44 protein-coding genes and 2 pseudogenes are annotated in these 47,796 nt (G+C 72.4%); 32 read left to right on the top strand and 14 right to left on the bottom strand.

Translation table 11 applies throughout. The annotated features are described in order from the left end of the window. From DY240_RS31670 to DY240_RS05045, 6 genes and pseudogenes are all read left to right on the top strand, one after another. Window positions 1-582: pseudogene (locus DY240_RS31670) on the top strand (hypothetical protein); the annotation flags it as partial. Then, complete coding sequence (locus DY240_RS05070) at window positions 579-974, top strand: roadblock/LC7 domain-containing protein (protein WP_111254780.1); 396 nt, start codon at window positions 579-581, stop codon at window positions 972-974. The pseudogene DY240_RS31670 and the gene DY240_RS05070, both read left to right, overlap by 4 nt. 86 nt (window positions 975-1,060) lie before the next feature. Beyond that, window positions 1,061-1,423: a DUF742 domain-containing protein gene (locus DY240_RS05065; protein WP_119658870.1), complete on the top strand. Its 363-nt coding sequence runs from the start codon at window positions 1,061-1,063 to the stop codon at window positions 1,421-1,423. Then, window positions 1,404-2,000: a GTP-binding protein gene (locus tag DY240_RS05060; RefSeq protein ID WP_119658869.1), complete on the top strand. Its 597-nt coding sequence runs from the start codon at window positions 1,404-1,406 to the stop codon at window positions 1,998-2,000. Before DY240_RS05065 ends, DY240_RS05060 begins: the two co-directional genes overlap by 20 nt. 197 nt (window positions 2,001-2,197) lie before the next feature. After that, complete coding sequence (locus tag DY240_RS05055) at window positions 2,198-3,073, top strand: hypothetical protein (protein ID WP_119658868.1); 876 nt, start codon at window positions 2,198-2,200, stop codon at window positions 3,071-3,073. 453 nt (window positions 3,074-3,526) lie between these two features. Then, a complete protein-coding gene (locus DY240_RS05045) occupies window positions 3,527-4,564 on the top strand; it encodes an NAD-dependent epimerase/dehydratase family protein (protein WP_119658866.1) in 1,038 nt (345 codons plus the stop codon). On the opposite strand, the gene DY240_RS05040 is transcribed toward DY240_RS05045, so the two are convergent. Continuing rightward, window positions 4,556-4,933, bottom strand: coding sequence for a DUF3054 domain-containing protein (locus DY240_RS05040; protein ID WP_119658865.1), 378 nt, complete (start codon window positions 4,931-4,933; stop codon window positions 4,556-4,558). The genes DY240_RS05045 and DY240_RS05040 overlap by 9 nt on opposite strands. Beyond that, window positions 4,930-6,396, bottom strand: a complete 1,467-nt coding sequence (locus DY240_RS05035) for a CCA tRNA nucleotidyltransferase (protein ID WP_233552612.1) — start codon at window positions 6,394-6,396, stop codon at window positions 4,930-4,932. The genes DY240_RS05040 and DY240_RS05035 overlap by 4 nt, the downstream gene beginning before the upstream one ends. Before the next feature lie 262 nt (window positions 6,397-6,658). Between DY240_RS05035 and DY240_RS05030 the strand changes: the two genes are divergently transcribed. From DY240_RS05030 to DY240_RS04965, 13 genes are all read left to right on the top strand, one after another. Then, window positions 6,659-7,114, top strand: coding sequence for an NUDIX hydrolase (locus tag DY240_RS05030; RefSeq protein WP_325049273.1), 456 nt, complete (start codon window positions 6,659-6,661; stop codon window positions 7,112-7,114). Continuing rightward, on the top strand, window positions 7,111-9,300 hold the full coding sequence (locus DY240_RS05025; protein WP_119658863.1) for a DUF6049 family protein: 2,190 nt from the start codon (window positions 7,111-7,113) through the stop codon (window positions 9,298-9,300). Before DY240_RS05030 ends, DY240_RS05025 begins: the two co-directional genes overlap by 4 nt. Continuing rightward, window positions 9,297-12,809, top strand: a complete 3,513-nt coding sequence (gene murJ, locus DY240_RS05020; RefSeq protein ID WP_119658862.1) for a murein biosynthesis integral membrane protein MurJ — start codon at window positions 9,297-9,299, stop codon at window positions 12,807-12,809. The genes DY240_RS05025 and murJ overlap by 4 nt, the downstream gene beginning before the upstream one ends. After that, a complete protein-coding gene (gene sigM, locus DY240_RS05015; protein ID WP_119658861.1) occupies window positions 12,806-13,471 on the top strand; it encodes an RNA polymerase sigma factor SigM in 666 nt (221 codons plus the stop codon). The genes murJ and sigM overlap by 4 nt, the downstream gene beginning before the upstream one ends. Continuing rightward, window positions 13,468-14,310 (top strand): anti-sigma factor family protein, encoded by an 843-nt coding sequence (locus DY240_RS31665; protein WP_158602741.1) that lies wholly within the window; start codon window positions 13,468-13,470, stop codon window positions 14,308-14,310. The genes sigM and DY240_RS31665 overlap by 4 nt, the downstream gene beginning before the upstream one ends. A gap of 77 nt (window positions 14,311-14,387) precedes the next feature. Beyond that, window positions 14,388-15,359: a thioredoxin-disulfide reductase gene (gene trxB / locus DY240_RS05005; protein ID WP_119658859.1), complete on the top strand. Its 972-nt coding sequence runs from the start codon at window positions 14,388-14,390 to the stop codon at window positions 15,357-15,359. Between the two features lie 46 nt (window positions 15,360-15,405). Continuing rightward, on the top strand, window positions 15,406-15,729 hold the full coding sequence (gene trxA / locus DY240_RS05000) for a thioredoxin (RefSeq protein ID WP_119658858.1): 324 nt from the start codon (window positions 15,406-15,408) through the stop codon (window positions 15,727-15,729). Window positions 15,730-16,702: 973 nt separating this feature from the next. After that, the gene (locus DY240_RS04995; RefSeq protein ID WP_147375200.1) at window positions 16,703-17,191 is read left to right on the top strand and encodes a hypothetical protein; all 489 of its coding nucleotides are present in this window, start codon (window positions 16,703-16,705) and stop codon (window positions 17,189-17,191) included. Window positions 17,192-17,431: 240 nt separating this feature from the next. Then, a complete protein-coding gene (locus DY240_RS04985) occupies window positions 17,432-20,239 on the top strand; it encodes an FtsK/SpoIIIE domain-containing protein (RefSeq protein ID WP_158602740.1) in 2,808 nt (935 codons plus the stop codon). Further along, window positions 20,236-21,303: a hypothetical protein gene (locus tag DY240_RS04980; RefSeq protein WP_119658854.1), complete on the top strand. Its 1,068-nt coding sequence runs from the start codon at window positions 20,236-20,238 to the stop codon at window positions 21,301-21,303. The genes DY240_RS04985 and DY240_RS04980 overlap by 4 nt, the downstream gene beginning before the upstream one ends. A gap of 103 nt (window positions 21,304-21,406) precedes the next feature. After that, entirely contained in the window at window positions 21,407-22,012 is a 606-nt protein-coding gene (locus DY240_RS04975) for a hypothetical protein (RefSeq protein WP_119658853.1), read from the top strand. A gap of 2 nt (window positions 22,013-22,014) precedes the next feature. Beyond that, on the top strand, window positions 22,015-22,401 hold the full coding sequence (locus DY240_RS04970; RefSeq protein WP_119658852.1) for a hypothetical protein: 387 nt from the start codon (window positions 22,015-22,017) through the stop codon (window positions 22,399-22,401). A gap of 213 nt (window positions 22,402-22,614) precedes the next feature. Continuing rightward, complete coding sequence (locus tag DY240_RS04965) at window positions 22,615-23,844, top strand: GNAT family N-acetyltransferase (protein WP_119658851.1); 1,230 nt, start codon at window positions 22,615-22,617, stop codon at window positions 23,842-23,844. A gap of 36 nt (window positions 23,845-23,880) precedes the next feature. Here DY240_RS04965 and DY240_RS04960 read toward each other — a convergent pair whose 3' ends face one another. The 5 genes from DY240_RS04960 to DY240_RS04940 form a co-directional block, all read right to left on the bottom strand. Then, window positions 23,881-24,189: a hypothetical protein gene (locus tag DY240_RS04960; protein WP_119658850.1), complete on the bottom strand. Its 309-nt coding sequence runs from the start codon at window positions 24,187-24,189 to the stop codon at window positions 23,881-23,883. Between the two features lie 67 nt (window positions 24,190-24,256). Continuing rightward, entirely contained in the window at window positions 24,257-26,101 is a 1,845-nt protein-coding gene (locus DY240_RS04955) for an FtsK/SpoIIIE domain-containing protein (RefSeq protein ID WP_119658849.1), read from the bottom strand. 172 nt (window positions 26,102-26,273) lie between these two features. Then, window positions 26,274-27,089 carry a hypothetical protein gene (locus DY240_RS04950; protein ID WP_119658848.1) on the bottom strand — a complete coding sequence of 272 codons (816 nt, stop codon included), beginning with the start codon at window positions 27,087-27,089 and terminating at the stop codon, window positions 26,274-26,276. After that, a complete protein-coding gene (locus DY240_RS04945) occupies window positions 27,086-28,459 on the bottom strand; it encodes a CHAP domain-containing protein (RefSeq protein ID WP_119658847.1) in 1,374 nt (457 codons plus the stop codon). The genes DY240_RS04950 and DY240_RS04945 overlap by 4 nt, the downstream gene beginning before the upstream one ends. Before the next feature lie 93 nt (window positions 28,460-28,552). After that, window positions 28,553-29,164 (bottom strand): YbjN domain-containing protein, encoded by a 612-nt coding sequence (locus tag DY240_RS04940; protein ID WP_119658846.1) that lies wholly within the window; start codon window positions 29,162-29,164, stop codon window positions 28,553-28,555. 127 nt (window positions 29,165-29,291) lie between these two features. Between DY240_RS04940 and DY240_RS04935 the strand changes: the two genes are divergently transcribed. Next, entirely contained in the window at window positions 29,292-30,161 is an 870-nt protein-coding gene (locus DY240_RS04935; protein ID WP_119658845.1) for a hypothetical protein, read from the top strand. Between the two features lie 39 nt (window positions 30,162-30,200). On the opposite strand, the gene DY240_RS04930 is transcribed toward DY240_RS04935, so the two are convergent. The 7 genes from DY240_RS04930 to DY240_RS04900 form a co-directional block, all read right to left on the bottom strand. Beyond that, on the bottom strand, window positions 30,201-30,998 hold the full coding sequence (locus DY240_RS04930; RefSeq protein ID WP_119658872.1) for a J domain-containing protein: 798 nt from the start codon (window positions 30,996-30,998) through the stop codon (window positions 30,201-30,203). A 154-nt stretch (window positions 30,999-31,152) separates the two neighbouring features. Further along, on the bottom strand, window positions 31,153-33,450 hold the full coding sequence (locus DY240_RS04925) for a hypothetical protein (RefSeq protein WP_119658844.1): 2,298 nt from the start codon (window positions 33,448-33,450) through the stop codon (window positions 31,153-31,155). Next, window positions 33,447-36,089, bottom strand: coding sequence for an ATP-binding protein (locus tag DY240_RS04920; RefSeq protein ID WP_199700841.1), 2,643 nt, complete (start codon window positions 36,087-36,089; stop codon window positions 33,447-33,449). Before DY240_RS04920 ends, DY240_RS04925 begins: the two co-directional genes overlap by 4 nt. Continuing rightward, window positions 36,082-36,822 (bottom strand): hypothetical protein, encoded by a 741-nt coding sequence (locus tag DY240_RS04915; protein ID WP_119658843.1) that lies wholly within the window; start codon window positions 36,820-36,822, stop codon window positions 36,082-36,084. Before DY240_RS04915 ends, DY240_RS04920 begins: the two co-directional genes overlap by 8 nt. Window positions 36,823-36,878: 56 nt before the next feature. Further along, on the bottom strand, window positions 36,879-37,202 hold the full coding sequence (locus DY240_RS04910; RefSeq protein ID WP_119658842.1) for a hypothetical protein: 324 nt from the start codon (window positions 37,200-37,202) through the stop codon (window positions 36,879-36,881). 40 nt (window positions 37,203-37,242) lie between these two features. After that, window positions 37,243-38,457, bottom strand: coding sequence for a conjugal transfer protein (locus DY240_RS04905; protein ID WP_119658841.1), 1,215 nt, complete (start codon window positions 38,455-38,457; stop codon window positions 37,243-37,245). Continuing rightward, the gene (locus DY240_RS04900) at window positions 38,454-38,780 is read right to left on the bottom strand and encodes a hypothetical protein (protein ID WP_119658840.1); all 327 of its coding nucleotides are present in this window, start codon (window positions 38,778-38,780) and stop codon (window positions 38,454-38,456) included. The genes DY240_RS04905 and DY240_RS04900 overlap by 4 nt, the downstream gene beginning before the upstream one ends. Before the next feature lie 254 nt (window positions 38,781-39,034). Between DY240_RS04900 and DY240_RS04895 the strand changes: the two genes are divergently transcribed. From DY240_RS04895 to DY240_RS04840, 12 genes and pseudogenes are all read left to right on the top strand, one after another. Further along, complete coding sequence (locus DY240_RS04895; RefSeq protein ID WP_119658839.1) at window positions 39,035-39,835, top strand: hypothetical protein; 801 nt, start codon at window positions 39,035-39,037, stop codon at window positions 39,833-39,835. Window positions 39,836-40,261: 426 nt separating this feature from the next. Beyond that, window positions 40,262-40,744 carry a hypothetical protein gene (locus DY240_RS04890; RefSeq protein ID WP_119658838.1) on the top strand — a complete coding sequence of 161 codons (483 nt, stop codon included), beginning with the start codon at window positions 40,262-40,264 and terminating at the stop codon, window positions 40,742-40,744. Window positions 40,745-40,823: 79 nt separating this feature from the next. After that, a complete protein-coding gene (locus tag DY240_RS04885) occupies window positions 40,824-41,522 on the top strand; it encodes an SAF domain-containing protein (RefSeq protein WP_119658837.1) in 699 nt (232 codons plus the stop codon). After that, on the top strand, window positions 41,522-42,331 hold the full coding sequence (locus tag DY240_RS04880; protein ID WP_119658836.1) for a P-loop NTPase family protein: 810 nt from the start codon (window positions 41,522-41,524) through the stop codon (window positions 42,329-42,331). The genes DY240_RS04885 and DY240_RS04880 overlap by 1 nt, the downstream gene beginning before the upstream one ends. Further along, window positions 42,324-43,925, top strand: a complete 1,602-nt coding sequence (locus DY240_RS04875) for a CpaF family protein (protein WP_119658835.1) — start codon at window positions 42,324-42,326, stop codon at window positions 43,923-43,925. Before DY240_RS04880 ends, DY240_RS04875 begins: the two co-directional genes overlap by 8 nt. Further along, complete coding sequence (locus DY240_RS04870) at window positions 43,922-44,833, top strand: type II secretion system F family protein (protein WP_119658834.1); 912 nt, start codon at window positions 43,922-43,924, stop codon at window positions 44,831-44,833. The genes DY240_RS04875 and DY240_RS04870 overlap by 4 nt, the downstream gene beginning before the upstream one ends. Continuing rightward, on the top strand, window positions 44,830-45,735 hold the full coding sequence (locus DY240_RS04865) for a type II secretion system F family protein (RefSeq protein ID WP_119658833.1): 906 nt from the start codon (window positions 44,830-44,832) through the stop codon (window positions 45,733-45,735). The genes DY240_RS04870 and DY240_RS04865 overlap by 4 nt, the downstream gene beginning before the upstream one ends. Before the next feature lie 124 nt (window positions 45,736-45,859). Next, entirely contained in the window at window positions 45,860-46,060 is a 201-nt protein-coding gene (locus tag DY240_RS04860; protein WP_147375198.1) for a hypothetical protein, read from the top strand. A gap of 3 nt (window positions 46,061-46,063) precedes the next feature. Next, complete coding sequence (locus tag DY240_RS04855; RefSeq protein WP_119658831.1) at window positions 46,064-46,498, top strand: TadE/TadG family type IV pilus assembly protein; 435 nt, start codon at window positions 46,064-46,066, stop codon at window positions 46,496-46,498. A gap of 1 nt (window position 46,499) precedes the next feature. Further along, window positions 46,500-46,937: a TadE family protein gene (locus DY240_RS04850; protein WP_119658830.1), complete on the top strand. Its 438-nt coding sequence runs from the start codon at window positions 46,500-46,502 to the stop codon at window positions 46,935-46,937. Continuing rightward, entirely contained in the window at window positions 46,934-47,365 is a 432-nt protein-coding gene (locus DY240_RS04845; protein WP_119658829.1) for a hypothetical protein, read from the top strand. Before DY240_RS04850 ends, DY240_RS04845 begins: the two co-directional genes overlap by 4 nt. Before the next feature lie 80 nt (window positions 47,366-47,445). Continuing rightward, window positions 47,446-47,796 (top strand): annotated as a pseudogene (locus tag DY240_RS04840) (LysM peptidoglycan-binding domain-containing protein); the annotation flags it as partial.

Genomic DNA, 47,796 nt, shown 5'->3' with positions numbered 1-47,796 from the left:
CCGCCCGCCCCGCCGGTGACGCCGCCCGCCGCGCAGCCCGCGCCCGCCGCCCGCGCCTCGCTGCGCGCACCGGAGCCGGTGCTTCCCGAGAGCGACTCGCCCATCTACGACTCCGTCGCCTCGGCCTGGTTCAGCCGGTCGAGCAGCTCGGCCAGCGACTGGTCGAGCCCGGCGGACGAGGGCTGGCGGCGGGCCGCCGAGGCGTTGCGCTCGGCCGAGGAGGCCGCCAGCGCCCGCGCCGGCCAGCGCGACACCGAGCCGATCGCGACATCGCCGCAGATCGGTTCGGGCTGGGCCAGCCGCGAGACGCCGTCCGTGCCCGAGCCGGTCGCGGAGGCCGAGCCCGCGCTCAGCGCGTCCGGCCTGCCGCTGCGGCGCCGCGGTGCCTCGCTGGTGCCCGGCTCCATCGGCGAGCTCAACGAGGCCGAACGGACCCGGCGGCCCGCGGCGGCCGCGTCCAAGGACGCGAGTACCGTGGCCTCGACACTGGCCAGCCTGCAGCGAGGTGTCGGGCGTGGCCGGGAAGAAACCGGTGGCTGGGTCCCGAAGCGGCCCAGTGACCCCGAGAGGAGCGATTCGTGACCAACGCCTCCAGCGACGAGCTCGGCTGGCTGCTCGACCGATTCGTCGACCGCACCACGGGCGCGGCCCACGCGGTCGTGGTCTCGGCCGACGGTCTGCACCTGGCCGGCTCCACGGGCATGCCGCGGGAACGCGGCGAGCAGCTCGCTGCGGTGGTGTCCGGACTGGCCAGCCTCACGGTCGGCGCCTCGCTGATCCTGGGCGCCGGCGAGGTCCAGCAGACCCTGGTCGAGATGTCCAACGGCTTCCTGCTGGTCATGGCGGTCGGCGACGGCGCGCACCTGGCCGTCCTGGCGGCCTCGTCGGCCGACCTCGGTCAGGTCGGCTACGAGATGGCCCTGCTCGTCGAGCGCGTGGGCGCCGTCCTCAACCCGGCCACCCGGGTGGGATGAGATACGACGTGCACGGGCGCCTGATGTGGTAGGGATCGGGTCAGCACCGCGCAGATCCGTGAACCGACGATGGTCTGGAGGTAACGATGGCGGCACCTGACGGCCGGCGGGTACGGCCGTACCTTGCGACGCGTGGGCGCACGCGCCCGGTGCAGGACATCGCCATCGAGGCCCTCGTCTCCACCACGAAGGACGGCCGCACCCACGGCGCCGACCCCGAGCCGGAGCGGGAACGCATCCTCCGGCTGTGCCACTCGCCACGGTCCGTGGCCGAGGTGGCCGCCATCGTCTCGATGCCACTCGGCGTGGCCCGCGTGCTGGTCGCCGATCTCGAGACCGAGGGCCTCGTGCGGGTCGCCGACCCGCATGCGGCGTTCGCCGGCTCCGCGGAGCCGGCCCGTAATCTGAGCGTGCTGGAAAGGGTGAGGGATGGCCTTCGTCGACTCTGAGGTGTCTGGCGGCACACAGGCCGACCAAGACGCATTGTCGGTCAAGATCGTCGTGGCCGGCGGCTTCGGCGTGGGCAAGACGACCTTCGTCGGTGCGGTGAGCGAGATCGAGCCGCTGCGTACCGAGGCACTCATGACCGAGGCCTCGACCAGCGTCGACGACCTCTCCATGCTGCCCGAGAAGCGCACCACCACGGTCGCCATGGACTTCGGCCGCATCACGCTGGCCGACGACCTCGTGCTCTACCTGTTCGGCACCCCGGGCCAGAACCGGTTCTGGTTCATGTGGGACGACATCACCCGCGGCGCCATCGGCGCGGTCGTGCTGGTCGACACCCGCCGGCTGGCCGACTGCTTCGGCGCCATCGACTACGTCGAGCAGCGCGGCATCCCGTTCGTCGTCGCGCTCAACGCGTTCAACGGCGTCCAGGAGCACGACGTCGAGGACGTCCGCGACGCCCTCCAGGTGGGTCCCGAGGTCCCGTTCGTCGTCACCGACGCCCGCGAACGCGAATCGGTCAAGGTCGTGCTCGTCACGCTGGTCGAGCACGCGATGTCGCTGATCCAGCAGCCCTGACCCCTCGGCGACGACCTGCGCGCGACGGGAAAGCTGCTCGGCCCCGACCACGAGCTCCTCGCCGTTCTCGCCGAGATCAGGGCCGAGTAGGACGTCACCGCGTCCGGGCCGGGCCTCGTCGAGGTCGGCGCGCTGCTGCGGCCGGTGCGCTGACGCGGCCGCGGGAACGTCGCGGCCCGCGACGGCGTCCAAGTGGCATGCGTCACGTTGGGTGGATCGTCGCCGCGCCGGTCGCGGCCCTGCTGCTCGCCGCCTGCGGCGATGAAGGGGCGCCCGTCAGCGCCTCGCCGTCGGACGCCCCGCCGTCCGCCGACCCCGGCCAGGCCTACACGGGGTTCTTCACCGTGCTGGAGAACGCCGAGCACGGCCCGCAGCTGTGCAGCACGGTGCTGGAGTCCCATCCACCCCAGTGTGGCGGTCCCGACGTCCTCGGGTGGAACTGGGACGAGGCACCCGACGCGGAGACCGCGAACGGCGTCACCTGGGGCTACTACTCCGTCACCGGCACCTGGGACGGCAGTGCGCTCACCCTGACCGAACCGCCGCTGCCCGGCGCGGCCACCTCTCCCATGGTCCCGGACGACGCGGTGCCCGACCTCACCTCGCCGTGCGAGCCGCCCGCCGGCGGCTGGGCTGTCGTCGACGCCGCCACCGCCACGCAGGCCGCCTTGGACGCCGCCCTGGCGCACGCGGCGAGCCGGCCCGACTACGCCGGTGCGTGGGTCGACCAGTCGATCAACCCCGCGACCGACGAGGCCGCGATGAACGACCCCACCAAGCTGGTGCTCAACGTCCGGTTCACCGGCGACCTCGAGCAGCACGAGGCCGACCTGCGGGCCATCTGGGGCGGCGCGCTGTGCGTCAGCGCGGCCGAGCACACCGAGCAGGAGCTGCTGGCGATCCAGGAGGACGTGCTCACCGAGCTGGGCGAGCTGGCCAGCGGCGCCGGCACCGACCCGACGACCGGCACCGTCTCGGTCGACGTGTTCGTCGACGACGGTCTCCAGGAACGGCTGGACCAGCAGTATGGCGGCGTCGTCATCGTGCACGCGGCGCTGCGGCCGGTGGACTGACATGCGCCGCGCCCGGTGGGTCGCCGCCCTCCCGGCCGCCGTCCTGCTGATCGCCGGCTAGCTCTTCACCGGCCACTTCACCGTGCTGGAGAACGCCGAGCACGGGCCGCAACTGTGCGTGAACGTCCTCGCCTCTCAACCGCCGCAGTGCGGTGGCCCCGACGTCCCCGACGACGCGGTACCCGACTTCACGCCGCCGTGCGAGCCGCCGGCCGGCGGCTGGGCCCATCGAGCCCGCGGTCATCACGGTCCGGTTCACCGGCGACCTCGAACGGCACGAGGCAGCCTTGCGCCAGGTGTACGGCGGTCCTCGACGGTCACCAGGAGGAGCTCGACGAGCGGTACGGCGACGGGGTGGTCCGCGTGACGGCCGCGCTGCGGCCCGTCGAGTGACCTCTGCCGACAGCGAAGCGACGGTGACGCGCACGCGTCCCGCTGGCTAGCGTCGGGGGCATGAGCCCGCACGCCATCGTCGTCGGCGCGACCGGTCAGATCGGCCGGGCCGCCGTGGAATCCCTGCTCGACCACGGCTGGGCGGTCACCGCCGTGCACCGGGGCGGCACCGCGCCGCCGACCGGCTGGGCCGAGCGCGGCGTCGTCGAGCGGCTGGCCGACCGCGCGGACCTCGCGACCGTCGTGCGCGAGGCGGGTGGTGCGAACGTGCTGCTCGACACCATCGCCTACGACGACGCCGACGCGCGGCTGCTGCTGGGCCTGGCCGGCGACGTCGGGTCACTCATCGTCATCTCCAGCGCCTCGGTGTACGCCGACGACGACGGCCGCACGCTGGACGAGGCGACCGGGCCCGACGACTTCCCGCGGTTCGCCGGACCGGTCCCCGAGACGCAGGCCACGGTCGCGCCGGGCCGGGACACGTACTCGACGAAGAAGGTGCTGCTCGAGTCCGCGCTGCTCGACGACGGCCGGCTGCCGGTCACCGTCCTGCGGCCGTGCGCGATCCACGGACCGGGCAGCAGCAGCCCGCGCGAGGTCTGGCCGCTGCTGCGCGCGCTCGCCCGGCGGTCTCGCGTCCCGCTGGCGTACCGCGGCGAGAGCCGGTTCCACACCACCAGCGCGCCGAACCTCGCCGAGCTGGTCCGCCTCGCGGCAGAGCGTCCGGGCAGCCGGATCCTCAACGCCGGCGACCCGGAGCCCCTGGCCGTCGCCGAGATCGTCCGGGCGGTCAGTGCCACGGTGGGCCACGAGCCGGACCTGGTGCCGCTCGACGGGCCGGCCCCGGCCAACGGGGTCGGCCGGACCCCGTGGTCGGTGCCGCGCTCGTTCGTCGTCGACATGACGGCGGCGACGACCCAGCTCGGCTACGCCCCGGTCGCGACCTACGCCGACGCCGTCACCGGCACCTCGGCCTGGCTGCGCGAGCGGCTGGCCGAGCGGCCCTGGCGTGAGGCGTTCCCGCTGCTGGCACGGTATTACGGCGACAGCATGGACGACTTCGCCTCCGAGGACGAGCTGCTCGCGACGCTAGCCTGACCGGCCGGCCGGAGCTCTGCCCGGACGTACGACCAGCCGCGCCAGCAGGCGCCAGCCGACGAGGAACACGCCGAGCACCACGGTCGCGACCACCACGAACGACGGCGCCGTCCCCTGCCCCGAGGCCGCTCGCAGCAGCATGCCGACCGCCACCGTCGCAACCCACACCGTCACCCCGGTGACCAGCGCCGCCGGCCGCCGACGGCGCAGCAGCGTCACGGCCCAGCCGACGGCCAGGCCGGCCGCGAACGGCCACGCCGTGCGCGCGATACCGGCCAACGACGCCGGATCATCGTGCGTCCGCCGGCCGATCAGCACGAACGCCAGCACCAGGACGGCGTCGACGACGGCAGCCGGGCCAGCTCTCACGAGGAGTGCTCAGGCTGCTCGGACCACCACCGCAGCAGCTCAGCGCGCGCCTCGTCCTCGGACAGCACCCCGCGGTCGAGCCGGACCTCGAGCAGGTGGTGGTAGGCGCGGCCGACCAGCGGCCCCGGCCGGATGCCGAGGATCTGCATGATCTGGTTGCCGTCGAGGTCGGGCCGGATGGCGGCCAGCTCCTCCTCCTCGGCCAGCCGGGCAATGCGCTCCTCGAGGCTGTCGTAGGACTGCTGCAAGGCCAGCGCCTTGCGGCGGTTGCGCGTGGTGCAGTCGGCGCGGGTCAGCACGTGCAGCCGGTCGAGCTCGTCGCCGGCGTCGCGGACGTAGCGGCGCACCGCGGAGTCGGTCCACTCGCCGCCGCCGTAGCCGTGGAAGCGCAGGTGCAGCTGGATGAGCTGCGCCACGCTGTCGATGACGGCGGACGGGTAGCGCAGCGCCGTGAGCCGCTTGCGGGCCAGCTTCGCACCGACCACGTCGTGATGGTGGAAGCTCACGCCGCCGCCGGCCTCGAACTTGCGCGTACGCGGCTTGCCGATGTCGTGCAGCAGCGCCGCCAGCCGGGCGACGAGGTCGGGACCGTCGCCCGGCAGCCGCGGCTCCAGCTCGATGGCCTGCTCGAGCACCGTCAGCGAGTGCTCGTAGACGTCCTTGTGCCGATGGTGCTCGTCGATCTCGAGGCGCAGCGCCGGCAGCTCCGGCAGCACGTAGCCGGCGATGCCGGTGTCGACCAGCAGCGTCAACCCCGTGCGCGGCGACGGCGAGAGCAGGATCTTCGTCAGCTCGTCGCGGACCCGCTCGGCCGAGATGATCTCGATGCGACCGGCCATGTCGGTCATCGCCGCGACCACCTCGGGCGCCACCTCGAAACCGAGCTGCGAGGCGAACCGGGCGGCGCGCATCATGCGCAGGGGGTCGTCGGAGAACGACTGCTCCGGCGTGCCGGGCGTGCGGATGACGCGGCGGCCGAGGTCGGCCAGTCCGCCGTGGGGGTCGACGAACTCGCGGCCGGGGAGCAGCACCGCCATGGCGTTGACGGTGAAGTCGCGGCGGACGAGGTCGTCGGTGATGGACTCGCCGTACGCGACCGCCGGCTTGCGGCTGGTGGGGTCGTAGCTGTCGGCGCGGTAGGTCGTGATCTCGATCTGGAAGCCGTTCTTCGTTCCGCCGATGGTGCCGAACTTCTGCCCGACGTCCCAGAGGCTGTCGACCCAGCCCGCCAGGAGCTTCTTCGTCTCCTCGGGGTGAGCGGACGTGGTGAAGTCGAGGTCCTGCCCCAGGCGGTCGAGCAGGGCGTCGCGGACCGACCCGCCGACCAGCGCGAGCTCGTGCCCGGCGGCCTGGAAACGGGCACCCAGCTCGTCGGCTACGGGTGCGATGCGCAGGAGTTGCCGCACCGCCTGCCGCTGGGCCTTCGAGAGCACGTGGTTCGCCGCTTCCTTCGTTCCGATCACGACGGACCAGCCTACGGGGCGACACCCTCGGGATCCCAACCACGAATCACTTCGGCGACCGGCGTCAGACCGTCGCGACCGGCGACCACGTCCGTAGCAGCGCAGGTTGCGGCCGTATCCCGGCTACTCTGGACGTATGCCCGGCTCGCCGTCCTCGCCAGCCGACGGTCCGCACCATCGGCGACGTCGGGGGGCGAGGCGACGGCGGAAGGCGGGCCGGCCGCGGCTGCGCACCGTCCGCGAGACCTCAGCGGGGGGCCTGGTGGTCGACCACTACGAGCACCCGTCGAGCGTCGCACTCATCGGCCGCATCGACCGGCGCGGCCGGCTGGAGTGGGTCCTGCCCAAGGGACACGTCGAGGCAGGTGAAACGCCCGAGGAAGCTGCGGTGCGGGAGGTATCGGAGGAAACTGGTCTGCAGTCGAGAGTCGTCACCGCGGTCGGCGACATCGACTACTGGTTCGTGGCGGACAATCGGAGGATCCACAAGACGGTGCACCACTTTCTCCTCGAGGCCACCGGTGGGAGTCTGAGCACCGACGACGTGGAGGTGAGCGAAGTGGCGTGGGTGCCACTGGACGAACTGGCCGGCCGGATGCGCTACGCATCCGAGCGGCGGCTGGCGCGACGGCTGCGCGAGCTGCTCCCGGCCTCGCCCGGCGACACTCCGGCGAGCGCCGTCCCTGACTCCGGGGGCGTCCGGAAGGACGGGTCATGAGGCCCGCCGGCCTCCGAGCCCTCGCCGCCGTCTGCGCTCCCGCCGCCGTCCTCGCCGTCGGGCTGCTGGCGCCGGGCACCGCCGCGGCCGACGAGACCGCGCCCAGCACCGCGGAGTTCAGCGCCGAGAGCACGCTGAGCGGCGTCACGCCCGGCGTCCTCACGCCCGACTCCGACGGCCTGACGCTCACCGGCACGGTCCGGAACTCCGGCGACGTCCCGCTCGAGGAGGTGCGGGCGCTGGTCCGGCTCAGCGGCAACCGGGTCGAGTCGCGGTCCGAGATCCGCGAGATCGGCGTCAACGAGGAGCTCTACTGGGGGTCCCGGCCCGGTGAGGGCTTCGACGACGTCGCCGACACCCTCGATCCCGGCCAGGCCGAGACGTTCACCGTCACGATCACCAACGAGCAGCTCGGCTTCGACGCCTCCGGCGTCTACGTCGTCGGGGTCGACATCCTCGCGACGCCCGCCGGCGGCGACCGCGACCGCCTCACCACCTCGCGGACCGTGGTGCCCTGGATCAGGAACCCGGATGAGCTGCCGACGGTGCCTGTAGCCCTCCTCTGGCCGCTCGCGGCCCAGCCGTCGCTGCTGCCCGACGGCACGCTGAGCGACGAGCGGCTGGCCGAGGACCTCGGCGCCGACGAGCCGTTGTCGTCCCTGCTCGAGGCCGGCGCCGAGGCGCCGGTCACCTGGGCCGTCGACCCCGATCTGCTCGACACCGTCGACACCATGGCCGGCGGCTACCAGGTCACGTCGCCCGACGGCGCCATCGACGGCACACAGGCGAACACCGACGCCGCGCTGGCGTGGCAGCAGCAGTTCGACGACATCGCCCAGGACCGCGACGTCTGGATGCTGCCCTACGCGCTACCCGACGCCGGCGCGCTCCAGCAGCACGACCCGTCGCTGGCCGCCGAGCTGACCCAGCGGTCGCTGGCGGCCGCCGACGCCGCCGCCGACGAGCTGCCGGCGACGCCGGGGGCCGCCTGGCTCGACGGCGGCTCCTTCACCGACGAGGTCGTGACGACGCTCGCCGAGGCGGGCGCACGCACCGTCGTCGTGCCGTCGGGTGCCGTCGGGCCCGCGGACGACGACGGCGACGCCGACGGCGGCGCACTCGGCCAGATCACCGCCGGTGACCACACGATGCGCGTCGTCGCGGCCGACACCGGGTTGAGCTCGGCCATCGCCGACGCCGTGCGCGACGGCGTCAACCCTGACGCCGGCGCCGTCGACCTCCAGCAGCGCTGGATCGCCGAGACCGCCATGGTGGCGCTCGACGCCGCCGACGACGACGCTGAGCCGCCGCTCCTGGTCGCCGCGCCGCCGGTGCGCTGGCGCCCGGCCGACCCGATCCCGCAGAGCCTGGTCGGCGTGCTGACGTCCACCACGTGGATCGAGCCGGTCGGCCTCTCCGAGCGCATCGACGCCGGCGACGCCCCGGAGGTTTCGCCGGCGCCGACGGAGGGCACGACCTTCCTGCCCGAAGCCAACATCGCCGCCACGGCCGCACTGCGCGACGACGCCACCCAGTACTCCACGCTGCTGGCCGACCCCGAGGACGTGACCACAGCGCTCGATCTGGCCACCCTGCGTTCGGCCTCCACCGGCTGGCGCGACGACCCCGACACGGGCGTCTCCTACGCCCGGGGGATCACCGACGGCCTCACCCGTCGCCTCCGGCAGGTCAGCATCAACGTGCCCGAGTCGGTCACGCTGTCCAGCCGGACCGGTTCCTTCCCGCTCACCGTCACCAACGAGCTGGACGCGGCGGTCAACGTCCGCCTCGAGGTGCAGTCGGAGAACCCCGACCGGCTGCGCGTCTCCGAGGTCGAGACGCAGGAGATGGCGCCGGGCGAGCAGAAGCTGGTCGAGGTCACCGCCCAGGCCGCCGCGAACGGCCGGGTGCCCATCGAGGTGCAGCTGACCACCGACGACGGCCGGCCCATCGGCCAGCCGGTGGCCACCGTCGTCAACGCCACGGAGTACGGCACCATCGGCTGGGTCATCGTCGGCGGCGCCGGCGCGCTGTTCCTCGGTGCGATCCTCCGCCGGACGCTGCGCAACCGCCGGCCGCGCCGCCGGCGCCGTCGCCGCTCCCCCGAGCCCCCCGCGCCCACGGCCGGGAGCGTCCTCGACGAGCTCCCCGCGGAGGCGAGGCCCACCCAGGAGGCGGCACGGTGACGGCCACGCAAGAGCCGCCCCGCAGCTCCGGGCTGCTGGGCTCCAGCGCCATCATGGCCGCCGGGACCGTGGTCTCGCGGCTCACCGGCTTCGCGCGCGCGGCCGTCATCGCGGCCGCCATCGGCCTGACCGCGGCCACGGCCGACGTGTTCAACGTGCCGAACGTGCTGCCGAACATGATCTACATCCTGGTCGGCGGCGGCGTGCTCAACTCCGTCCTCGTCCCGGTGCTGGTCCGGGCCATCAAGAACGACGCCGACGGCGGCCAGGCGTTCTCGCAGCGGCTGTTCAGCCTCGCCGTCACGGTGCTGGCGCTCGCGACGGCGATCGCCGTGCTGGCCGCGCCCTGGCTGATGCAGCTGATCGTCGACGACCGCTTCCTGCAGCCGGACATGCGGCCGTACTTCGACAACATGGTCATGTTCGCCCGGTTCTGCCTGCCGCAGATCTTCTTCTACGGGCTGTACGTGCTCATCGGCCAGATGCTCAACGCCAAGGGCCGGTTCGGCCCGATGATGTGGTCGCCGATCCTCAACAACGTCGTCTCGATCGCGGTGTTCGGCGTCTTCCTCTTCGTCTACGGCACCCAGGGGTTCGAGCCGTTCACCACCACGCAGACGCTGCTCCTGGGGCTCGGGTCCACGCTCGGCGTGGTGGCCCAGGCCGTCATCCTGATCCCGGTCCTGCGCAAGACGGGGTTCTCGCTGCGGTTCCGCACCGACTGGCGCGGCCAGGGGCTCGGCGAGTCGGTGCGGCTGGGCTTGTGGACCGTCGCGTTCGTCGTGGTCAACCAGCTCGCGTACCTGGTGGTCGTGAAGGTCGCGTCCGGGGCGAGCAGCGTGAGCGCCGGCGACGCCGGCGCCGGCTACTCGGTGTACGCGAACGCGATGCTGATCATGATGGTGCCGCACTCCATCATCACGGTGTCGCTGGCGACGGCGCTGCTGCCGCGGCTGTCCGATCTCGCCTCCGACGGCCACCTCGACGAGGTCCGCGAGAAGCTGGTCTCGGCGCTGCGCATGTGCCTGGCGGTGATCATCCCGCTGGGCGCGCTGATGGCGGCGCTGGCGTTCCCGCTGACCGCGATGATCTTCGACTACGGGTCGGCCGGCGGCCAGACCGGCCGGCTGGCGATGACGCTGATCGTGCTGATGCCGGGGCTGGTCGCGTTCACCGTGCACTACCTCGTGCTGCGCGGCTTCTACGCGCTGCAGGACACCAAGACGCCGTTCTACACGCAGATCTGGGTGTCCGCGGTGATCATGGTCGGCGCCGTCGGCGTCGCCATCTTCTCACCGGGCGACCAGTACGTCACCATGGCGCTGGCCGGCGGCTACAGCGTCGCGTACCTCGTCGGCGCGAGCGTGGGCGCCGTCCGGCTGCAGCAGCGCATCGGCTCTCTCGGCGGCGGCCGGCTCGTCCAGCACGTCGTCCGGCTGCTGATCCACTCCGCCGTCGCGGCCGGCCTGGCATGGCTGGTGTGGCGGGGCTGGACCGGCCTGGGGGTCGGCGACGCGCTGCCGTCGCTGCTCGCCCGGGCGCTCGAGCTGGTCATCGGCGGGACCGTGGGCGTGGCGACGTTCGTCGGCCTGGCCTACGCCTTCCGGGTGGCCGAGGTCCGCAGTGCCGTGACGATGGTGCTGGCGCGGCTGCGCGGCGGCGGCCGCACGGCTCCCGCCGTCGACCCCGGCGACCTGCTCGAGGACACCGCCGAGTACCACATCCCGGTCGAAACCGGCACGCTCAGCATCTTCCGTCGTCCGGTCGACCCCGACATGACGTCGGAGTTCTTTCTCGACGAGACGCTGCCCGGCGTGCCGAGCTTCTTCGACACCCATGCCGGCGGCTACCGCGACCGCGCGGGCGTGGGCGGCGCGGTCGGTCTCGACGCCGCCCGCGAGACCGCGCGGGTGGTCCAGCCGCTGCCCGGCACGAGGCCGGGAGCGCCGCAGGAGCCGCCGTCCGGCTCCCGGGGCCTGGTTCCGGGGCAGCGGCGCACGGTCGCCGGCCGCTACCGGTTCGAGCGGCTGCTCGAGGACGCCGACGGCATCCAGTCGTGGCAGGCGGTCGACGACGTCCTGCGGCGAGCCGTGTTCGTCCAGGCGGTCGCGTTGGACGACCCCCGGGCGCCGGGTTTCGCCACGGCGGCACGCGTGTCGTCCACCGTCTCCGACCCTCGGTTCCTGCGCATCCTCGACGTCGGCAGCGACGACGTCGCCTACGTCGTGCGCGAGTGGACGCCCGGGCAGAGCCTGGCCGCGCTGCTGGCGCACGCCGGCGCGTTCCACCCGGAGCAGGCCGCCGCCGTCGGGCGCGAGGTCGCCGAGGCCATGGCCACGGCGCACGCCCAAGGACTCGCGCACCGGCACCTCGACCCCACGCTGGTGTTCGTCACCGCCGACGGCTCGGTGAAGATCGCCGGGCTCGAGACGGAGTACGCCCTGCGCGGGCCGGCCCAGACGCCGTGCGCGCCGACGGACCCGTCGAACCCGAGCGCCGCGGAGCTCGACGCCATCGGCATCGGCGGCGTGCTTTACGCTGCGCTGACCGCGCGCTGGCCCGTCGGCACGCCCGGCGGACTGCCGCCCGCGCCGCTCATCGACGGCCGGCTGGCGTCGCCCCGTCAGGTCCGGCCCGGCGTGCCGCGGCTGCTCGACGCCGTCACCGACCGCGCCATCGGGCACGCCCGCCGGCACCACGCGACGCCGCTGGTCACTCCGCTGGAGATCGCGACCGAGCTGGCCAACGGCTCGCGGCACCACCACCGCGCCGTCGTCGCCGACGAAGCCGTCGTGGCGGCGCCGCCCGCGCTGCTCGACGAGCCCGGCCCGCCGCCACCCAGCCGGGTCGAGCAGCTGCGCGAGCGGCGCAAGTCCGGCCGCACGGCCCGCCTGCTCGGCGTCATGGCGGCCATGCTGCTGCTGGTCGGCGCCACGCTGGTCGGGCTGCAACTGCTGCTCGGCGCCATCGACGACGCCGGCGACGACGAGTCCCCGTCGGCGTCCGCGCCCGGCGTCACCGGCACGACGCCGGCCGAGGAGACCCCGGCCGCGGAGCCGACCGCCATCGCCGTCGCCGCCGCGACCGACTACGACCCCGCCGGCAACGACGAAGAGAACTCCAGCGACGTCGGCAACGTCGTCGACGGCGACCCCGAGACCACGTGGACCACCGTCAACTACTACGACCCCCTCGAGGACCAGAAGGCCGGCGTCGGCGTCTACCTCGACCTCGGGCAGGCGGTGCCGGTGCGCGAGGTGCGGCTGGCGCTGATCAACGCCGGCGCCACCGTCGAGCTGCGGGTCGCGCCCGAGGACGCCACTCAGGCGCCGGCCGATCTCGACGGCTGGACCGCCGTCGACACCGTCGAGGACGCTGAGCAGAATGTCACGCGCACACTTGACGAGGCGGTGACCACTCGGTACCTCCTCGTGTGGTTCACTCAGTTGCCCCTTGCCGATGACGGCAACTACCGGAGCGGAATAGCCGAAGCGGAGGTGCTCGGGTGACGCAGTCCGCGCCCGGTCCCCGGGTGCCCGACGAGGAGCTCCTGCGCCAGCACGTCGACGGTGATCCCGACGCCTTCGGAGAGCTGGTCAAGCGCCACCAGGACCGCATGTGGGCGGTCGCGCTGCGCACCCTCGGCGACCCGCACGACGCCGCCGACGCCCTGCAGGACGCCATGATCAACGCCTTCCGGCGGGCCGCGTCGTTCCGGTCCGAGTCCGCGGTCACCACGTGGCTGCACCGCATCGTCGTCAACGCCTGCCTCGACCGCGTCCGGCACGCCGCCGCCCGACCCGCCGACCCCGTCGCCTTCGACGGCACCGAGATCCCCGGCGTCGCGCCGGCCACCGAGCCCTCCAGCGACCCCGCCGAGCGGACCGCCCTGCGGGTCGACCTCGAGCAGGCACTCGCCTCCCTGCCGGCCGACCAGCGCCTGCCGCTGATCCTCGTCGACGTCGAGGGCTTCCCGGTCGCCGAGGCCGCCGAGCTGCTCGGCCTGCCGGTCGGTACCGTCAAGAGCCGCTGTGCCCGTGCCCGAGCCAAGCTGGTGCCGCTGCTGGCCCCCGGCCGGTTGAGCACCACGGGCAACCCGACGGGGAACCAAGGCGCCGGTGGCGACGTCCCATCTGGGACGTCGCGTGGAACGGGAGGTGAGCATCGGTGAGCGCTGCCGAGGCCCATCCGCCTACCCACGAGCTGGCCGGCCTCGCCGAAGGCGTCCTCGACGACGCCCGCGCGCGCGAGGTCCAGGCCCACGTCGACCAGTGCCTCACCTGCCAGGGAACGCTCGACGAGCTGGCCCAGGTCACCGTCGCGTTGCGGGCGCTGCCGGCCGAGCGGCCGATCCCCGAGTTCGTCGCCGCGCGGATCTCGCATGCGCTCGCGGCCGAGCGATCGTCCGGCACGCCGGCGGGCGGTGTTGGTGGTGGTGACGCCGAACCGGCGCAGGCCGGCGGTGACAGCGGCACGGTGGCGTGGTTCCGGCGCCGGCTGCCCCAGGGCCTGGCCGCCGCCGCGAGCGTCGCCGTTCTCGGCCTGGCCGGCTACGTCGCCGTCGGCGGCGGTAACGGTGGCTCGGACGACAGCGGCTCCGCCGCCGAGGACGCCGCTGTCGCAGGTGCCGGCGAGCCCGCGTCCGCGTTCGACTCGCCTCCCACCGGTTCCCGGGTCGGCCCTCCGAGCACTGTCACGGGCACCCCCACACCGAGCGACACACCCCAGGTCGCGCAGGGACAGCCGGAAGAGGATGTCGACGTCGACCCCGCGGAACTGACGGCGAGCGCGCAGGACATCATCAGGATGCGCTCGAATGTCATCAGCAGCTGTGGCGAGAATCTCGCCGAGCAGCAGGGGCTGGAGCTGGTCGGCTCCGCACGGGACTTCGCAGGCGTCGTCGTCGTCCTCGACGCCGGTACTACGTACCAGGCCTGGCTGATCGACACCTGCAATTCCGTCGACGTCGGGCAGCTCGTCCCGCCGGTCGACGTGCCGAAGGGCGAGTGAACCACCCGCCGGGAATGCCGACCGCCTAGGATCCGTTGGGGCAGATGAACCAACGCGACGCTACGGAAGGCACAGGCGTGACAGACATCCGTGACCTGATCATCATCGGTTCCGGGCCGGCCGGCTACACGGCCGCTGTGTACGCTGCCCGGGCGCGTCTCGAACCGCTGCTGATCGAGGGCGAGGTCAGCTGGGGCGGCGCGCTCATGAACACCACCGAGGTCGAGAACTATCCCGGCTTCCGCGACGGCATCATGGGCCCGGCCCTGATGGAGGAGATGCGCGCGCAGGCCGAGCGGTTCGGTGCGCAGATCCTCACTCGCGACGTCGTCGAGGCCGACCTCACCGGCACGGTGAAGTCGGTCACCGACAGCGAGGGCAACGTCCACCGCGCCCGTGCCGTCATCGTCGCCACCGGCTCGCGCTACCGCGAGCTCGGCCTGGTGAACGAGAAGCGGCTGTCCGGACACGGCGTCTCGTGGTGTGCCACGTGCGACGGGTTCTTCTTCCGCGACCAGGACATCGCCGTCGTCGGCGGTGGCGACTCCGCCATGGAGGAGGCGACGTTCCTCACGCGGTTCGCGCGGAAGGTCTACCTCATCCACCGTCGCGACTCCCTGCGCGCGTCGAAGGTCATGCAGGAGCGGGCCTTCGCCAACGACAAGATCGAGTTCGTGTGGAACACCGAGGTGGTCGACGTCCTCGGCGACGAGAAGGTGAGCGGTCTGCGGCTGCGCGACACCGTCACCGGTGCCGAGCGTGAGCTCGCGGTCACCGGCCTGTTCATCGCCATCGGCCACGACCCCCGCTCCGAGCTGTTCAAGGGTCAGCTCCGGCTCGACGACGAGGGCTACGTGCTGGTCGACGCGCCCACCACGAAGACGGAACTGCCCGGCGTGTTCGCCGCCGGCGACGTCGTCGACCACATCTACCGCCAGGCCATCACCGCGGCCGGCACCGGTTGCCAGGCCGCCCTCGACGCCGAGCGATACCTCGCCGACATCGAGGCCGCCGACCACGCCGCCAAGCCCGAGCTCGCCGTCCGCTGACACCGAGCTCCGTCACCAGAGAAACGCCCACCATCAAGGAGTCCCCATGGGCAACATCCAGCACGTCACCAGCGCCGACTTCGACGAGAAGGTGCTCCAGAGCGACAAGCCCGTCCTCGTCGACTTCTGGGCCGAGTGGTGCGGGCCGTGCCGCATGATCGCCCCCGTCCTCGAGGAGATCGCCGCCGCGCAGGACAAGCTCGAGATCGTCAAGCTCAACGTCGACGAGAACCCCGAGATCGCGGCCAGCTACCGCATCACCTCGATCCCGGCGCTGAACGTCTACTCCGGCGGCCAGGTCGTCAAGCAGATCGTCGGCGCCAAGCCGAAGGCCGCTCTGCTCAACGACCTCGCCGACTACGTGAACTGACGCCCTCGCGGCCACCAGACGGCCCGCGCAACGGCCGCACCCGGCGCCCGCCGGTGGACCCCACGGTCCATCTCGGCGGGCGCCGTTGCGTTGGGCGACGTTGGCCTTGGCTCCCCGTCCCCCTGCTGCCCCATTCTCTTGCCGCGCAACCGCGCCTCAAGTCCGCCATGGAGTCGCTTCGCGACGAAGGGGCGGACTTGACCCGCGGCTGCGCGGCCAAGAACGGGCAGCTATCAGGGGGACGGGGGCAGAGCGGGCACGACTCGAGGTTCGCGTGCCCGTTTCGCCCGGTTTGCCGGGCTGCAGGCGGCCATGATCATCCAGGATCGCCTACATCACGAGGATTACCTGAGCATCACCACGACTGTAGGGGTGTTGACGCTGGGGTAATCCTCGTGATGGCCCCCGAATCACAGCGAAATCTCACCACGTGGACGCTCAACGACACCAACGCCACACCGTAACGGGGCCAACGCCGCGGGAGACGTCGCCGAACTTCCCCCGTCCCCCTGATAGCTGCCCGTTCTTAGCCGCGTGCGCGCGGGTCAAGCGGTCCGCATCGGCGCGAAGCGCCTCCTCGGTCCGCTTGAGGCGCGCGCGCGGCCAAGACAATCGGGCAGCAGGGGGACGGCCAACGTCCGCACCGCCAGCCGACGCCCACCACGCCCGCCACCGACCGGCGGGACGGCGTCGGCATCGGCCGATCGGCGGCCGCCATGGGGCCGTCCGAACGAAGAATCAAATGGACATAACCGCCACAATCGCCGTAAAAACACGTTGTAGCGCGTACTAGTTTGCTCCGGACCTCTTGCCCTGGGGGCCGAAACCGACATTGAATGTCGTATCCGCAGAAACGAACCGCTCCGTTTGCCGAGCGCCGAGTTCTCCCGGATCATCTCGTCACGGAAGTCCTTGCTCGGACACCTACCGTGTCAGTGGCCGGGGACCTCGGGACGTCAGGCGAGAGGTGTACATGGAATACAGAGACGATTTGGTGAACGCCGAGAACGCCGCCGTCGAGGCCTACACCTCGATGGCGGTTCGGCAGACCAAGCTGTTGCTGCTCGGCATCGGCACGATGATCGCCTCGATCGTGGCGATCATCCTGGCCGCGCTGGCGACGCTCGCCGACCTGGCGGGTGTTGCCGACCTCCACGCGGCCTTCATCCCGGTGGCGGTGATCGGCCTCGCGTGTGGCGGCGTCGACTTCATCGCCCGGCGCCGCGACAACGACTACGTCGCGGGTTGGGCGACGGTGGTCGGCCAGGGCGCGCTCACGGCGGCAGGCGCCATTGCGCTGCTCGGATGGTTCTCAGCGGACCTCTGGGTGTTCGGAGTGGGCCTGGTCATCGGAATTGTAACCAGTTCGATCTTGGTCAAGTATCCCGAATGGGAAACCGAAGCGGAAATGCTCGAACGGTTTGTCCGAGTTCCCGATGACGGTGAGGACGATTTCTTCTGACCGTCGCCCGTTCGGACGACCCCCAGGTGCCTGACAGCCTCGAGCATCCTCGCCGGCCGACGCCCCGGAGTCGGCCGGCCGCGCAACGTCCCGCCGCGTCACTCCCCGCGCCGCCTGACGACCACCCGCCGCCGCTGACCCCGTCCGGCCGCGCTCGCACAAACCTTCCCCTTCCCGGTCACAAACCGGCCATCCCACGCACCTTCGTGAGGGACAGGCATCTCGACAGGAAGGGCAGGCATGCGCGTTTCCGCCCTCCGCCTCGGTCTGCTGCGCGGTCCCGGCGCCGCCGACGACGGCCCCGCCGCCCTGGCGCACGCCGTCCAGGCGACCGAGGACGCCGCAGTCCACCTGCGTGCCCTCGCCGACTCCGCCGCCGAGCGCGAACGCCGCAGGCTCGCCGAGGACCAGCAGGCCATCGCCCGCGAGTCCCGCCGCCGGCAGGCCCGGTCGCACGCCTCACTCCTCGCCGCCGCCGACCGCGTCCGGCTCGACATCGCCGAGCTGCTCGGCCGCGGCCCCGGCTACGCCCACGAGGGCTGGGACTCCCCGCTCTGGGCCGAGCCTTACGACCAGCCGGTCGACGTCACCCAGGTGGTGCGCGCCGCGACGCTCGGGCTCGCCTCCCCCAGCAGCATCGTCGAGCTGCCGTTCGTGCTGCCCGCGCTGGGCGGCAACGTCGTCATCACCCACGCCCCGGCCGGCCGCGCGCCGGCCCACAACCTCGCCCAGGCGTTCGTCACCCGCGCGCTCGCGTCCGCGCTGCCCGGCTCGCTGCGGGTGCACCTGCTCGACCCCGGCGGCCTCGGGCAGAACCTCGGCATCCTCAGCCGGCTTCCCGAACCGCTGGTCGCGGGAGGCGTGCGGGCCACCCACGACGAGGTCTCGACCGAGCTGCGGACGCTGCGCGAGCACGTCCACCGGCTCAACAGCCAGGTGCTGCTCGGCGACGACGACTCCCTGGTGACCCGCTGGCACCAGGGCACCGCACAGGGCATTCCGTGCTCCCTGGTGCTCGCGGCCGGGCTGGGCCCCCACCTCACGGCTGACGACGCCCAGCAGCTCTGGTCGCTGGCGCGGACGGGCAACCGCTGCGGCGTCGCGGTGGTCGCCGTCGTCGACACCGGGCGCGAGCTGCCGCAGGGCGTGGTTCTGGCCGACCTGCTCGAGAACGCCGAGCACCTCCACGTCGACCACGAGGGCGGCGCCACCTGGGTGTCGTCACCGCCGGCGCTGCTGCACAACGCCCGCGTGCGCTGTCCCAACCCGCCCGGCTCGGCCCAGCATCGATTCCTCACCACCATCCTGGCGCCGGCCGTCCGCCGCGGCGTCAACCGCCCCGTCGTGCTCAGCGACCTGCTGGCCGCCGAGCGGCCCGGCACCGGCACCACCCACACCCGGGTCGCCGCCACCGTCGGCCAGGCCGCCGACGGCTCCGCCATCGAGCTCGCGGTCGGCGACGACGAGGGCGTGGCCATCGGCGGCATCGTCGTCGGCCCGTCCGGCTCCGGCAAGACGACGTTGCTGCACGCGTTCATCCACGCGCTGGTGCACCGGTATCCGCCCGACGAGCTCGAGCTCTACCTGCTCGACATGAAGGCCGGCGTCGAGTTCGCCGAGTACGCGCCGCGGCCGGGGCGGCCCGCGCTGCCGCACGTCCGCGCCGTCGGCATCGAGGCCGACGCCACGTTCGCGCTGGGCGTCCTGCAGCACCTCGCCGACGTCGACGCCCAGCGCAAGCAGCTGTTCAAGCAGGCCTCCGCCGACACCGGCCGCGAGATCAAGAACATCGCGCAGTACCGCGAGGCCACCGGCGAGGTGCTGCCGCGGGTGCTGTTCGTCGCCGACGAGTTCCAGCTCATGCTCGCCGGGCCCACCGAGGACGCCGCCTGGGACACCCTCGACGTCCTGGTGAAGCAGGGTCGCAGCCAGGGCATCCACGTGCTGCTGGCCACCCAGAGCCTCAACTCCGTCGGCTCCGGGCGGGCCGCGCAGAAGGCGTCGGTCTTCGACCAGCTCGAACTGCGGGTCGGGCTGCGCTGCAAGCCCGACGAGCTGAGCCTGCTGCTCGACCGCACGGTCCGCGACCGCCTCGACACCGGCCGCCGCGGCTCGGGCGTGCTCAACCAGGCGCGCGGCGACAAGGACGCCGACCAGCTGTTCCAGGGCGGACTGCTCGACACCGACGACCGCCGCCGCATCCGCGACGCCGTCGTCGCCCGGTACGGCACCGATCCCCGCATCCGGGTCAGCCGCGGTAGCGGCGGCGTCGAACTGGCCGACGCCGCGCCCGTGCTGGCGTCGACGCCCCTGCCGACGGTCTACGTCGGCGCACCGGTCGGCGTCTCGCCGCCGCTGGTGGGCGTCCCGGCCCGATCCGGCGACGGCCGCGGCCTGCTGCTCGCCGGCCGCGACGAAGCACACGCCGTCGGCGCCATCAGCGCCGTGCTGGCCGGCCTCGCCCTGCAGCCCGCCTGCGACGACGCCGGCTTCGTCGTCGTCGACCTGCTGCCCGAGCGCATCCCCGGACGGCGCCCGCTCGACCAGCTCGTCCAGTGGCTCGGCGACCGCGTCGTCACGCTCGACGAAGCGCGGCTCGACCAGCTGCCCGCCATCGCCACGAGGCCGGCCGGGCCGGTGTTCGTCGCCGTGCTCGGACTGCAGTACTCCGGCGTCGAGGCACCGCTCTACACCGACGATCCCCATCCGCTCGGCTGGCTGTGCGGCACCGGCCCGTCGTTGTCGGTGTTCCCGCTCATCTGGCTCGACACCCCCGACCGGCTCCGCAAGCTCGGCCAGCACGGCGAACGGTTGCAGCTGCGGGCCGACGCCGGCGGCGACATCATCGACAGCACATCGTTCCTGCGCGTCCGGCCGCCCTTCCCCGCATCCCGCGGGCGGCTCTGGTTCCACGACCTCGCCGGCGACACCGACCCCGTCCTGCTCGATCCGCTCCAGGTGGGCGCCTCCCTGCCCGAGCCGCGTACCGTCGCGCCTCCTGGGCCGGCGGGGGCGGTGCCCGCTGACGGGTTCGGAGCGCTCCCATGACGGCCGACCTCGAGTTCGGCGCGCCCGGCGACCCCGCCGCCGCGTCCCGCCCGGGCGCGCCGGTCCGCAGCCCGGCGATGCGCGCCTACTGCGCCAGCCTGGCCCGGTTCACCTCGTCGGTGCAGAGCACCGAGCAGCTGCTCCGCAACGACGACGCCGGCACGCGCGAAGACACCGAACAGCGCGAGCTGACCGCGGCCACCCGGCTACGCGGCATCGACCGCGCCGGCGCCGCCGCCGACGACGGCCTCGCCCACTGCGCCGCCGTACGCTCCGACTACGGCCTGCCCTCGGGCTCGCCCGCCGACGCCTTCGCCGAGTACGAGGAGCGCCTCGGCGCCGACGGCCGCGACCGACCCGGTGGTGGCGGCCACGCTGACGACGGCACCGTCGGTACTGCGGAGGACGGCGGCACGGTCGGCCCCGCGCACGACCGCGGCTCCGCCGGCCCGGCGCACGACCGCAGCACCGCCGGCCCGCCGCGCGACCGCGGCACCGCCGGCCTCGTGCGTCACCCCGATTCGGGCCCGTCTCACGGCACCGACGGTTCGCTGCCGGGCACCGCCACTGCCGTCCGCTCCGGCACGAGGCGACTCCGCACGTCCCCCGGCCGACTTGACGACGCGGCGCCGGGCCTCGACCGGCTGCGTCGCACCGGCGGCGCCGACCTCGGTGTGGCCCTGACCGCGCTCGGTCGCCGGCGCGACGAGCTCAAACTGGCCGAAGCCGAGTTCGCGCACTGGCTCCAGATGCACGACGAGCAGTCCCGTCGCATCACCCTCGGCGCCGTCGTGGCCGCCGGGCTGGCAGGTGCCGCGGTCATGGCCGTCGCCGGGGTCCGGACGTCTGCCGCCACGGCGCTCGCCCTGCTGATCGTCTGCTCCCTGGCCGTCGTCGCCGCCGGGCTGGGCGTGGCGGCGGCCCGGCGGCTCCCCCGGGTCTGCCGCGGCGCCGGACTCGCACGGCGGCCGGACGGCTGGGCGCTGGCCCGGTACGGCGCACGGATCGGCGGCGCGACGCTGCTCGCCCTCACGGCGGCCAACATCGTGGCCGGCGCCCTGTGAATCGCCACCAGGTGTCACATTCGCCATCCCAGAACGACCTACAGAAGTAGGCGGCCCACCCGGTCCCGGCAGGTGCGGCCACAGACCCAGAAGGGCGGCATCCATGCCGAGCATCAAGGAATCCGGTGAGATCCTCATCGAGGTCTCCGCCGGGCTGTCCCGCGGTGGCGACGAGACCTCGCGTGGGCTCACCGAGCTGGAACAGAAGGCCAACGCGGCGATCGAGGCGCTGCGCGACCTGCGGGCGCCGGCCGAAGAGGCCAAGGCGGCCGCCGAACGGTTGCGGGCCCGGGCCGAGAACGCGCGCGCGAAGTTCGAGGAGCTCGAACGCGCGGCCTCCGTCACCGAGGACGGCGCCCGGCTGCTCCAGTCCGCCTGCGACGATCTCCAGCGCGGCGACGCCGACCTCGCCTCCGTGTTCGAGCCGCAGATCCGCCCCATCGCGGCGCAGGTCACCCAGTTCACCGAGAGCCTGCGTCAGAGCGCCGACCGACTGGAACGCGCCGCCGACGGCGTCGCCGAAGGGGCGCAGCAGATCGGCCGGAGCACCGACCAGCTGCTCGACCACGGCGAACAGATCACCCAGGGCGCCGGCCAGGTCACCGCCAACCTCGCCCAGGTGAAGAAGCGCCTCGCCCAGATCATCCCGGCCGCCGCCCGCGCCGTCCGCGACCGCGGGCGCGAAGCCGTCCACGTCGCGCGGAGGTAGCCGTGTCCACGGCGCCGAACCACGCCCTCGGCGTGATCCACGATGAGATCGCCCTGCTGCGCGACTCGCAGCGCGCCTTGAGAGAAGCCGTCGCCGTGGCCGAGCGCGGGCGCGACGCCACCCAGGCAGACCTCCTGGCCGTCCAGAAGCGGCTCACCGACAGGACCGGCGAGGCACTCCCTCACGACGAAGCGATCCGCAAGCGCATCGCCACCGCCATCGAGTCCGCGTTCACGACGGCCCTCCGCGCGCTGACCGCCCGCTGGAACGAGATCGTCGAGCTCCTCACCAAGGCGTGCCAGCGGGTCGACGAGGCGTTGAGGGAGGCCGAACGCAGGCTGCAGCAGCGCGACGAGGCAGTTCGCCTGGCTCGGCAGCGGGCCACCTGACGAGCAGCCGTGCCGCGACCGGGAGCGGGCGCACCGCCGGCCACCGGCCACCGGCCACCGGTCTGTCGCCACGGCAGGCGACCTGGCGACGCGGCGCCTACCGTGCGTCCGACGCCGGATCGTCGGTAGCGGCGGCCACGCGCACCGCCGGCCAACCATCACCCGGGCCGAAAACCTCTGGCCCGGCCAGGCACCATGCGCTAGACAGGGACGGTGACGAACGACCTGGTCCTGCGCACCGCCACCGAAGCCGACTACCCCGAGCTCGAAGCGCACATCCATCGCGCCTTCCTCGACGACGTCGACGAGGACACGGCCGACCTCAACCGGAAGGTCTTCGAGCCCGGCCGCACCCAGCTCATGACCGACGACGGGCGCATCGTCGGCTCCGGTCTCGTCATCACGCGCGACCTCAGTGTGCCCGGTGGCGTCGTCCCGGCCGCGCACGTCACCGGCGTCGGGGTCGCGTCGACGCATCGGCGGCGCGGCGTGCTGACGGCGCTCATGAACGCCATGCTGACCGAGGCGCACGGCCGCGGCACCGAGCCGTTGGCGGTCCTCTGGGCCAGCGAGGGCGCCATCTACGGACGGTACGGCTACGGCCTGGCGTCGTGGCGGGTGTCGTACGAGATCGCCACCCGCGACACATCGGTCGTCGGCACGGCGCCGGACGGCGCCCGGCTGCGGCAGGTCGCCACCCGTGACGTCCTCGACGAGATCGTGGCCGTGTACGACCGCGTCCTGACCGAGCGGCCCGGGCTGTCGACCCGGCCGGGCCAGTGGTGGGAGTACCTGACCGCCGACCCGAAGGGCTGGCGGCGCGGCATGTCCGCCGAACGCACGGTGCTCTACGAGGACGCGGGCGGCGTCCGCGGCTACGCCCGCTTCCGCACCAAGGCCGGCTGGGGCAACAGCGGCCCCGATGGCGAGGTCCGCGTCACCGAGCTGCTCGCCGAGACGCCCGAGGCCCACGCCGCGCTGTGGCGGTTCCTGACGTCGATCGACCTGGTCCGCACGGTCAAGTACATGCACGGCCCCATCGACGACCCGCTGCCGCACCTGGTCACCAACCCCGACGCGCTGGTCGGCTCGGCCGGCGGGTCGCTGTGGGTGCGCATCCTGGACGTCCCGGGCGCGCTGGCGGTGCGGCGCTACGCCGCCCCGGTCGACGTCGTGCTGGAGGTCACTGACACCGCGTTCACCGGCAACACCGGCCGCTGGCGGCTGGTCGCCGACGACGACAAGGTCGACGTCTCGCGCACCGACGCCGACGGCGACGTGGCTCTGGACGTCCGAGCGCTCGGCTCGCTCTACCTGGGCGGGGTCTCGGCGGGCACGCTCGCCGCGGGCGGCCTGATCAGCGAACGCGCTCCCGGCGCCGTCGCCCGGCTGTCGGCGGCGTTCGGCTGGCACCGGGTGCCGGTCTCGGTCGAGGTCTTCTGAGGCTCGGCCCGGCGCTCTCCGAACGTCGGCGGCGGATCAGCTGGTCCCCCAGCCCTCGGTGTCGATCTTCCGGTTGCGGTTGCGCCGCGCCACGACGGTGCCGAGGGCGAGGACGAGCAGCACCAGACACACCCCCAGCACGATGTGGGCGCCGCTGACGCCGGCACCCTCCCAGCCGGGGACCTCCCAGACGGCGTCCTCGGCCGAGGCGATGAAGCCGCGCTCGATCATCCATGCGCGGCCCTCGTCCCACGAGCTGAACACCAGCGGCGCCACGACCGGAAGGGCCAACGGCGCGGCCAGGAACATCATGAACACGTCGTTGTCGGAGACGTTGTCGGCCATCGCGCGCCCCTTCCCCTCTCCCTTGTCTGCCGCGCCGCCGCCTGGGACCTCGCGGTCGGCCTTCGGGTCAGTAGATGCCGTCGTTGAGGTGCCGGATGCGTACCGCGCGCGTGCGCGACACGACCTGGGAGCCGGCGCCGTCGTTGCCGCGCCAGCGGATGAGCAGCTTGGTGCCGTCGTTCTGGACCGGCTCGACCTGCTCGATGATCACCCAGCCGGTGTCGTCGTCGAGGCGGGCGAGGCTGCCCGCCTGCAGCTGCGACACCATGATCATCTCGGACCAGCCCGAGGTCTCGACCTGCGTGGACGCCGCGGCGGCGGACCCGCCGCCGGTGGTGCGCGTACGACTCCAGTCGGCGAGGCCGGACGTGCCGGCGCCGTAGCCCTCGGCGAGGTCGGCGTTGAGGTTGATCCGCCAGGACGCCTCGGGGCTGTCGGCCAGCGCCCGCGACCGTTGGACGTGTAGCACGGGATGGGTGACGAGGCTCGGCCGGAGCGCGTCGAGCAGGTAGAGGTCCTGCTCGTCGTTGACGCGGCGAGCCTCGCGCGGGTCGGGGGTCCAGTAGCACTGAATGAGCACCGGCTTCGCGTCGCCGGACTGGACGATCGCCCGGCCGGGCACCGGCTCGGCCGGCTCCGTCGGACGATCGCTGCCCCACAGCGCCGACGCGACCCGGCTGTCGAGCCGGCCGAGCGCCACGACGGCGCCGATGTCGTCGCGGTTCTCCTCGCGCAGCAGCGGGTCGTCGGCGCGCTGCATGCTGAGGACGACGTAGACATTGACCTGGCGGCCGTGGCGCAGCAGGTCGGTGACGCGGTCGTGCGCCAGCGACGCGGCCGCCGGCCCCTGACCGGCCCGGTTGGCGGCGTCGGCGACGGCGGTGGCGAACTCGCGAAAGTGGTGGATGACCACGACGAGCGGCTCGAGCTCGGCGCGGCTGGACCCCGACTCGATGAGCGCGACCCGGCCCTCCATCTCGCGCCATGCCTGGTTCAGCACGACGATCTGGTCGTCCAGCGTGGACGCGACGATCTGCACGTTCGGCCAGTCGCGCACGCCGAGCAGGTCGACGCGGCGGTGATCGATGATCCACACCGGCCAGCCACGCGCCGCGGCCTCGACGACGATGCCGGTGAGCAGTACCCGCTTGCCGGCGCCGGACCGGCCGAGCACCAGCAGGTGTCCCTGTGGCGCGGCGAGGTTCCAGCCGACCCGGGTGCCGCCGGCGTCGACGCCCAGCGGCACCAGCCACGACGACAGGTCGGCCTGCGTCGGCACCGGGCGGGCGATCTTCTCAGGCAGCGCCCGCCGGACGGCGTCACGGGCCCGCTCGGCGCGTGCCACCGGCTCGGGGGTGAGCGACCCGCTGGTGCGCGTGGGGTCGCGCAGCGTGAGCCGATGGCCGCGGATGTTGTGCCGGCCGACGGTGTACTGGTGCTCGAGCTGGTGGTGGACGGCCTCGGCGACGCCGTCGGCCCAGTCAGACCCGGAGTCGTCGACCTCGGTCGGGTACTGGATGTTCAGCACGTGCGGGACGCCGACCCACCCGCCCTGCCATTGCCGCGCGTCGATGTCGAGGTACGACGCGTCGGGCAGGCCGATGTGCCGGGCGAGCGCGTCGGCGAGGTCGCCGACGACGCCGTCGCGCAGCCGCCGCCGCACCGACACCGCGTAGAGGACGCCGGCGCAGGCCAGCGTCGGCAGCAGGAACAGCACGCCGATGACCGGCTCGTCGAGCGCGGCCAGGATCGCCCACAGCGACACGGCGAGGAACACGACGCCGACGGCGCTGGCGGCCAGCTGCCACGGTGTGAAGCCCTTGATGGTGGGCTCGGCCGGGCGCGCGGACGCGAACCTGTCGTCCTTGCCGCCCGGATCGGGGTGCCCGGACGAGGCGGCGAAGGTGTCCACCGGGTCATGTGGCGCCACGGGACTGCCTCTCGGTCGGTCGGTCCTCACTGTCCTGTTCAGAGTTCGAGTGATGCAAAGATCCGGCCCTCGTCGCCTTCGGCAGTGCATGACTCTCACTGGCGAAGGTGCTCTCGCGTGCGCTGTTGTGACAAGGGCGGCTCGGGTCGGCGGGTCAGCGGTGCGCCAGCGGGGTCTGCAGCTCGACGATGCGCCATGGGTGGGCGGCGGACTCGCGCTCGAGGAACGCGAACCACTGGTGCTCGACCAGCGGGCCGTTCCACGCGTCGCGGCCGATCGGGGTCATGCGGACGTAGAACCGGCGCTCGGCGCGGATGTCGGTGTCGGGGGTGTCGACGTCGGTGGTGTGCGCTTCGATGGCGTTGATCGAGGCGAACGCCTCATGCTCGGCCCACCGATCCCAGTCGCGTTGGACGTCCTGCCGCAGGCCGTCGAGGTCGTAGACGGCGGAGTCGTACGGCTCGGCCAGCCACGGCTGAACCCGGTTCATCGCGTCCTCGGCCGAGGCGTCGTGCGCGGCGTCGAAGCTGTAGGCGGCGGTCAGGGCCGCGACGGCGACGGCCGTCGGGTCGGCGCCGTCGACCGTCGCCGGATCGGGCACGACGGCGGGTTCGGGCAGCTCCATGCCGGGTGGCAGGGTGGGGGTCTGGCGCGGGCCCGGGGTGGGACGTGCGGTCGGGGTGTCGGACGGCTCCAGCGGCTCCTCGGTGCCGCTCTCGGTGCCGGGCTCGGCGTCGGAGTCGGTGCCGGCTGCCGGTTCCTCGCCGGGCGCCTGGGTGGCGCTGGTGTCGTCCGGCGTGCCGGAGTCGTTCGGCGCCGGTTCGGGAGCCCGGCTCTCCTCGGCGGTGACCACAGCGGAGCTGCCACCCACACCGTCGTTCCCTCCGCCACCGAAGACCAGCAGCAACCCGACGACGGCGAGTACCACGGCGGCGCCGACGAGCAGCAGCGAGGAGCGCGAGCGGATCACGGGTTCATCCGTCCGTAGCCGACCACCGGCCCGCTCGGGCCCATGGTGAAGGTGCCCGACGCGCGGGTGATGCGGTTGCTCTCGTTGCCGCCGACCGTGACCAGCGTGCGGCTGGCCTCGTCGACCTCGACGACGATGCTCACGTGCCCGGAGTAGATCATCACGTCACCGGGCCGGGGCGGCTTCGTCGGGCCGCCGCTGCCGACGGGGATGAACTCCTGGCCGTGGCCGCCGGACTCGAACCACGCCTTCATACCGATGACGGCGGGGATCTGCCACGGATGTCGCCAGAAGTACATCTGCGTACCGGGTTCGGGCTGGAACGGGATGTCGGCGGCCTGGAAGACCCAGCTGACGAAGTCGGCGCACCATTCCTCGCAGCCGGTGGCGATGTAGGTGTCGCTGATGGTGGGGCCGCAGTTGCTGCCGAACGGCTGCTCGACGATGCCCTTCGCGTACTCCTGCTCCGCGATCTGCACGACGCCGTCGAGCCCGCCGCCGCTGATGCCGCCGCAGCCGGCCCACCCGCTGCCCTCGCCCTGCTCGCCGCCCTCGCCTTCGCCGATGCCCATGCCGTGCGGCGCCGGGTAGGTGGCGTACTCGCCGTAGTCGCCGGTGCCGCCCTGGGTGAAGTTGGAGGAGACGAGCGCGTGGACGTTCTCGACGTAGCGGCGGGTCTCGTTGTTGTTCCAGTTGCCGGCGGGTCCGGCGTTGTAGCTGGCCGCCGAGTAGACGAACGTGCCGGGCTCCCACCTGGCAACGTCGCCGAGCGGTGTCTCGGCGGTGACGCTGCCGTAGACGCCGTCGGCATGGGTGAAGAGGTTGGCGGCGGTGAAGATGGCGTCCCAGGGATCCATGTAGTCGGGTGGGCCGCCGTCGGCGCTGTACTTGTACGCGTCCCAGGTGCCGGCGCCGACGTTGAACTGCATGGGCCCGTGACAGCAGCCGGAACTGGGCCAGTCGGTGTCGAGGTCCTTCCAGGCGTTGCCGTTCTCGGTCAGGTAGATGGCCGCCAGATAGGCGGGATCGACACTGAACTCGTCGCCGGCGGCGGTGAAGATCTCGGCCCACGGTTGCGGGACGTTGGCCAGCGTGGCGCCGCCCGTGCAGGCCTCCTGCCCGCCGGGCGTCATGGTGCACTCGGCCAGCGGGGCGCGGTCGGTGATCTCGCACCAGAGCGCCATGACGGTGGCGACCGGGATGAACGCCAGCGACGCCGCGCCCACCACGCCGAACACCGTCAGCAGCGCGATGCCGAGCAACCACTTCTTCACCCGGCTGGATCCCTTGCCGCCCGGTGTGCGCGCAGGCTTCGTCTTCGTACGCCGGGCGACGACGGCCCCGCCGGCGGCGATCGAACCCTGTGCCATACCGCGCCCTCCATCCGGCCGCCCGCCGCGGCGGCTTGTAGCGGACGTCTGTGTAGGTCGGCGCAGGGGTGGTTCTGTGACAGTTCGCCGCCGTCAGAACTCGATCGGGACCGCCTCGGGGAAGGTCAGGGTCGCCTCATTGAAGAGGGCGAGTGAGCTGGCGAGGCCGGCGTTGACGGCGCGGTCGAGCTGATCGTGGGTGACCGCCGGGCCGAAGTCGACGGTCAGTTCGCCGTAGAGTCCGATCGACTCGTCATCGAGCGCGCGGGCGAACGCCTTCGGCCAGGCTCGTTCGGCGTTCCACTCGTTGGCGAAGATGGCGACCTGGGGGTAGAACTCCACGGGCAGGGCGCGCTCCCATTGGCCGTAGACCTGGAAGACCGGTGCCTCGCCGTCCTCAGCCAGCAGGAAGAAGTAGAAGTAGCCGTTCTCCCAGATGCCGCCGACGGCATCGTCGCCGTCGACGAAGTACTTCGCTTCCATGTCGTCCAGAACCGCGGTGACAGCGCCGAGCGTGAGCGGGATCAACTGGCCCGGCGCATCTGCGTGGGCCCTCGGCCCCGCCGCGGCGGCCGCGGCGGGTGTGGGAACGAGCGCGGCACCGGCCGTCATCACTCGTCGCCCGTCGAGGGCCTGCCGCGGGCCGGGCATCGCCCTGAGCCGGTCGAGCTGCGTGCGCGGCCCGTGTCCGTTGCTGTCGCTCATCGCCCGTCATCCTCTCCACGACCGGTGCTATAGAGGTAAGTGCGGCGAGGAGACCAGCTGTGACATCCCTGGCCGCCGGCCGGACGCCGATACAGTGGTCCCACTCACGAACGCCGCAGAGGACGCGATGCCCGACGACCACCGATCCCCGTCCCGCGACCTCTCCCGGCGCAGGCACGGCGAGGTCGACCTCGATGTCGGCCCCTCAGCCTCGACGCTCGACGGTTCCTTCGACGGCTCGGCCGAGCGTCCGTGGCACAGCTGGGAACGCGTCCCGGCTGAGGTCACCGTGGTGCTGGAGCACCATGGCTGCGTGCCGCGCGATCCGTTCGTCGCCGGCGCGACCGCGCCACGCGCTCGACGGCGCGGCGAGGTGATCCTCCAACGAGCGGGCGCCTGGGCCGTCGATCAGTCACGGCTGGTGCTCATCGACGCGATCCGCGGTGTGGAGTCGCTGGACGGCAAGCGCTTCCGGCCCAGCACGCCCTGGCGGCTCGGGGTCAGCTCCTATCCGTTCGTGGGAGAGGTCAGGAAACGGTCCGGAACGGTGCCCGTCGACGTGCCCGTCGGAACAGCCGCTCACGGGGATGAGCCGCTCGACGATCCCGACGGTCCGGAGATCATCGAACTGCTTCCCGCGCCGGTCCGCCGTCAGATCCTCACCACGATCCCTGACCCGGACGTCGCCGAGGAGTACCTCTACCAGGGCCTCCGCAACGACATCCCGCAGATCCACGAGGCCGGTCTGCTCCGCGCCACCGGCGCGACGATGATCGCGTTGCACGCCCTCCGCTCCATCAAGGTCCCACGCCGGATGAGGCCGGCCGAGGCCGAAGCGGCGCTGGCGGCAGCTCCTTGGTATGTCCAGACACTGACAGCGACGCTCGGCGCCGTCGAACGCACCGAGCTGACCAGCTTCGAACAAGACCGCAGCATCGCGGCCAACAAGCCGCCGCAGCTGGCCGGCGCCGACGCCGACCGCCGAGAGCTCAGGTGAGCCGAGGCGGTCCGTCTGCGCAGATCCCGCCGCGCCCGCTCAGGTCAGCCCGTCGGGACGGAGCCGAGCCCCCTGCCACACCGGAATCGCCGCCATGGCGGCCGCATAGACGATCCACACGATGGCCACACCGACGAACGCCAGCCGTTCCCGGGTTTCCGCGAGACTCCAGTACGCCAGCGGCCAGCCGACAACCACCACGACGAGCACGCTGAGGTGGAACACCGTCATGGGCGTCCACAACAGTCCCAAGAAGGCATACACGGCCAGGATCGCGTAGATGATCACAACGATCCACAGCACCAACGAATGGTCGAGAAGCCAACCGAGGACATCCGATCCCGCCGCCTCCGGCCGGATCCAGTCTGGGGCGAGGAACAGCACGGCGGCGAGCGCCCCGAACAACGCCGCGGTCGCCCAGCCGCCCCATCGAGTCGCCACCTTGCCTGCCGGTGTTTCGACCCATCGCTCACTCCAGGACGGCCCGTAGTCGAGAAAGTCCTCTTCCCGAAGCGTCTCCGCTGCCTGGCGTGCATGATGCGGCTCCGGCCCCCCGGCCTCCCAACGGACCTCCTCGCCCCAATCGGACTCCGGAGGGGCTGCCGCGCCGTGGGCGACATCGTCCGGACGCGACGTGCCCATTTCGGCGTCGTACGCGGCTCGGGCCCGCGGGTCGGACAGCGTCCGATAGGCGTCGTTCACCAGCCGGAACATGCCCGCTGTTCCGCCGGCATCGGGGTGCGCCGCCCGCACTGCGCGATGGTAGGCGGCCTTGATCTCCGCCGCGGTTGCCGTCGGCCGGACATCGAGGATCTCGTAGTAGTCGACGTCAGCCATAGCGGCCACCACGGCGGACGCGCGCCGACGGCGATGCAAAAGTCGACGATCTCGGCTTATCGAGCCCGGTGCGAGCCACTACCCACCCCCAGAGCGTCCATCGTTGCGAGCGTAGGCATGGGCGATCAGCACGCGCAATCGATACCGCCGACTGTCAGGACCCGCCACGGCGGCGGCTCTCCCACTCCTGCCTGGCGAAGTCGCGGTTCATTCGGCGACGCTGCCGGCTGCTCTGCCGTTCTGCCGCTTCGGCCGCGGCCTGCGCCTGATGCCGCCGCCGGGTGAAGTCGGCGCGTGCCTTGACCGACCGGTACCGGTCGTCGGCCTCGGTCTTGGCTCGCGCAGCCGCCTCAGCCCGCATGCGCCGCTCGTAATTCCGCTTGACCTGGCCGGCCTTCGCGTCCTCTGCGGCGTGGGAGGCGCGATTGGCCATCCCCGCGGTACCGAACCGGCCACGAGCGGCCCACGCCACGCTCTCGGCCCCCCAACTGCGGGTCCTGTGCGCCATGAAGCGCAGGCCGTCGACGGGAAGGTGGCCGGCCTCACCAGCCTGGTAGATGCGGTTTCGGTATTTGTTCCTGGCGTTCGCTCCGATGCTGCTCGACCACGCACCGAACTGGCGCATCCGCCCGCGCGACCGGGTAGCCGTGCGCGAGAGCTCGACCCCGACACGGCTGCGGCGAGCGGCGGCGATGCCGGTGTGCGCGACGTTCCGGGTGCCCTCGCCGAGGGCGGCGGCACCCTGCCGAGCAAGCCCGCCCGCGCCGGTGGCAGCCCTGCGCAGGACGGTGTTCCTGGCGGCCAGCGCGCCGCCTCGGGCGACGAGTGAGCCGCCGCCGGTGGCCCAGGCGAGGCCTGCGGTGCGGGCGATGCCCTTCAGATTGCGGCCAGCATCGCTCATCGCGTTGAGCTTGCCCGCTGCTCGCTGGAGACCGCCCGGACCGCTCCCGCCACCGGCCGGGACGAGGGACGAGCCGCCGAAACCGCCGCCGCCTCCGCCGCCACCGGAGTTGAACCTCGACGCCATGGCGGCGGCGACGCGGTCCTTGGTCTCGTGGACGGCGCCGCGGCCGCGCCAGAAGAGGACGATGCCGGCGATTAGCAGCAGGTCGATGAGCAGGAACTTGCCGATCTCGGCCCATCGGACGGAGCGGTCGTCGGGATTGCCGGTGGGTGCCCGGCCGGAGGCCATGATGTCGGTGACGACGTGGAGGAACACGCCGAGGAAGACGATGCAGAACATCAGCATCAGCACCGTGGCGAAGAGCTGACCGATGTTGCGCCACAGCACCGATCGGGCGCCGCCGGGGAGGATCGCCAGCAGCAGCGTGACCAGCAGCTTGATGCACTGGACGAGGGCGGACAGGCCGGCGATGAACACGACGCCGGCGATGATGAGGATGAGCACGGCGAGGATGGTGACGGCCGGCTGGATCGCGAACTGAGCCATCCAGCTGTCGGGCCGGGCCATCTTGGCGAAGGTGTCGACCTCGTCGTTGAGGCAGCTGCCGACCACCTTCCAGACCTCGGGGTCGTAGTCGACGGGCTCGTCGCCGGTGCCGCCCCACCAGGTGCCGGGGTCGGTGAGCTCGGAACCGGTGTCGACGCCGTCGGCGGCGGAGCCCCGGCCGGCGAGGTCGCGGCCCTCCAGCTCTTCGCGGAGGTCGTCCTTCGAGGTGCTGTTGCCGGCATGGGACAGCGCGACGACGTAGGCCTCTTCGCAGTCGCCGTCGAGGATGTAGCCGAAGTTGACCAGCATCGCCGGGTGGTAGAGGAACGTGTTGAGGATGCTCTCGCCCGGGCTGACCTGCTGATTCTCAGGATTGCCGAGGTCGTCGAGGTAGTCGTCGTCGTTGACGATCTGGCCGACGAGGTACTGCGAGGTGTCGCGGGCGTCGTAGAGTAGGCCCTCCTGGCTGTCGTTGTCGCCGACGAGCCAGGTGATCGGGTTGATCGGTGCGAGGTTGTTGTCGGGGTGCTGGCCGTTGTAGCTGATCGCGGCCACCGCGTAGTTGGCGATGATCAGCGACAACAGGAGTTGGACCAGGCCCTTCCCCCACATGCCTCTGGCCATCCAGAGCATGCACACGAACGCCGTGATGGTCAGCATCGCGACATAGATGTTCAGGTTCGACAGCATGCCGGCGATGGAGTCCTGGAAGTCGCCGGCGATGCCGGTGAACCAGTCGAGCCACGTCATGCCGAGCACGAAGTCAGTGACCCACGCCAGCGCGATGACCTGGAACTGGTAGATCGCCCAGGTGATCGTCATGAGCACCTTGAAGATCAGGTGGAACGGGTCGGTGATGCCGCCGGCGAGCGACAGTTGCACGTGAAACGCCGACAGCTCGCAGTTGCCGGTCGGGTTGATGAACTGGTCGCCCAGGCCGTTGCCGCCGGGGACCTGGCAGGCCTCGGCGACGATGGTGACCGCGCCGGCGACGACGCTCATGCGAGCCTCGACCCGACGGCGTCGTCGGAGCGGCCGGCCTCGAGCTCGGCCGGCCGGTCGCCGCCGTCGAGCTCAGGCACACCGGGACGGCCCGGGAGCCCGCCGCCGAGCAGCGGAGCGGCGGCCGGAAGCCGCGCCCCGATCTGCACTTCCGGTGGCGAGGTCTTCATCGCCTCGAACCGCTCGGGCCGCGACGGCGGCATGATCTTGATGCGGGCGACGTTGCCCAGGGCGTCGCGCATGAGCGCCTCGCCGCGCCGCATCTCGGGGACGCCGTCGGGGCCGACCGGGCTGGTGTGCTCGGTGATCAGCGCGACCAGCGACTCGTCGTCGGGATCGAGGTCGAGCCACTTCAGGCCGCGCTTGGCCAGCGTCTTGTCGCGGTGCCGCATGAGAATGCGGGTCGGGATGAGGCCACGCAGGGTGGCGTCGCCGAAGTCGCTCTCGGGGTCGTGGCTGCCCAGCGCGACCGCGGCCTGGTGCTTGCGGCCGTCGCGGACGAAGACGGTGATCTCGCGCTCGCCCTCGGGCGAGGCCGTGACGTGGTGCGCCTCGTCGACGATGAACAGGGCCAGCTCGGAACGGTCGCCGAAGCAGACCTGCCGGCCCATGCTGGCCATGAGTGCGTACATGGCCCGCCCGAAGATCTTCTCCAGCTTCAGCTGCTCGAACAGGTGCGCGTGCTGCAACTCGTCGCGGTCGGGCAGCTCCAGGGTGCGGGTCCAGAACACGATGGCGCGGTCGCTCAGCTCGACCGGCGGCAGCGAGGTGTCGAAGATGACCCGGCCGAACTCCTTGCGTGCGAACACGTTCATCAGCCGGCCCAGCTCGTAGGCGCCGTCGAGCGTGCAGCTCTCGAGCAGGTGCTTGGTGAGGTCGCCCAGCCCGCGGATGCCGTGCCGGGCGAGGTAGCCGACCTCGAGCACCTCGGAGAGCAGCACGCCGCGCTCGGACGTCGGCGACACGTTGAGCAGCGGGGTGAGGAACGACTGCGCGACCCGCGAGCCGGTGTGCCGGTCGAACACCCGCAGTGGGTCCATGCTCATCGTCGGGTCGACGACGGAGACGACGGTGGGGGTGGTGAGGGCGCGGGCCATCGTCACCCACTCGCCGGACTCCGTGCGGTCCAGCGCGATGAACCGGCCGCCGCGGTCGACGGTGTCGGCGGCGATCTTCTTCAACGCGACCGACTTGCCGGCACCCAGCTCGCCGGCGATGGCCAGCGAGCCGGACACGTCCAGCCGCGTCGTGGCGCCCGCGGGGTCGTGGTGGACGACGCCGGTCTGGCCGGTGGAGATGTTCAGGCCCAGCAGGGTGCCCTTGTTGTCGCCGACGTCGCACGTGACCACCGGAACCGACGCGGAGAAGGAGTGCGACGTGGTGATCTGCGCGAACTCGCGGACGGACTTCGACAGCGCAGTGCCTGGCAGCATGGCCCACCAGAGGTCCTCCTGGTTGCCCAGGGGGTGGGTGAGCTTGAACCCGGAGGCGCCGTAGAACGCCTGCAGCTCCTTGGCCTGCTCCATGACCTGCTCGCCGGTGCGCCCGGCGACGCAGAAGATGACGGTCGCCTCGACCTCGACCTCGAGGTCGTCGGCGGACAGCAACGCCTCGTACTCGGCGAGGTCGCGGGCAGACCGTTCGATGGCGTGCATGCCCGTGGTGAGCTGGCCCTCCTGCTGCAGGAACTGGTCGTTGAGGTTGGCGACGGCGCGGCGGTTGCGCGCGATGACCTCTTCGCGGGTGCGGGTGTGCAGCCGCACCGCCCAGTCGACGTCGAGCCCGGCGTCGTCGACACGGCCGAGGTACTCGCCGCCCGGGAAGACCATGCCGTCGGCCGGGGTGTCGGCCAGCGCCAGCAGGCCCTGGTACGAGACGGCGTCGGGCTGGTCGGGCTGCGTGATCTTGACGTATTTGCGGCGCAGCGGGTTCCAGCTCTTGAGCTGCTTGCGGTCGAGCTCGGACTGGCCGCCCTCGTCGATGAGCGCGTCGGGCCACAGCACGCCGTGACGGGGTACGACCGCGGCCTCGTGGTCGGCCCGGGTCTCGGGGAGGTCCATGTCGGCGAACAGGCCGCGCTGCAGGGTGTGCTGGTAGAGCCAGACCAGCTGGGCGACGGTGGCCGGCCGCGGCCGGAACACGGCGGGGATGCCGAGCTCGACCTTGCGGGCCTGCTCGGTACGCACCTTCAACTCGGCCGGCGAGATGCCGTGACGGGGCAGCGCCAGCTGGTCGCGGAAGTCGTCGACGGCGGCCCGGAAGGACTCGCCGAGGTTGCCGAAGCGGCCGCCGTTGCGCAGCGGGACGCTCAGCCAGAACGTCCGCTGCCCGAGCGCGAGCTCGTCGAGGGTGTCGAGGGTGGCCTCGCACTCGGCCGCCCACTCGGGGCAGTGCTCGAGCGGGATGCCGGTGATCATCCGCTCGACGATGGCAGCGGGGTCGAGCGCCGCGCAGGCGCCCACGAGCAGCGCCTCGCCGGGCAACGCCCGCAGCAGCGCCTGGTGCGCCGCGCGCACGCTGTGTTTGTCCTTGTCGGGACGGAAGCCGTACGGCAGCGCCTGCAGCCGCCACGTCGCCCACACCGTTCCGCCCCGCGACCAGAGCAGATGGCCGGCCATGGCTCGCGCCGGACTACGCATCGTCCTCACCCCACGAATCGCTGAGCTCGCCGCTCCCCTGCCGGACGGCGGTGCGCTGCTGGCCCCGCGGACGCGGCGCCGCACGCCGTCCGTTCGCGGGTTGATGGTCGTGCTGGTCGGCGGGGAGCAGGGCCAGCAGCGCCTGCACCCCGCTCAGTGGCGCGGCGGTCTGGGCCACGACCGGTTCGAGCGCGTCCGCCGGCTCCCCGGCCGGTTCGGACGGCGCCGGGGCGCGGTCCAGCCGCCGCCGCAGCCCGTCGGGCAGCTCGCGCTCGGCGGTGACGGCGACGCCCGGCTCGAGACCGGCCCACGGATCGGTGCCGGGCAGCGGGCCGAGATAGACGCTGGTGCGGTGCCGGACGCGCCGCGGCCGCCGGAACCGCACCGGCCGGCCCTGGTACTTGCCCGACGCGGGCGCGTTGAGCACCCGGTACAGGCCGAGCAGCGCGTACAGCGGATTGCGGCCGTTCATCGGCAGCCGGCCGATGAGGAACACCGCGCCGAACGCCGCCCCGAACAGCAGGGCGATGTTGCCGAAGACCCCGAAGACGCCCCATGTGTCGATGGTCAGCCCGCCGACGACGATGATGAGGATGGCCGCGATGAGCTGCTGGACCGTGTACGGCCCGCCGGGGATCTTCGTGCCGTCGGGCATGCGCCCGAGCAGCTGCGGGAACTTCCGGGCCCGCGTGTAGTACTTGACGGTCTCCAGGTCCTCTGGGTCCTCGGCCATCGATCGTCACCTCCGCCCTTGGGTCTCGTGGCCGGCCTGCGTGGGATGCCGGACAGCTAAGTGAGATCGACCTGGTGGGACACCGGGGCCGACCCGGGGAGGTCCTCGCCGACGGTGTCGCGCAGGGCAGTGACGTTGTAGACGATCCAGATGAAGACGCCGGCCGCGAGCGCGGAGACGATGATCGTGCCGATGGCGAACTTGGACTGGACGGCCTTGTAGACGACGAACAGGATCGCCACCGTGATGGCCACGACCCGCAGCACCGTCTGCAGGTTCGAGGCGGTGTCGGTGGTCCAGTCGATCAGGCCGGCCTGGATGGTGATGGACGAGGTGGCGAGGTCGGGTGCCGTCGCCGTGAGTCCGGTGATGAGGCTCATGGCTCCTTCTCCTTGTGAACGGGCTGCTGCTGCGGGTGGGTCAGGGCGACTCGGTGGTCGTCCCCGTGGGTGGGTCTGATCCGGCCTCCCTCGTCGGTTCCTCGGACGGTGTTCGGCTTGGGCCCTGGGACGAGGTCCCCTGCGAGGTGCTCGTCCCAGGAGTCGTGGGGGTGACCGGCGCCGGCTCGGGCAGCGGGACCGGCTCGGCCAGCGCGGGCGACGTGCGCAGCCGGGCCACCTCCCACCGTCCCTCGCGCGCCTGGAGCACCAGGGAGTACTGCGCGCCGAGCTGCTCGCCGTTGGAGCCGCTCAGCGTGACGTTGGCCTGGACCTCGGCGGTCTCGCCGTCGGACGGCTCTTCGCTGGGCGCCTCGCCGCCGGCGGCGACGATGGTCTCGACCCGGACCCCGGCGTACGGCACCGGGTTCAGCACCCGGAACGACGTGCCCGGGCTGCTGTAGGCCTCGAGCGAGGCCTGGTCGCCGCTGACCAGCATGGCGTTGAGGAAGTTGGCCACCCGGGCGAACGCGGGGTGGTCGGCGGCCAGTCCGTGGTCGTAGGCCGAGGCCAGCTGCTCGAACTCGTCGGGCGCCGGCACCGGCGCGGGCAGCGCCTGCGCGATCATCTCGCCGTCGACGTAGAGGACCGGCACCTGGAAGTAGAGGCGGCCGGCGGTGATGCGCTCGACCGGCTGCTCGGCGTCGCCGTCGTCGCCCTCGGCGGGCGTCTCTGCGGCGGGCTCGGCCGACGCGGCCGCGGGTTCGGCGTCGGCCGGCGGCTCACCCTCGGCGGCATCGACGCCCACCGTGACCGACCACAGCCCGCTGTCGTCCTTGACGATCTCGGCGACGGCGGACCCGGAGGTGGTCCACGGGATGTCGGGACGGCTCTGCCCGAGGTCGCCGAAGTAGGCGCGCAGGGCGTCGGACTGCTCGGACGGCGTCTCGAGCCAGGCGACGACGGCGCGCTCGGCGAACTCGCTGACGGCGGCGGCCTCGCCGATGCGGTCGACGTCACCGTCCTGCTGGACGACCGGGCGCGTCTCGGGCATGAGCACCTGCAGCGCCAGCGCCAGCGGGCCGGCGATGAGAGCGACCCACAGCAGCCCGACGACGATGCGGGTGGCGAGCTGGGAGCCGCCGGTCCAGGTGTGCTGCTCCGAGCGCGGTGCGGAGGTCGCGGTGTCGCGCCCGCCGTCGCCGCCGCCGGTGCCCTTCGGCTCCTTCGGCGGGCCGAAGCCCCAGTTGATCTTCATGGTGCCGGTTCCTCGTGCGTCGCGTCGTGCCGGTGCGGGCTCGAGGACGGCGGAGCCACCTCACCGTCCGAGCCCGCACCGGAGCCAGTGCCGGCCGCGCCCGGTTCCCAGGGTTCGCGCAGATCGGCCACCTGCACCAGCCGTTCCAGCGCCTCCTGGGCGCGGTCGGCGTTGGCACCCACCGCGTCGTGCAGCCGCTTGGCCGCGTCGCGGTCGAAGGGGTCGGCGATGAGGTGGGCGAGCTCCCTGTCGATGGCCCGTCGCGCCGCCAGAACCGTCGCCGCGTCCATGAGGGACTGCCGGTTGCTGAAGCGCTCTGTCATGTCGGGCTCCTCGGTCGGCGGGTCGGTTGTCTGCGTAGGTGCCGGGGGACGGCGTCCTGTGACGGGGTGATCGGTGCCGGTTGCGGCCCGGATCGGGCATACGGACCCATCACGGGCATCGGGCAAGCCGCTGACCTGCGCAGTCCTCGAGCGGGCAAGTGCCAGAACCCACGCCGGAGCCTTGCGGGCAAGAGCCGGGGCAAGCCCTGCCGACCACGGTTGAGGGGTCGATCCACCCCGGAGGAGCCACCCCCATGCCGATGCCTGCAGCCAGTGCCTACGACGTCACCTGCACCGGCGCCCGCCGGCGCGCCGACGCCAGTCTCGTCGGTCGGCTGAACGCCGAATGGAGCCGGCTCTGCGCCGACCCCCGCACCGAGTCCGCCGTCGCCCACTGGGGCCGCCGGCACGCCGAGCTCGCCGGTTGCGTCGCGCTCGAGGACGTCGAGCCGGCGGTCGCCGCGGCCGGCGCGGAGCAGGCCGACCGCATCCTGCTGGCGCTGCTGCGCCTCGCCCACGGCGGCGACTCACTGGCCGGCCGGACGGTGCTCCAGCTGATGCTCGGCAAGGCGGTGCGCATCGCCACGACGCGCGCCGGCCGCGACACGAAGCCGAGCCTCGAGCACACCGCCGTCGCCGCCCTGTGGACCGTCATCGCGACGTATCCGCTCGAGCGGCGACAGGCCAAGGTCGCGGCGAACATCGCGATGGAGACGCTGCGCGCCGTCACCGGCGAACTGACCCATCAGCTCAGCGAGACCCCCACCAGCCCCGACGTCCTGGCCGCCGACCTCATGCCGCTCACCCCGTCCGAACGCACCACCGCCGACCACGAGCTGCTCGACCTGCTCACCTGGGCCGTCGACGAGGGCACCATCACCGCGGCCGACGCCACGCTGATCCTCGACATCTACACGCCCGCGCCGGGGACGGAGGGCGGTGCGGCCGCGGCGGCACGGCACGGCCTCACCTGGCCGGCAGCGCGGCAGCGGGCCAGCAGGGCGATCCGCAAGGTCGCCCGTCAGCTGCGCGACGACGTGCCCACGGCGGCGTGACCGGACCGCGGCGCAAACGGCGGCGCAGGCGGACGTGCGGCCGTCGCCGGCGGCGTGCGGAGGCCGGTAGGACGTGCCGAACCCTGCGCGGCCAGGGGGCCGGGACTCGGCACTGCGGGACCGGGTACGGCACGACCGAACCCGCCACACCCTTCACCTGCGTCACACCGGACCCGTCATGATCATGGAACTGCGCCATTCGGGTTGCGCCGACGCAGGTCAGCCGTGAATATCGTCTGAACGGCCGAGCCGGCAGGGCGGTTCGGACCCCCGGACGGAGCCCATACATGGGTCATACAGTCACCAGACGCTCGCCAAGACTTAACAATTCACGCCCTATGCAGTTGTCGGGGCAGTCACATACCCTCATGCCACGAGGCCGCCCGTGCAGGGCGCGGCCTCGCACGTGTATCGAGGAGGCCGGCATTGACCGAGAGCACTCCGACCGCTGAGTTCCTGCGGCAGGGCACGAACCCGGCGGTGGACACCGCGGGCCTGGACGACGTCCTGGCCCGCCGCTCGGTCGGCGGCGCGGTCACGCACGACGACGCCGCGCCGGTCATCAAGCCGAGCGTCGTGCACGTCCCGTCGTCGCTGCTCTCGCTGGTGGCGGCGGAGCGCCGGCGGTCGGGCCGGTCGAACGGCGAGATCCTCATCGACGCGATCGAGGCCGGACACGACCACCTGGTCAAGCTGCACCACGAGTCCAACAGCATTGGAGGCCGACTCTTCACCGCCCGCACGGCGAAGCCCCAGCTTCCCGTCGCCCAGCCCCTCTCGCCGCTCAACATCCGGCTCTACGAACAGGACTACGAGGTACTGGACCGGCTCGTCACCGAGCTCGGCGCGGGCTCCCGCAGCCGGCTGGCGACCCTGGCCCTGGCCCTCTACCTCGACAGCTCCACCTGACGCCACAGCCCCAGCACCACCACAGCCCCAGCACCACCGAGCGACACCCCCCTTCCCCGGACACAGCAGGACGGCAACGATGAGTTCGCCCCCCACCCATCAGCCGGCGCCCGACCAGCTCGACGACGACTTCGAGATCGCCGAGGCCAAGCTCGAACCGGCCGTCGCCGCGCCGCCGAAGCAGCGCCGCCGGCCGGCGTTGATCGGCCTCGGCGTGGCCCTGGTCGCCCTCGGCGGCCTGGGCGCGGCCTGGCTGGCCACGAGTATGAGCGACACGGTCGCCGTCATCGCGGTGCGCGAGGACGTCGCCCGCGGCGAGCAGATCACCGCCGACGACCTCACCACGGCGAACATCAATGCCGACCCCGCGCTCGACCCGATCCCCGAGTCGCGCGAGAACGACGTGATCGGCCAGTACGCCTCCGTCGACCTCCCGGCCGGCACGCTGGTCACCGAGAACTCGTTCAGCGGCAGCATCCAGCCCGGCGAGGGCCAGTCGATGGTCGGTGTGGCCGTCACGACCGCTCAGCTGCCCAGCGAGCCGCTGCGCCCCGGCGACACCGTCCGCATCGTCGACACCCCGAACCCGCAGGACGACCCGCCCGGCTCGACACCCGACTCCATCGAGGCGACCGTCGTGTCGACCTCGACGGACGACGAGACCGGGCAGCGGATGGTCAACGTCGTCCTGCCCGAGGTCCGCGCCCCCGACCTCGCGGCCCGCATCGCGACCGGGCGCATCGTCGTCATCCTGATGTCGCGAGCGGGAGGCGAGTGATGGCCGTCGTCGCTCTCACCTCGGCACGAGGGGCCCCCGGCGTCACGACCACGGCGCTGGCCATGGCCATGCTGTGGCCGCGGCCGGTCGTGCTGGTCGAGGCCGACGTCGCCGGAAGCAGCAGCATCCTCGCCGGGTACCTGCGCGGCACCGTGCCACCCGACCGCGGCCTGGTCAGCCTGGCCGTCGCGCACCGGCGCGGCGTGCTGGACGAGAAGTTCTACGACCAGACCATCGCGCTCATCGAGAACCGCGTCCGGCTGGTCCCCGGGCTGGTCAACGCCCAGCAGGCGGCCAGCATGGACAAGCTGTGGTCGCCGTTGAGCATCGTGCTGGCCAACCTCGAGCGCACCGGCACCGACGTCATCGTCGACGCCGGGCGCCTGGGCATGCGCCACGGCCCGATGCCGCTGTTGCGCTCCGCCGACGCCGTCCTGCTGGTCACCCGCACGACGCTGCCCGCCGTCAGCTCGGCCCGGGCCCGGGTGAACGTGCTGCGCGAAGACCTCGTCGAGCTGGGCCAGGGCGACGACACGCTGGCGATGCTGCTGATCGGCGAGGGCCAGCCCTACCGCGCCCGCGAGATCCACTCCGCGCTCGGCGTCCCGGTGCTGGCCTCCATGGCCTGGGACCAGGCGGCGTCCGACTCGCTCAGCGTGGGTGCGCCGTACGGACGGCGGTTCGCGGCGGCTCCGCTGTTCCGCAGCACGCGGGTCGTCATCGGCGCGGTGCACGAGCTGATCGACCGCCATCGCACCCGGCTGGCCCCGGCCGCGGAGTCCCTGATGGAGGAGCACACCTATGGCTGACCCCACGCACGCCGCGGCGAGCCTGGAGAACCTCCCGCTGTTCGCCGAGTCGAACGGCGCGAACGGCTCCGGCGACGAGTGGGGCGACACCCATCACTCGCTGAGCGGGCCGGCCGGCCAGACCGACCTGCGCCGGTCGCTGCAAGCCCGGCTCGCATCGGCCTCGGCGCAGCGCGGCCGCGGCCCCCTGCCGTCCGGCCAGCATGCCCGCCGCTCCGACGACGACCTCACCGCGCTCGAGCGCAACGGCGGCGTCCTGCGGCCCATGGGCGGCGGCGAGGTCGACTGGGGGCTGGTCCGCGCCTATCGCGAACAGGCCGCCGACCAGCTGGCACACGCCCTGCGCAGCCGCGAGGGTCTCGACGACGCCGGCCGGCGCGAGCTGGGCCGCAGCATCGTCGTCGAGCTGCTGGCCGACCACGCCGAGCGGGCGCTCACCAAGGGCCTGCCGATCATCACGCCGGACGAGCAGATCCAGCTGGCCGAGGCGATCATGGCCGCGCTGTTCGGGCTCGGCCGGCTGCAGCCGCTGGTCGACGACCCCGACATCGAGAACATCGAGATCAACGGGCACGACAACGTCCACCTCATCTACGACGACGGCCGCATCGTCGAGGGCCCGCCGGTGGCCGACAGCGACGAGGAGCTCATCGAGACGCTGTCGTTCCTGGCGACCCGCACGGGCAACAACGAGCGGCCGTTCTCGCCGTCCAACCCGCGGCTGCACCTGCGGCTGCGCGACGGCTCGCGGCTCGCGGCCACCGCGTGGATCACCCCCCGCCCAGTGGCCGTCATCCGCAAGCACCGGCTCACCGACATCGGCATCAAGGAGCTGGTCGACCTCGACATGCTCAGCCCGGCCGCGGCGGCGTTCCTCGCCGCCGCCGTCCGGGCCCGCAAGAGCCTCGTCGTCTCCGGAGCGCAGGGCGCCGGCAAGACCACGCTGGTGCGCGCGCTGACCAACGAGCTGGACCCCATGGAGCGCATCGGCACCATCGAGACCGAGTACGAGCTGCACCTGCACGACATGCCCGAGCGGCACAAGCGCATCGTGGCGTGGGAGGCGCGGCCCGGCAGCGGCGAGCGCGGACCCGACGGACGCGCCGTCGGCGAGATCACCCTCGACGACCTCGTCTTCGACTCGCTGCGCATGAACCTCTCCCGGCTCATCGTGGGCGAGGTGCGCGGCCGCGAGGTGCTGCCGATGTTCAAGGCGATGCAGTCCGGCGCCGGCTCGCTGTCGACGACTCACGCGCACTCCGCACGGGCGGCCATCGAGCGCCTGGTCACCTGCGCCATGGAGGCCGGCCAGCACGTCACGGAGTCCTTCGCGTACCGGCAGATCGCCGAGCACATCGACCTCATCGTCCAGATCGAGCTGGTCGACGACAGCCACGCCGGCGGCAAGCGGTCGCGCTACATCAGCGAGATCATCGCGATCGAGCCGGGCGAGCACGGCCTGCCGGCCGTCACCGACGTGTTCCAGCCCGGCCCCGACGGCCGTGCGGTGCCCGGCACCCCGCCGATCTGGCTGGCCGACCTCGAACGCGTGGGATTCAACCCGCGGCTGCTCGACCACGGCGGTGTGCCGTGACGCCGTTCGCGGCGGCGCTGGCCGCCATCCTCGTGCTGGGTGGGCTGCTCGTCATCGTCCTCGGACTCCTCCCGCAGCCGGTGCAGGCACGTCCGTCCACGACCGGGCAGCGGCTCAAGGCGCGGTTCATCAGCATGACCGGCGGCCGCAACCCCGCCGCCCGGCAGCTGCGCCTCCTGCTCGGCATCGGCCTGGCCGGCGGCATGGTCGCCTGGCTGCTCACGGGCTGGCTGATCCTCGTCGTGCTCGTGCCCGCCGCGCTCATCGGCCTGCCCGCGCTGCTCGCGCCGCCCCCGTCGGCCACACCCGTCGCCAAGCTCGAAGCCATGGAGGAGTGGACGCGGTCGCTGGCCGGCGTGCTCACCGTCGGCGTCGGGCTGGAACAGGCCATCACCGCCACCATGAAGTCCACACCCGACGCGCTGCGCGCCGAGGTGACGACGCTGGTGGCGCGGCTGCGTGCCCGCTGGCCGACGGTGGCGGCGCTGCGCGCCTTCGCCGACGACCTCGACGACGCCACCGGCGACCTCATCGCGTCGTCGCTGATCCTGGGAGCCACGCGACGCGGCGCCGGTCTCGCCGCTGTGCTCGAAGGGCTGGCGGCGACGGTGGCACAAGACGTCCAGGTGCGGCGCAAGATCGAGGCCGACCGGTCCAAGCCGCGCACCACGGCACGCATGGTCACCATCATCACGCTGGTCGTCCTCGGCTTCATGACGTTCAACAGCTCCTACATCGAGCCGTACGGCTCGGCCATCGGGCAGATCGTGCTCATCGTGCTGCTCAGCTGCTACGTGCTCTGCCTGCTGTGGATGCGCCAGATCACCAAGCCACGGCCGCTGCCGCGCATCATGGGCTGGGACCTGCGCTCGGCCACCGGACCGGCCCGGGCGGAGGCGCGCCGATGATCTGGGAACTCGGCATCCTCGCCGGCGCGCTGGCCGGCCTCGGGCTGGCGATCGTCGTGCGCGAGCTGGTCCCCGCCCAGCCGCACCTGCGGGCCACGCTGGGCCGGCTGCACGACACCGGCACCGAGACCACGCGCTCGATGGAACCGCAGACCAGTCAGTCCAGCTCGCTGTTCCAGGACCGCCTCGGCCGGTTCCTCGAACAGCGGCTGCCGACGCTGGTGGGTTTCCGGCTGCCGCGGCAGGAGCTGGACCTGCTGCGCATCCCCGCATACCGCTACTACGGCGAGAAGGCGCTGTGGGCGCTGCTGGGTCTGGCCTTCCCCGCCATCCTGACGCTCACCCTGGCGATCACCGGCGTGAGCCTGCCGTTCACCGTGCCGGCGTTCGTCGGGCTGATCCTGGCCGTCGTGATGTGGTTCCTGCCCGACATCGAGACCCGGCAGAAGGCGAACAACGCCCGCGAGGAGTTCACCCGGGCGCTCGGCGCCTACATCGACCTCGTCGCGCTGGAGCGCGCCGGCGGCGCCGGGTCGACCCAGGCGTTGGAGAACGCCGCCGAGGTGGGCGACTCCTGGGTGTTCCAACGGCTGCGCGAGGAACTGGCCCGGGCGCGGTGGTCCGGCACGACGCCCTGGGAGGGCCTGCACACGCTCTCGATCCAGCTCGGACTCAGCGACCTCGACGACCTCGCCGACATCATGCGGCTGTCCGGCGAGGAGGGCGCCACGGTCTACGAGAGTCTGCGCGCCCGCGCCAGCGGCCTGCGCGACGCCACCCTGTCGGCCGAGCACGCCCGCGCCAATGCCGACAGCGAACGAATGGTCATGCCCGTCGCACTTCTGGGCGTGGTTTTCATGGCTCTACTGGCGGCTCCCACGGTGATGCGTATGCTCGAATGACTCTTTGTCCGTTATTTCCTCAGTCCGGAATTCCCCGATCCCGGCACGTCACAGAAGTCTCCCCGGACATGCCTACAGCTGTGACGGGTCGGGAACAGCCCGCACCCCCGAGAGGAACACGACAATGCTGCAACTCCAGACATGGATGACGGTCCTGTCCGCCGAGCTGCGCGAGCGCTACTCCGAGTTGACCGAACGCCGCCGCGAACACGGCGCCACCACGCTCGAGTACGTCGTCATCGCCGCCGCCGTGTTCGTCGCCGCCGTGGCCCTGGTGGGCATCATCATCGGCGTCATCAACCGCGAACAAGCGAAGATCCAGTAGGCCATGAGCCGCCGGCCACGTGACGGGCAGCGGCGTCGAGTTCGGCGCCGCCTCCCCGGACGTCCCGAACGAGGCGCGGCGACGCTGGAGCTCGTGGTCCTGTTCCCGGTCGTCCTGCTCATCACCTTCGGCGTCATCGAGGGCGCGTTGTGGTACCACGCCCGCAACGTCGCCCTGGCCGCCGCCGAAGAGGGCGTGCGGGTGGCCACCGGCAACGGCGGGTCGCTCGCGGCCGGCGTCGCCGAGGCCCGCTCCTTCGCCCAGGAGGCCGGCGCCGACGGCGTGCTCAGCAGCGTCACCGTCAGCGGTGACGGCGGCGACGTCGAAGTCACCATCACCGTCGAGGGCTCGTCGCAGAGCCTGTTCCCCGGCTGGTCCGGACACCAGGTCTCCCAGACGGCCAGCGGGCCGGTCGAACGCTTCACCGGGCCGGGCTGACATGTCCGCGCAAGCAGAACGCAGGGAGCGCGGCTCGGCGACCGTCGAGCTGGCGGTGGTCGCGCCCGGCCTGCTGATGATCATCGCCCTGCTGGTGCTGGGCGGCCGGGTGACCATCGCCGGTGGCTCGGTCGAGCACGCCGCCGCCGAGGCCGCGCGCACCGCGTCCATCGCCCGTACCGAGAGCGACGCGCTCATCCAGGGCCGCAACGCCGCCGAGGCGTCGCTGGCGCGACAGGACCTCCTGTGCGTGGGCGGACCGTCCATCCAGATCGACACCAGCCAGTTCAGCCGGCCGCCGGGCGAGCCGGCCACGGTCACGGCCACGGTCACCTGCCGCGTCCAGCTCTCCGACGTCGCCATCCCCGGGCTGCCCGGCTCGCGGGAGATCACCGAGACCGTCGAGAGCCCGCTCGACACCTACAGGATGCGCCGATGACGGCCCGGCGGCCGCGGTCCGGCGGCGAAGGCGGCGCCGTCGCCGTCTTCGCCGTGGTCATCGTCATGGCGTTGTTCCTGGCCATCGGGTTGGTGGTCGACGGCGGCGGCAAGATCCGGGCGATGCAGCGCGCCAACGCGCTGGCGGCCGAGGCGGCCCGCACCGCCGCCCAGGCGGTCATCATCGACGGCAACGGCGCCGGTCACCCGACCATCGACTTCTCCCGCGCCTGTACCGCCGCCCTGAACTACGTGACGGCGGCCGGCGGGCAGGCCACCGACTGCCGCCGAGTCGACGACACGACGGTCCAGGTCGACACCACCGTCACCTACGACAACGTCTTCCTGTCCCTGATCGGGCCCCCGACGTCCCAGGCCACAGGTAGTGCCCAGGCCCGCCTCGCGCGCGGCGTCGGTACGGAACAGTGAGGAGTTTCCCCGTGCCTCGAACCCATCGAACCGCCCGCCCCCGGCGAAGGATCGGATCGGTCCTGCGCGGACTGGGAGCGTTGGTCGTCATCGTCGCGGTCCTGGTCGGCATCCCGCTCGCACTGATCGCCGTCGCCGGCAACCCGCTCCCCGACTCCGTGCCCAGCTGGGACGACGTCACGTCCGCGCTCACCGAGCCCGACGACGGGTCGCTGTTCCTCCAGGCGCTGGTCTGGATCGCGTGGCTGGGCTGGATCAGCTTCGCCGTCGGACTGGTCGTCGAGATCCCCGCGGCGCTGAGCGGGCGCAAGGCGCCGCGGCTGCCCGTCCTGCGGTTCCAGCAGCGCGCCGCGGCCGGCCTGGTCGCCGCGGTGGCCGCCGCGTTCGTCGTCGGCCCGGTCGGCGTCGCCACGGCCGCCGAGCCGGTCCAG

It is taken from the genome of Jiangella rhizosphaerae (assembly GCF_003579925.1).
Taxonomy (GTDB): Bacteria; Actinomycetota; Actinomycetes; order Jiangellales; family Jiangellaceae; genus Jiangella; species Jiangella rhizosphaerae.
This window is presented reverse-complemented; position numbering and strand designations above follow the sequence as displayed.

What these genes read in the sequence shown, in the direction of transcription:
- DY240_RS04925 (WP_119658844.1), bottom strand. Translation starts at nt 33,450, where the DNA reads ATGAGCGTCGTCGCCGGCGCGGTCACCATCGTCGCCGAGGCCTGCCAG.
- DY240_RS04930 (WP_119658872.1), bottom strand. Translation starts at nt 30,998, where the DNA reads ATGGCTGACGTCGACTACTACGAGATCCTCGATGTCCGGCCGACGGCA.
- DY240_RS05025 (WP_119658863.1), top strand. Translation starts at nt 7,111, where the DNA reads ATGAGGCCCGCCGGCCTCCGAGCCCTCGCCGCCGTCTGCGCTCCCGCC.
- DY240_RS04975 (WP_119658853.1), top strand. Translation starts at nt 21,407, where the DNA reads ATGCCGAGCATCAAGGAATCCGGTGAGATCCTCATCGAGGTCTCCGCC.
- DY240_RS04860 (WP_147375198.1), top strand. Translation starts at nt 45,860, where the DNA reads ATGCTGCAACTCCAGACATGGATGACGGTCCTGTCCGCCGAGCTGCGC.
- DY240_RS04905 (WP_119658841.1), bottom strand. Translation starts at nt 38,457, where the DNA reads ATGAAGATCAACTGGGGCTTCGGCCCGCCGAAGGAGCCGAAGGGCACC.
- DY240_RS04910 (WP_119658842.1), bottom strand. Translation starts at nt 37,202, where the DNA reads ATGAGCCTCATCACCGGACTCACGGCGACGGCACCCGACCTCGCCACC.
- DY240_RS04880 (WP_119658836.1), top strand. Translation starts at nt 41,522, where the DNA reads ATGGCCGTCGTCGCTCTCACCTCGGCACGAGGGGCCCCCGGCGTCACG.
- DY240_RS04915 (WP_119658843.1), bottom strand. Translation starts at nt 36,822, where the DNA reads ATGGCCGAGGACCCAGAGGACCTGGAGACCGTCAAGTACTACACGCGG.
- DY240_RS04940 (WP_119658846.1), bottom strand. Translation starts at nt 29,164, where the DNA reads ATGAGCGACAGCAACGGACACGGGCCGCGCACGCAGCTCGACCGGCTC.
- DY240_RS04935 (WP_119658845.1), top strand. Translation starts at nt 29,292, where the DNA reads ATGCCCGACGACCACCGATCCCCGTCCCGCGACCTCTCCCGGCGCAGG.
- DY240_RS05045 (WP_119658866.1), top strand. Translation starts at nt 3,527, where the DNA reads ATGAGCCCGCACGCCATCGTCGTCGGCGCGACCGGTCAGATCGGCCGG.
- DY240_RS04945 (WP_119658847.1), bottom strand. Translation starts at nt 28,459, where the DNA reads ATGGCACAGGGTTCGATCGCCGCCGGCGGGGCCGTCGTCGCCCGGCGT.
- DY240_RS04995 (WP_147375200.1), top strand. Translation starts at nt 16,703, where the DNA reads ATGGAATACAGAGACGATTTGGTGAACGCCGAGAACGCCGCCGTCGAG.
- DY240_RS04855 (WP_119658831.1), top strand. Translation starts at nt 46,064, where the DNA reads ATGAGCCGCCGGCCACGTGACGGGCAGCGGCGTCGAGTTCGGCGCCGC.
- DY240_RS04980 (WP_119658854.1), top strand. Translation starts at nt 20,236, where the DNA reads ATGACGGCCGACCTCGAGTTCGGCGCGCCCGGCGACCCCGCCGCCGCG.
- DY240_RS04885 (WP_119658837.1), top strand. Translation starts at nt 40,824, where the DNA reads ATGAGTTCGCCCCCCACCCATCAGCCGGCGCCCGACCAGCTCGACGAC.
- DY240_RS04850 (WP_119658830.1), top strand. Translation starts at nt 46,500, where the DNA reads ATGTCCGCGCAAGCAGAACGCAGGGAGCGCGGCTCGGCGACCGTCGAG.
- DY240_RS04895 (WP_119658839.1), top strand. Translation starts at nt 39,035, where the DNA reads ATGCCGATGCCTGCAGCCAGTGCCTACGACGTCACCTGCACCGGCGCC.
- DY240_RS04920 (WP_199700841.1), bottom strand. Translation starts at nt 36,089, where the DNA reads ATGCGTAGTCCGGCGCGAGCCATGGCCGGCCATCTGCTCTGGTCGCGG.
- DY240_RS04875 (WP_119658835.1), top strand. Translation starts at nt 42,324, where the DNA reads ATGGCTGACCCCACGCACGCCGCGGCGAGCCTGGAGAACCTCCCGCTG.
- DY240_RS05065 (WP_119658870.1), top strand. Translation starts at nt 1,061, where the DNA reads ATGGCGGCACCTGACGGCCGGCGGGTACGGCCGTACCTTGCGACGCGT.
- DY240_RS05060 (WP_119658869.1), top strand. Translation starts at nt 1,404, where the DNA reads ATGGCCTTCGTCGACTCTGAGGTGTCTGGCGGCACACAGGCCGACCAA.
- DY240_RS04960 (WP_119658850.1), bottom strand. Translation starts at nt 24,189, where the DNA reads ATGGCCGACAACGTCTCCGACAACGACGTGTTCATGATGTTCCTGGCC.
- DY240_RS04985 (WP_158602740.1), top strand. Translation starts at nt 17,432, where the DNA reads ATGCGCGTTTCCGCCCTCCGCCTCGGTCTGCTGCGCGGTCCCGGCGCC.
- trxA (WP_119658858.1), top strand. Translation starts at nt 15,406, where the DNA reads ATGGGCAACATCCAGCACGTCACCAGCGCCGACTTCGACGAGAAGGTG.
- DY240_RS05055 (WP_119658868.1), top strand. Translation starts at nt 2,198, where the DNA reads ATGCGTCACGTTGGGTGGATCGTCGCCGCGCCGGTCGCGGCCCTGCTG.
- DY240_RS04900 (WP_119658840.1), bottom strand. Translation starts at nt 38,780, where the DNA reads ATGACAGAGCGCTTCAGCAACCGGCAGTCCCTCATGGACGCGGCGACG.
- DY240_RS04845 (WP_119658829.1), top strand. Translation starts at nt 46,934, where the DNA reads ATGACGGCCCGGCGGCCGCGGTCCGGCGGCGAAGGCGGCGCCGTCGCC.
- DY240_RS04865 (WP_119658833.1), top strand. Translation starts at nt 44,830, where the DNA reads ATGATCTGGGAACTCGGCATCCTCGCCGGCGCGCTGGCCGGCCTCGGG.